This window comes from Sphingomonas sp. 28-62-20 (assembly GCF_002281505.1).
In genome coordinates this window covers 56,300-111,715 of sequence record NZ_NCGH01000012.1, presented here as the reverse complement: position 1 = coordinate 111,715, position 55,416 = coordinate 56,300, and the positions used below count along the sequence as shown (strand labels likewise).

The following is a 55,416-nucleotide window of genomic DNA, read 5'->3' as shown; positions in this document are numbered from 1 at the left end:
GAGCAATGGGACAAGCTGAAGGCGCTGCCCAATCTGCTCTACACCGACGGCAATGCGCTGTCGCTGTGGCGCAATGGCCATCTGGTTGGTGAGATCGCGAAGTTCGACGGCGATATCGAGACATCGGGGGCCAAACTCGGCGCGCCAGCAACGTTGTTGCCACTGATCGCCGATTTCCTGAGTTGGCAACCGATCCCGCCGCGCGGCGCGAAGGAACTGGCGGCGGTCGCCGCGCGGCTGTGCCGGTATCTGCGCGACGAAGTCGTCGAGCAGCTGGGCATCAAGAATGCGAAGCTCGCCGATCTGAAGGAAGACTGGAAGGCGTTGCTATTCCCTGACGCCGACGACGCGCGCTTTGCCGACGGCTATGCGCAGGCAGTGACCTTCGGCCTGTTGATGGCGAAGTCGCGCAAGCTGTCGCTCGTCGGCGGGCTCGATCAGGTCGCGCGCGATCTTGGTCGCACCAACACACTGATCGGCACGGCACTCCGGCTGCTGACCGAGCAGGAATTGTCGCTCGGGCCGTCGCTCGACACGATGGTGCGGGTGCTCGATGTCGTCGATTGGGACCAGATCGCCAAGGGCGATCCCGAGGCATGGCTCTATTTCTACGAGGATTTCCTCGACATTTATGACCGTCGGCTGCGCAAGCAGACCGGGTCTTATTACACCCCGCCCGCCGTCGTGCAGACGATGGTGCGGCTGTGTGACGAGGCGCTGCGATCGTCGGCCCGGTTCGGGGTGGCGCAGGGGCTGGCGGGCGATCAGGTGCATATCGCCGATCCAGCGACCGGCTCCGGCACCTTCCTGCTGGCGATTCTGCGCGCGATCGCAGCGCGGGTCGAGCAGGACCAGGGCGGCGGCGCGGTTGCGGGGGCAATCACCGAAGCGGCAAAGCGGCTTTACGGTTTTGAGTTGCAGTTCGGTGCGTTTGCCGTCGCGCAGCTGCGGCTGCTCGCCGAAATGATCGAACTGGAGGCGGACGGCAGCCCCGGCCTGTTCGTCACCGATACGCTGAGCGACCCGGACGCGGCCTTCGAGCGCGCACCGGGCATCTATGGCATTCTCTCCAAGCTTCAGGCCGAAGCCAACGAGATCAAGCGCCGCCAGCCGATTACCGTCGTTATCGGCAATCCACCCTATAAGGAAAAGGCTAAGGGCAAGGGCAGCTGGGTCGAGAATGGCCGTTTCAAGGACGGCAAGGATGCGCCCTTGCGCGACTGGCAGCCGCCCGCCGCTTGGAAGGTCGGCGCGCACGCCAAGCATCTGCGCAACCTCTATGTCTATTTCTGGCGCTGGGCGGCGTGGAAAGTGTTCGAACAGGGCGGCGGCGGGCGCGAGCTGACCCCGCCGGTCGCCGAACATCTGTCGGGCATGGTCTGCTACATCACCGTATCGGGCTTCCTGAACGGCCCCGGATTTCAGAAGATGCGCAGCGACCTGCGCCGCGACTGCGACGAAATCTGGGTGATCGATTGTTCGCCCGAGGGGCACCAGCCGGAGGTCGCGACGCGCATCTTTCAGGGCGTGCAGCATCCGGTGTGCATCGTGCTTGCCTCGCGGTCGCCGGCCAATGATCCCGCGGTTCCAGCACGGGTTCGGTTTCGCGCGCTTGCCAAGGGACGGCGCGAGGCGAAGTTCGACGAGCTGGCCGCGATCAGCCTCGACAGCGCGGGCTGGCGCGACGGCGCGAGCGATTGGCGCGCGCCTTTCCTGCCCGATTTCGGCGGTGGGTGGGGCGATTACGTGCCGCTGGACGCGATGATTGGCGATTGCGGATCGGGCGTGATGCCGGGGCGGACCTGGATTATCGCCCCAGATGCCAAATCGCTGGAAGATCGCTGGGCGAAGCTGGTTGGCGAGCCCTCAAAAGATCAGCGCGCATCGTTGTTTCACCCCCATATGCGGGGCGGCAAGCCAGGCGACAAGCATATCGCAAAAGCCGGTCATGGCTTGGACGGCGCTCAGGCCCCTATTGAGTCGATCGAGTTTGGGCTGGCGAACACCGACAACAAGGATCCCAAAATTGCGCAAGCTGCGAGGCGCGCAGTCGAACGACCAAAGCCACTGCGCTATGGCTTCCGCTCGTTTGACCGCCAGTGGATCATCCCGGACAGCCGTGTCATCAATCAGCCGAACCCGGGGCTTTGGAGCGCGTTCAGCAAGCATCAGGTGTATTTGACCGGGCTGAACCGGACGGCGCCAAAGGGCGGCCCTTCGATCACTATTACATCAAACATTCCCGATCTCGATCATTATCGGGGTTCATTCGGCGGGCGGGTGTTCGCGCTCTGGAAAGATGCCGCCGCGACCGATCCGAACATCTCCGCCGATGTTCTTGCCGAGCTCGCCAAGGTCTATGGCGGCACCGTCAATCCGGTCGATGTGTTCGCCTATGTCGCCGCATTGCTTGCGCATCCGGCCTATGTCGATCGCTTCCGCGACGATCTTATCCGCCCCGGCCTGCGCGTGCCGCTCACCGCAGACGCCGCGCTGTTCGCCGAGGCCGCCGCGATCGGGCGCGAAGTCATCTGGCTGCATAGCTTTGGTGAGCGCTTCGCCGAGGGCCGCCCCGCTGGCGCGCCGCGCGTCGCGGTCAATCCACCGACTAATCCGAAAGAGGGCCGCATTCCCTCAACGCCGGACGGCTTCCCCGACAGTCTCGATTACGATGCGGCGAAGCAACGGCTACTGGTCGGCACCGGCTACATCGACAATGTCTCGCCCGCCGTCTGGGTCTATGAAGTGTCGGGCAAGAACGTGCTGCGGCAATGGTTCAGCTATCGCAAGCGCGACCGCGAACGCCCGCAGATCGGCGACAAGCGCCCGCCCTCGCCGCTCGGCGATATTCAGCCCGATCACTGGCTGCCCGAATATACCGCCGAACTGATCAACGTCCTGAACGTGCTGACCCTGCTCGTCGTGCTGGAGCCGAAGCAGGCCGATCTGCTGGCGCGGATTTGCGAGGGTCCGCTGATTCCCAGCGCCCGCGTCACGACCTGACCGGTCGCGCTACCGGCAACACCATGCGCGTCAAGGCGGTTGCACCGATGGCGACAGCTCCTGCGGTCGCCACGAGCACCGGGGCGATGCTACCGCCGATTGTCAGCGCTGCGATGCCGTGGGTCGCGTGATACCCGGCAAAGGCGGCGGGCACTGTGAATAAAGCCGCGACTGCCCCGCGCACGATCGGCGCGCGCGAGAAGGTGAAGATCGCTTGCCCGGCGATCAGGACCAGAACGCCGGTCGCGAGGCCGATCAGGATGGCGCCGACCGGGCCGATGCCTGACCGCATTGCGGCCAGCCCCGTGGCTACGCCCGCAAATAGCGGTAGCGCGAACACGGCGAGATTGAACAGCAACCAGCACAATGCGCCGACGCCGAGGATACAGGCGAAAATACCAAGAATGATCATGGCGGTGGCTCCGCTACGGGTTCGAACGGTCGCGCCTCCACCACCACCACGGCGCGTACTCCCGTATAGCAGCAAAGCCGTGTGTCCGGGAGCACGGTTTTCATTGCCGTACAGCGGGTTACCGCAAATTCAGCTCCACGGATCATATTCGCGAACGATCAGCTCGGCATCGCCATCGAACTCGTTCAGCGGCATCACGCCATAAGCGGTGCCAGTGCGAAACAGGATCACCGATACCATCAGGCTACGGGCGAGCATCCAGGCGGACCATTGGGCGGTTATGAGCGACATCTGCGGAACTCCTGCCAACCGGCGGGGACCATCCCCGCTTGACAGGCGCCCGAAGTGTCCGGGGCCCGGACGCGGTCACCGCGCCAAGGCGCAGCCGTCGCGGCCGCAAGCATCGCTTAGCGGACCCTTTACGGGTTGACCGCTTGAGGCCGGGAACTGGACCAACGATTGCGACAGGAAAGCGGGAATGGTCCCCGACGGGCAGGACCACCCGCCGTCAGCGTTGCCTGAAATCGAACAACGGAATGCCCATCTTGCGGGCCTTGTCCGCCAGGTTGTCGTTGATGCCGTTGCCGGGGAAGACGATGACCCCGATCGGCAGGATTTCGAGCATCTGATCGTTGCGCCGGAACGGGGCGGCGTTCTTGAACCGGTTGAAGTCGGGCTTGAATGCCACTTGTGCGATCTTGCGCTCGCGGGCCCAAAGCGAGGCGATATGCTCGGCACCCTTGGGCGATCCACCATGGATAAGAACCATATCAGGATGTTTCGCGTGGACGCGGTCGAGCGCGGTCCAGACCGCTTGATGATCCTGGAAGTCGTAGCCTCCGGTCAATGCAATCTTTGGGCCTGTCGGCAGCAGCACTTCCCGCTCTGCGCGCCTGCGGGTAGCGAGGAAATCGCGGCTATCGATCATCGCCGAAGTCAGGGCCTTGCGATTAACCATCGATCCTGACCGGGGACGCCAGGGGGCGCGGAGATGATCTTCGAAGCGTTCGGCGGCCTGATCGCGCATGAATTCGAAGGCGTTGCGCCGTTCGATCAGGGTCAGCCCTTCGGCAAGCAGTCGTTCGAGCTCGACCGACTTGACCTCGGACCCGTCCTGTTCGCGCTGACTGCGCTTCTGCGCCTGCTCGTTGTCGTCGAGTTCGCGCTCGATGCGGTCGGTCGCGCGGTGGAAGATGTTGACGGTTGACCAGAGCAGAGCGTCGAGATCAGGCTCGAGTCGGCTGTCCTCAAAGATGCTGGCAATGGCATCGAAGACATCGCCGATCGCGGTTTGCACCAAGTGCGCCTCGGGGAGCGGGCGCGGGTCGGGTTCGTCGCTAAAGGGTCGGTGACCGTAGAGCTGGAGTTCATCGAGCAGATGCGCGGTCGGCGACGCGCTGTGCTCGGGTTCGAAGTCGGTGGCCTGGGAATCGATCGTCATGATGCTCGCCTTGCTGGTCGGCCGCGCCCATCGCGGCCTTCGCAGGCGACGAAGAGCGGGGGCGGACCGAGCCTGCACCGCCGAGGCGAAGCCACGAGCGGCCGCAGCGCAGCAAAGGACGGCGAAGGCGCGCTATTTTGGATCGCGATGCAAAGGGCCTCAGGCCCGGCGGAAAATAGCGCGCCGCAGCCGTTGTCGGCCCGGCCCGGCTCCGGTCCGATCGCCCTCTCAGAAGGCCGTGGACGCCTGCCGGACGGTGGCGGGCAATTCTTGATCGGGCTTGGCTCGCCGCCTCGAAACCGCTGCGCTTCGGTTATCTCCGCCACCTTGATTCGAGCACAGCCTCGCAAAGTCTCCTGGCGCGAGTTGCCGCCGCAAGCCGTCTATGAGAGCGGGGAATCCCAGCTGCCGTAGATCGTCGTTGAAGTCACCCATCAGGGAATCTAGCGGCATCGCGTCGATCCCAAGCGTCATGGCGCGGTCGATCAGTTCGGCCGTTGCACGGTGGCCCGCGGCATCGTCGTCGCGGGCGACATAGAGGCGACGCAGACCCGTCGGCAGAATCAGGGCGGCGAGGTGGTTGGCGGAAAGAGCCGCCGCCATCGGCAGGTTCGGCAGTGCCTGTCGGAGCGACAGCATGGTCTCAAGCCCTTCGCCGGCTGCAAGCACGTCGTGTGCGGAGCCGATCCGCACGGCATTACCGAGAAGGTGGCCCATCGCCCGTCGAGGGGTCGCCACGGGCGCCTTGTCGTAGCCCGACGGGTCCAGCCAGGTCCGGTGGACGCCGGTGATCGATCCTTGGAGGTCGGTGACGGCGGCGATGAGCGCGGGCCAGGCGTCGCGTTCGTGGTTGTGCGGATCGTCCTTGTCACCACGATACCAGCAGCGCGGATGAGACCGCAGCGACGTGCATTTCCCTAAATCCGTAATGCCGCGTGTCCGTAAATACGATTCTGCGATCGTGCCCGAAACTGGCTTCGAGATCGCGAACAGCCGTCGTGCCGCTTCTGGAGATCCGGTTGGCGCTGGCGAGGATCGTCGGTGGGTGTCCGTCGGCTCCGGCTGCGGCAGCGCCAGGAAGCGGCGGGCTTCAGCGAGCGCGTCCCGGAGCGTCGACAGGCGCTGATTGGCGGCGATCAGGTCTAGCAGGTCGCCATGCTCGCCCGTGGCGGCATCGGTCCATTTGCCGGCGGGTTTGCCGCTCTCGCCCGCTTTCAACCGGACATAGAGGCTGCGGCCGGGGGTGTTGGCGATGTCGCCGACCAGCCAATAGCGACCTTCGCGGCGACCGTTAGAGAGATAGTAACGACAGACCGCTTCGGCCTGATCGGCGAGCCGACGGGAAAGATCGGCGGCGATGGTCATGCTCTGATCCTTCCGAGACGAAAAAAGGCCCGCCATCGCTGGCGGGCCTGAGGGGTGGCGGAGGCGTTCGGTCAGTTGGCCGCGACCGCGGGGGCGACGTCCGCGACATGCGCAGAATGCCTGTTCGGGGCCGGGTCCCCGATAGCCGATCTGCCGTCGTTCGCCGCCGAGTGCGCGATGCCCGCGAACGATGGTGCGGCGATGTGCGGGGCGGCCGAAACCGCCCTGCGAGGTCAGCCGCTCACTCGGCGGCGATGGCGTGCTCGAACGACGGTTCGTCCGCGGCTTCGGCTTCCGTCTCGTCGTCCTCGCCGAGCGCATCGATGGTCTCCGTCGCCTCGGTGCCCGTGCCATCCGCCATCTCGTCCGTCGGGGCCGCGACGACCTCGGTGATCGCCAATTCGCGGCCCTGCGTACGCAGCGGTTCCGGGAGCCAGCCCGAGCCGTCGAGCAGGGTCTGCGCTTCCTCGGCCATCTCGACCTTCTTGAGATGTTCGATTCGCGCCGCCGCCCGTTCGCCGCGGGCTTCCCGCACTGCGCTGAGGATCCGCGCCTTGGTCACCCGGCCGAGATAGGTCGCGACCGTGGGCGTCCAGCCTGCGGCCACCATGTCGAGGTCGGTAGCGACCGCAAGCCGGTCGGCATGGGCGAGCGCGCGGGGCCGCCGGTTGTAGGGCTCGTAGACCGCGTTGATCGACAGCGAGACGCAGTGCGCGAACAACGCCTGACGGCTGTCACCGTCAAACCCCACCAGTGCATCCCACAGCTCGGTCGGTTCCTTGGGGAGCGCGTTCGACCAGGCGGTATGACGCGCATCGAAGGCGGCGGCGAGCGCCCCGTCTGCCAAGCAAGGCGCCTGTGCCGCGAACCCGATGCTCTTCAGGTCGAGCTCCAGGCAACTGTCCTGGGCATAGCGGTAGAACACCCGCAGCGTTAGAGCGTGAAGCGCGGCGAGGAAGGCGATATCGGGATGCTCGCCGACCGCGTGCCGCAGTGCCAGCGTGCGATGCGCGGTCAGTTCGGTCATCAGCCGATCCGGGATCGGCTTCAGCCCTTCGTCTTCCTCCGGCTCAATGGGGGTCTCCACATCGGCCGTCAGCGACTTGCCGCCATCGTCGCCCTGCGCCGCCATGGTGACTGCACGGTACTCGCCTTCGATCTCGGGCTCCGGCTCGATCGGCAGTTCGTCCTCGGGGCGGACAAAGCCGCGATCGACCCGCAACGCGCCGGACCCGTCGATGCTAACGAAGGCGCCGGCCCGTTCGACCTCCGCGGTGTCGAACACGATGGGGCGCTCGTCGAAGGCGGCAATCGCCGTTTCGAGCTCGCCCAGCCGCCCATCGACCTCCTCGGGAAGCTCGTCGGCTTCGGCGTATTCGGCCTCAAGTTCGTCGAGCTCCATTTGCAATGCGATTCGGGCTGCCCGTTCCTCGTCGGTCAGGAGCGCTGCCTCGCCGCGCAAACGCCGCAGGCCGTAGGTGTGGCCATAGGCGAAGTCGGGCGCGACCTCGATCCAGCGCCAGCCCTCGGCACGGATCGCCTCGGCATCCTCGCGCAACCTTTCGGCCACGAGCATGTCGAGTAGGCCGACGTCCTGGAGCCAGCCGCCGTGATCGGTTTCGAACAGATCGCGCAAGATCGTGCCGCCGGCCTCGACATAGGCGTCGATCCCGACGAACTGCGCGCGCTTGTCGGTTGCCTTCACCGCGCCCTCGGTCAGCATCCGGCGGATGGCGTAGGGCTGCTTGTCGTAGGCCTGGCAGAGCCGCTCGAACACCTGTTCCTGGCGCTCATGGTCGGCGTTGACGGTGAACGCCATCAACTGCTCCAGCGTCATCCCGTCTTCGGCATAGACGTCGAGCAGCTTGGGCGACACCGACGCGAGACGCAGCCGCTGTTTGACGACCGCGACCGGCACGAAGAACGCGGCGGCGATCTCCTCCTCCGACTGGCCCTTCTCTCGCAGCGCAAGGAAGGCGCGGAACTGGTCAAGCGGATGGAGCGGCGCGCGCTGGACGTTTTCGGCGAGGCTGTCTTCCTCGGCGATGCCTGCTTCCCGGACCACGCACGGGATGGGCGCGGTCTTGGCGAGACGCTTCTGGTTCACCAGCAGTTCGAGCGCGCGGTAGCGTCGGCCTCCGGCCGGGATCTCGAACATGCCGGTCTCGACGCCTTCGGCATCGACGACGGGCCGCACCGTGATGCTCTGCAACAGCGTGCGCCGGGCGATGTCTTCGGCAAGTTCCTCGATCGAAACGCCGGCCTTGATCCGGCGGACGTTCGACTGGCTGATCACCAGCTTGTCGAACGGAATGTCCCGCGACGACGACAGGACGATCTTCTTCACTTGAGCCATGGTCATTCTCCATGACGGGCGGCCGCGAGACTCTCTCTCGACCGTCAACCCGCCACGAAGCCGTTCCGGCCCTCTTCCTCTCTGACCCGGAGAACCGGACTGGCGCAAAGCCGTGAAGCCGGAAATCCGACCCCACGGCTTTCCGGATCAGCGGATGCTCGCGAGTAGCTTCCCCGCTTTGCCCTCCAGCTCCAGCCGCGCGTCCTGGTGCGGCTTGTCGCGGGCAACGGCGGTGATGCCCTGCACGAAGTCGAACACCGATTCCGGTGGTCGCCCTTCCTCGTTCATCACACGGGCGATGATCTTGTCGGTCTCAGCCTTGGAGAACCCCCTCTTGCGCAGGAATCCCTCCCGGTCCTCGTCCTTGCGCGCAACGATCGCCTCACGCGCCGCCTTAATGCCGGCCATGAACGGCGTTGGTGATGAAGACGCGAACCGCTCCAGCGCGGGCGTCGCCTGGTGGGCGAAGCGGTGGCCGGCGAATTTGGAATGGCGGATCGAGATTTCTTCAAAACCTTCTGCGCCCCAGATGTTGCGGTTCATACAGACCGCCCGGAGATAGAAGCTCGCCATGCCGAGTGTTTTGGAGCCGACCTCGCTGTTCCAGCAGTAGAAGCCGCGAAAATAGAGGTCGGGATCGCCGTTGGGCAGACGGCCAGCCTCGATCGGGTGGGCGTCATCGACCAGAAACAGGAAGACATCGCGGTCACTGGCATAGAGCGTCGTCGTGTCCTTGGTCACTTCGACAAACGGGTTGTGGGTCATGGTCGACCAGTCGAGGAGACCCGGGACTTTCCAACGCGTGTCGCCGGTGCCGTCTCCGGCGATGCGCATGACGGCGGCGACCAACTCGTAATCCCAGATGCGGCCATAATCCGGGCCGGTAACCGCGCGCAGTTCGATCCCGCCATCGTCTGCCTCGAGTGTTTTGATGAGTTCGCCGCGATGGGCGAGCAGACCGTGCTGCAGGTTAATCCCGGCAAGCGCGGCGGGCAGTTGCCGCAGATAGCCCGCTGGCGCGCCGACCAGGCTGGCCATCTGACCGAACGACCAATGGGTGGGTGTTATCAGTTCATCGCGCCCCGGGAGGACCAGTGCCAGGCGCTCGGCGTCATCGCGACTCGCCTCGACCCTTACCTGACGGGTTTCGACGGTGCGGGCGGTGGCGCGCTCGGCGCGAGCCTGGACCGCCTCGTAGAGCGCGCTCAATGACAGATAGCGCTCGTCGTCAGGCCGCGAGAACCATTCGGACGAGACGCGGCCGATCCGCGCGCCGCGCGAGATATCGACCTTGTAGGCGCCGGAAGCCAGCAGGCGATCACCGCCGCCGGGCGCAGCGGGCAGGACTTTGGTAGCGTTCATGGGATTGATCTCCATGACGGGTTGGCCGGGAGACTCTCTCTCGACCTCCTCATCCGTCACGGCGGGCGCCGCCCTCCTCTGTCTCTCATGATTCGTCCAGCTATCGCGACAGAGGGGCCGGGCCTCCCGTTTCCGCAAAGCCCCCTGGCGTTTTGGGTGGAAAGCTGCCCGTCCGCTTTCAAGCGGCGATCAACTGTAAATAGCCACTCGTTCAGGTGGCAAGGTTGGGAGCTTTGGCCGATTCCTGCTGAGAGGAATCGCCTGTCCGCTTCAAGCGTCATTGGTCATTCATCATCGAATGGCCGCTATGGCCTCTGTAGGTCACAGCGTTGTAGACAGCCGCGATGGGAATTGATGTCGATGCGGCGAAGGTCGTCTCCTATAATCCGACGCATGAGCATCGTGTCGCGACCGATCCGGCCCGGCCTTTTCCAACGGCCCGCTACGGCTCGTTGGAGGTCGTCAGTATCTTTCGCCGACGCCGCGCGAAACATGACGACAACGACGGCAACCCCCTGATCTACGCGCTCAAGGACAAATTCGGCTACACGATCGCCCTCGCCGATGTCCGGCAGTTGCTGATGGCTGGTCAACAGATCCTGCCCGCTGCGCTGGCGACGCTGGCGTTCGATATCGTCGTGCCGCTCCCCTCGAGCTCGCCTGTCGCGAGCATTGTCGCCAAGCGTGCTGCCCGCGCGGGCGGTCCTTATCCAATTGTCGAATGCCTCGACAAGGCGACCGTCGCGCAGGTTCTGGCTCAGGCACCTGCACCGGACCAGGTCAAGTCGCGGGATCGCGGCTTCTATACCTCCCAGCTGGCGAGGATGCAGGAGACACCCGGTGACGAGATCATCGAGATGAAGTCAGTGCCTCTCCGGGTCCGGCCCTATTTCACACCGATCGCGGCGAACGCCCTTGCGCCCGCTTGCGCCGGTCGCCATGTGCTGCTCGTGGACGACATAGTCGGATCGGGGACCAGTCTGGTCGCGGCGCAAGCTGCGCTGCTTGCCGCCGGGGCGGCTGGCATTAGTGCGATGACGCTGCTGAGCCGTCTGAGTTGATTCATTGACTTTTAGGGTTCGAAGCCTATATCGCATTCTACACGGACCGCACGTACACCTTGCGGTCCTTAAATATGAGGCACTTCTCACAAGGAAGTGTAGGATCGGGCAGCGCCACCAGCGGCCAAGCCGTAAGGGCAAGTAGCTGGAGATCGGGTACCGACCGACGGTTTCTAAGGGGCACTGGGCAACCGGTGCCCCTTTTGCTTTGCGGCTCGATTCGAGCTTGTATGTTAAGATTTGTTGCCGCATATGAGAGCGGGAAACTTAACATGGGGCGAATTTGATGGCCGTTGTCGCTGAAGATTCCAAGGTTCTGCCCCGGCTGGAGCAGCTGGGCGTCACCAAGGCGCCGCTCCTCGACGTTATCCGCGCTGCGGTCGGCGGTCGGCGCAATGCCACGTCCTATCATCCCTTGAGCGCAGGCGGTCTCCTGTCCTGGATCGAAGGCACCGCGCATCTGCGCCGCGTGTTCCTGCCGCTCGGCTGGGAGATCTGCCGGCGCGACAATATCGAATCGGTCTACAACCCGAAGATCGGCATCAAGATCGTCTTCCAGAACGCCGATCGCGCGGGTGATCCGCTCTATGACCCCATCGCGACATCCCGGAAGGGCGCCGGCTCGGCGCGTGCGGTCGAGCTTGGGCAATATGAGCTCTTTGCGGAGGACAAGAAACGGAAGGAAAAGGAAGTCGCCGAACTGACGGCGGCGACCTGGATGTTGTTCGTCCATGCGGATGGCGATGATGTGCGCGCCGAGCTGTCGTGCCCGATCGCGATCAACGACGAGCAGTTCGATGGATTTCACGAGCGCATCCTGCTCGTGAAGAAGGGCGAGTGGGACGGTCCCGATCCACTGGCGGACGACGATGAGCCGCCGGTCGACTATGAGGTGAACGTCTCCCGCAAGAATTGATGGCCGCAGTGTTCAATCCGCAACGACTGATCCTTGGCCGCAAGCGGCGCAAGCTGACCGCGCGTGCGCTGGCCGGTGCGGTGGGCGTATCGCCCATCACGATCTCGCGCCTGGAAAATGGTGCGAACGAACCGGAGATCGAAACCGTCGAGGCGCTGGCGCAGGCGCTGTCGTTCCCGAAGGCATTCTTCTACGCCGAAGACGTCGACGAGCTGCCCGCCGAAGCGGCGAGCTTTCGCAGCCTGTCATCGATGACGGCGAAGGAGCGCGATGCCGCCCTATCCGCAGGCGTGATCGCCTATCTTTTCCACGACTGGGTCGCCGAGCGGTTCAACCTGCCGGGAAGCGAGGTGCCGAACCTGCGCGGCGATGCGACGCCTGAGTCTGCCGCGCAGATCGTGCGCGCGCATTGGGGGCTTGGCCAGCTGCCGATCTCGAACATGATCAAGCTGCTCGAGTCCAAGGGCGTCAGGGTCTTCTCGCTGTGCGAAGACACCGCCAATGTCGATGCATTCTCCTGCTGGCGCGACGATCAGCCGTTCGTGTTCCTCAACACGTTCAAGTCGGCCGAGCGCAGCCGCTTCGATGCGGCGCACGAACTGGGGCATCTCGTCATGCATAAGCATGGCGCGCCCCAAGACAGCCGCCAGGCGGAGAGCGAGGCCGACCGGTTCGCATCCGCGCTGCTGATGCCCGCGGACGACGTGACCAGCCGGATTCGCTATGTCTCGGACCTCGACAGCCTCATCCCGGCGAAGAAGCGCTGGGGCGTATCGGTCGCAGCGCTCGCATATCGGCTTCACAAGCTCGGGGTGGTCAGCGACTGGCAGAACCGCAGCTTGAACATCGAGATGTCGAGCCGCGGCTATCGCCGCCGCGAGCCCGAGGGATTGCCGGGGGAATCCTCAGCGCTGTGGCCGCAGATATTCACGGCGCTGTGGCGCGAGCGGATCACGCGCGACCATATCGCCGCGGAGATTCATGTACCGACCAGCGAGCTCGACGGTATCCTGTTTCAGTTGACGGGCCGATCTTCGGAAGCCGGCGACGAGCCGGCGAGGATTCGCCTTGTCTGAGTGAAGTTGCCTCGGGGATCAGCAAGCGCCGGAATGATACGCCGATCGCGCAATACCCTAGCCGCACCAGTCGACGCGGCCGCCGCGAACCCAGAAATGCGACCGGCAGCCGGTGCGGCGCCACACCGAGGGCGACAGGCTGGGCCGGCCGCGCCGGTCGAAGGTCAGCGACCACCGAGGCTTGGCCTCGGCGACCAGCATAAGCTCGATCGTATCACCGCATCCGCACGGGCAGCGCATGCCGACGCTCCAGTCCTCGCCATCGTCGCGGGCGACGACGAGATCGCGGCGCGGCAGCCTGGCCGGCAGCGTATCGCCATTGGCTACCTGAAGCCGCCGCCATGGGCGCCAGCGCTCCTTGGTGTTGCGCCACCAGCGGTGGAGGTTCATGTCGTGCCCCCGGTATTCGGCTTGGCAAGGGCGGGCAGCCCGAGCAGCGGCTCGCGCGCGCCGCGGGCGAACGCGGGATTGCGCGCCTTGGCGAAGCTGTCCTCTCGGAAATGATCCTCGTCGCAGGCGGCCAGGCTGAACATCGTGCGGGCATATCCACGATTTGGCTCCAGCCGAAACGGATAGGCGCGGGCGATGAACTCAGTCATGCAGGCCGACGCCGCGCGCATGTTGAGCGTGATCACGGCCGGCGCCTCCTCGACTGCGCCCTTGATGTAGCCGGCATCCAGCTCCTGGGCGTGCGCGGCAGGCGCCGCGCGGCGCAGATATTCGGCACGCAGACTCTCGGGCGTATAGACCTGCCGGTCGCCGAGCGTGGCGCCGCCGGGCTGGACATAGTCGATCCGGCCCACCGCATCGGCGATCGCGAGCCCGTGAAGGGTCTTGCGTACCGGAATAACCACCCCGACGTCGAACAGCGGCAGCAGGAACGCCGCAGCGATCAGATCGGCGATATGGCGCGCATCGAGGCTGTCGACGCAGCAGAACAGCACGTCGCCCTGCGCGGCGGCCAGCACCGCATCGCGCGTGTTGATCGACTCGGCGCAGGGGAGCGCCACGCCCGACCCGCGATAGGCGGTAACCGCATCAGCGAACGCATCGACCTTGAGGCGCGCGGCCTGTGCGTCCGCGATCGTCGTGTTCAGTATGCGGTTCAAGTTCTTGTGCTCGACGCGGTCGAAATCGATGAGCGTAACCCGGCCGAAACCGAGCCGTGCGGCCTGCTCGGCCTGGATCGATCCGGTCCCCGACACGCCGATCACGACGGCGTGCAGTCGACCCAGCTCGGCGGTCATGGCGCCGGTGAACGCCACCGGCTTGTCGATCGGCGCCGCGCAGAAGGCCGCGTCGCCCCACCAGAACGCGATGTCATCGCCCGCGCAAGTGACCAGATCGACCGGCGCGGCCACGAGGTCGGAGGCGTAGAGCCGTGCCCGCACCGCGCCGTCCGGCGTCATGATCGCCGATCCATGCTGCTCGCCATAAGCCTGGAACAGGGCCGGGATGGTGACGCGGTCGCTGGCGTCGTCGATCTCCGAAAAGGCGAACAGGCCGCCGGGATGCGAATGGAGCAGGACGATGGCGAGCGCTTCGCTCTCGCCGCGATCGATCGCCTGCTCGAGATAGATGCCGGGCCAGGTGATAGCGTCCCGCTCGCGCCGCGCGCATTCGGCATGCGGCACTAGGAGGACGTCCCGCACGACGAGCTTGAAGCGCGGCCCCGGGGTGGGCGCGCACAGCAGTATGGCGGCCGCCTCGCGGCCATCGCCGGGAAAGAGATGGTCGTGGAGCCTGCCGTGCTGCACGCCGGCGATCGAGAGCGTCGAGCGGGGGATCATTCGCCGACCTCCTTGGCCAGCGCGGCTTCGACGAGCCCGAGCTGCGTCACGACATTGTCGGTAGCCGCGTCCCAGGGTGCCGACGGCCCGCGATGCCGCGACCAGCCGTGAAACTCGACGCCGAGCAGCGTTCCGCGCAGCTGCGTGCTCGGGATTTCGCGCCCCGACGCGAGCGAGAGCGGTGGATAGGCATAGAAGCCATAGATCGCAGCGCCAGGATAGGCGGGCGGGATCTCCAGCGCGAGGCGCACCTGGGTCTTGGTATAGCCGGTGGGCACCCGGTAGCCATGAATCAGCAGCCACCGGCGGTCCGCCTCGACGATCGTCTCCCACCTCAGACCGAGCCGGTCGAGATACGCTGTGTCGACGTCGAGCAGCGCGAATTCGCGGTGAGGCGCCGGCGGCGCCTCACCATTGTCGACATTCTTCGGAGTCAGCCGGAGCTTTTCGATGCCCGGCGTATCTAGATCGAGCACAGTATCGAGCTCGACCGGCTGCTTGGGCTGGCCGACCACCTTGAAGAACATGTGCCACGGCTTGGCCGTGTCGAAGCCGGCCTGCTCCATCGCGTCGCGCACCGTGATGGTCGACTCGGCGACATCGATCACGACGCCGTGGACATTGAGCTTCCATACCGCCTTGCGGGCGATGAAGGATTCGGTGCCTTCGGGGTCGAGATCGACGAGATCATGATCGTGGATGCGACGGTCGGGCCGATCGACCTGCTCGAGATAGATCGCCATGTCCGGGGGCACTGCGCCCAGCTTGCGGATCAGCCCGCCGGTCACCACCCGGCACGGCCATTCGAACCGGTTACCGCTCAGCTTGAAGAAATAGAGCCGATCGGAAGCGACGATCACGAAGCGGCCGTCCTGGTGCCGCAGATCGACCGGCTTTTCCGATTCGACCAGGTCGAGCGCCCCGTCGGCACCGACCTGCAGCACCACAGCATCGTCGGGGGGCTTGAAGCCCGCCGCGCGCGCCAGCTGCAAGCCGGTAGGCGTGAGGTCGTCGATCTGGACGGTACGGTAGGTCAACGACGCATCGGCGACTTCGATGCTGTAACGGTCTTCGCCACGGCGGAGCGCGGCTTCTGCAATCTGGGACATTCGAACAACTCCGTTGCGTGCCGGCGCCCTTGCCGGTGTCGCTAATATTGCTACGCACGCTAAGTTCGTCAAGCATAAACTTAGCAACGCTTGACGTTCTTAGCAAATTGCGCTAGGAGTCATGTGTCGGATTGCGAGTCCGGCGCACTCGAGCAAGGAGGCCAGATGAGCGATGAGAAAACTACCGATGCGGGGAGGCCGGACGCACTGGGCCGATATCTTAAAAGTGTTCGGCTCGGCCTCGATCTGTCGCTCCGGGACGTCGAAGAGGCGACTGGGAAAGAAGTAAGCAATGCATATTTGAGCCAGTTGGAAACTGGCAAGATCAACAAGCCTTCGCCCCATATTCTGTATGCTTTGTCGACCGCGCTTGGGGTGCCGTATGAGACTCTGATGGAACGCGCGGGATATATTGCTCCCTCGAGGGACCGGGCCGAGGGCGCCAAACACGGACGAGCCGCGACCTTCGCGATCGATAATCTTACTCAGGACGAGGAGCAGGCCTTGCTGGACCATCTCGCTTATATCCGCTGGCACCGCAATAAATGACCCAGCGGCCGGACGACTGCAGCCTGACCCCGGTGCAGTTGGCGAAAATCCGCAAGGAGGCCGAGCGCGCGCTGCGAGAAGCAGGGGCGCTCGGCGTGCTTCCCACGCCGATCCACGACATCCTCGCCGTCGCGAAAGTCGAAGAGGTCAAGGAGGACGTGCTCAGCGAGGGCTTTCTTGCAAAAATGCGCCACAAGGCGGGCGACGCCATCAAGCGTGCTCTGTCTAAGGTCATGGGGCTGTTCGATGCCGCGGCCGGCCTGATCTTCCTCGACCAGCTGCTGGTGCCAGTGAAGAAGCGCTTCGTTACCCTCCACGAAGCCGGCCACGGCTTTCTTCCGTGGCAGCGCGCGATGTACAAGCTGGTCGAGGATTGCGACCAGGCCCTCGATCCGCAAGCCGCCGACCTTTTCGACCGCGAAGCGAATGTGTTCGCATCCGAGGTCCTGTTCCAGAATGACGCGTTCCATCACATGGCCGCCGACGAGAAGTTCAGCATCTGGACTCCGATCAAGCTGGCCAAGAAGTTCGATGCGTCGCTTTATTCGTCGATCCGGCAATATGTCTCCAAGCACGACAAGTGCTGCGTCGTCCTCGTGCTGAACCCGCCCGAATTGATCGAAGGCGACGGATTTCGATGCACGCTTCGCCGGGTTATCGCGTCGACCAGCTTTCTTGCCGCGTTCGGCGAGCACCCCTGGCCCGCCGTTTACACGCCCGACGACGAAATCGGGCGCTTCATCCCGGTGGCGGGGCGCAAGTCATCGGGCAAGCGCCAGACCGCGCTGGTCGATCGCAATGGCAATCGGCACGATTGCGTCGCCGAATCCTTCACGCAGACGCATCAGGTGTTCATCCTGATTCATGCGGTAAAAACGCTTGGCCCGCCGCCCTTCCTGCTGCACGCGGCCTGATTCCCATAAATTATTAGCGCTCCATTGATGTCCTAAGCGCGGTCGGCGGCGAAACTGGTTTTTCACAATTAGTAATGGCACCTCGCGCCGGTAACTCCGCGCGACCGCGTCCTATTTCGCCCGGCTGCGCCGGTCGTCACCGAGCCCCTCGCCGGGTCTCGGCCCATCCGGGTGACGGCCGGCCAGGTTGACGGCGGCCTCTGGCCGAACTGAACGAATGAGCGAAATAGGGGAGCCGACATTTGGTCCTGAGCGTCCGCATTTGGGTCATTTCGGCCCCACGAGTGCCGACGCGCTTTGCCAGAGCATATAGGCCGCGACCACAAAGATCAGCCCGGCGAACACCGTCGTCAGCATGCCCTTTCCCGACAAGCGCCCTGCAAGGGCCGTGCCCCCAAACCCGCCCACGAAACCGCCGGCAATAAACACACCCGCAAGCGGCCAGTCGATCAGGCCCGACCAAGCATAGTTGGCGGCCGTCGTCAGGCCAAAGGCGGTTACCGCGATCAGGCTGGTGCCGACCGCGTTAATGATCGGCATGCAAGTCGACGCTACCAGTCCGGGCACGATCAGGAAGCCGCCACCGATCCCGAAAAAGCCCGAGAAGATGCCGGTTCCGAGGCCGTAGCCGAGCACCTCGGGCGCATTTTCGCGGGTGCATTCGGCATCCTCGACACCTTTGTTTTTGCGCCCCCGCAGCATCACGATGCCGACCACAATCATCACGATGGCGAACAGAAACAGCAGTTTATGCCCGTCAAACGCCTTGCCCGCAGTCGATCCCGCAAGCGCGCCGAGGATGCCCGCGCTGGCATACATCAATCCACAGCGCCATTTGACGGTCCCGGCGCGAGCGTGGCTGGCAAGCCCGGTCGCTGCATTGACGGCAACAGCAAGCGCGCTGGTGCCGATTGCGACATGCGGACTGGTGATGCCGACCAGATAGACCATTAGCGGCACCGCAAGGATCGACCCGCCGCCGCCGACCAGCCCGAGCGTGAAGCCTACCAGCATGCCTGACAGCGCGCCGAGGACATATTGAGTGGTGTCGAGCACCGCCATCAGACCGTATCGAGCGGTATCTTGAGGTAGCGTGTGCCGTTCGCCTCGGGCTCGGGCAAATGCCCCGCGCGCATGTTGACCTGGATCGACGGCAGGATCAGGCGCGGCATGTCGAGCGTCGCATCGCGCGCCGTGCGCATCGCGACAAAGCCGTCCTCTTCGATGCTGTCGTGGACATGGACATTGCTATCGCGCTCGGCACCGATCGTCGTTTCCCAGGCGAAGGTGTCGCGACCTGGTGCTTTGTAGTCGTGGCACAGGAACAGCCGGGCCGCGCGCGGGAGCGAGAGCAGCCGCCGGATCGAGCGAAAAAGCTGCCGCGCATCTCCCCCTGGGAAGTCCGCCCGCGCGGTCCCGAAATCGGGCATAAAAATCGTATCGCCGGGGAAAACGGCATCGCCGATCACATAGGCAAGATCGGCGGGCGTATGGCCTGGCACATGGAGGACAGTCGCTGTCAGCTTGCCGATCGTGAAGCTGTCGCCGTCGTCGAACAGATGGTCGAACTGCGATCCATTACGCTGGAAATCACTGCCTTCGTTGAACAAGCTGCCGAAGCTTTGCTGAACCGCGATAATGGCACGCCCGATCGCAATCTTGCCGCTCAATTGCTGCTGGAGATAGGGTGCCGCCGAGAGATGATCGGCATGCGCGTGCGTCTCAAGCAGCCATTCCACGCTCAGCCCTTGGGCGCGAACATAGGCAATGATCGCGTCGGCGCTTTTGTGCCCAGTGCGCGCCGAAGCGGGATCGAAATCGAGCACCGAATCGATGACCGCCGCCACCCGTGTCGCAGGATCATGGACGACATGGCTGGCGGTGAACGTGACTTCGTCGAAAAAGCTATGCACGACAGGGCGTGGGGTATCGCCGATGAGGCTGGCGGTGATCTGCGCAGTGGCACTGGCGACGACGAGATCGTTTGACGCAGTTGCCATGACATATTCCTATGATTTCACGATTACGTGTATGATATAATCGTGTAACCGTATTGCGTCAATTGTTGCGCCGTGGCATATTTCTCCTTTAGCGAACGGAAGGCTATGGAATTGAACGATCAGACTGGGCTACGGACACCATGTGGGCCGGCAAGGCTCGGCGACACGCTACCCAATTTCACGGCGCGCACCACGCAGGGTGTCAAGTCGCTTACTGACTTTCGTGGAAGGTGGTTGATCCTCTTTTCGCACCCGGCTGATTTCACGCCGGTTTGCACGAGCGAATTCGTCGCGATCATGCGTGCGGCGGACCGATTTGCGGCGCTCGATTGCCAATTGATGGCGCTGTCGGTCGACAGCCTGTTCTCGCACTTCGCCTGGATCAAGGCGATCCAGGAAAAGTTTGGCGTGAAGGTTAGCTTCCCTTTGATCGAGGACCCGACGCTGGAGGTCGCGCGCGCCTATGGCATGGTCGGCGCCGACGCGCTGGATGCGTCATCGGTGCGCACAACCTATTTCATCGATCCCGAAGGGCGGCTGCGGGCGTCGACCTGCTATCCCTCGACCGTCGGCCGCTCGGTCGAAGAAATGCTGCGGCTGTTGGCCGCGCTTCAGCGCACTGATGCTCAATCGGCGTTGGTGCCGGCCGAATGGACGCCCGGCGATGACTTGCTCGCCGTGCCAAGTCAGGCGCTGGCCGATGTTTTCGCGGCAGATAGCGCGACCGACTGGTTCTACGCGCCTGTGAAGGATGAAGGCTGATCATGCCCATCAATCTGAGCGCCCTCGATATAGAAGCACCTGCCGAACTGCTCCGCGCCATCGCTCACGCCGTGCGGCTTGACCTGCTGCGCACGCTGACCAGCGGCGAACGCAGCGTCAGCGACCTTGAAGCGGCGACCGGCATTGTCCAGCCAGGCCTGTCGCAACAGCTCGGCATCCTGCGCAAGGCCGATCTCGTCCTCACCCGGCGCGAAGCGAAACAGGTATTCTACCGCATCAACCACGCGCGCTTCGCCGAACTCAGCACCTTGCTTGATGCCTTCGCCGATACCGTCGCCGTGCCGCGCCATGCGGCACTCGCTGATCGGATGGCCAGCGGCGGCGGCGCAGCGATGTTCGCGCGGGTCGAGTAGCGGGTTAGCGGGCGGTCGCCCTCGCTTGACGCTGTTACGGCTTTGCCGCAGCGGTCTTGATGCCATCGCCCAGTAAATCGCCATCGACCTGCTGCCCGTAATAGTCGCCCTTGGCATGGAATCGCTTCCTTACCTCTTCGATGCTGCCGGTCTCGCGCGGGTCACGCGGTCGTTCGCGGCTATTGATATAGGCGGCGACGTCCCATGCTTGCTGGTCGGTCAGGCTATATCCCTGGCCGAGCGGCATGTTCGCCTTGATGAAGGCAGCGGCATTGGCGACCTTTCCCATCCCAGCGCCCCAGTTGAATGACATCGGCCCCCAAAGCGGCGGAAAGGCATAGCCGCCTGCCTCATTCTTCTGCCCCTGGCCGTCAACGCCGTGGCAGGCCGCGCAACTCTCGGCGAACACCTTGGCACCGCGAGCAGGATCGTGCCCGAGGGTCGTCGGCTTGAGGTCGATGAATCCCTTGCCGGGCAGGTCCACCCCGGTCGGCGCGCCTTTGGCCAACCAGAAGAAATAGATTTGCAGATCGCGGTAGATCGGGTCGGCTGGCGGGGGCGCTCTGCCGCTGGGAGAGGCCGGTGCGTTCATCGAATAGGTGAAGCAATCGCGGATGCGATCCTCCATCGTGTTGATCTGGTCGTTCTTCGCGCGATAGGCGGGGTAGGCGCCCCATGCCGCCCACATCGGCGAGGCATTCGCAAGCCTGCCGGCGTCGAGATGGCAATTGCCGCAAGACAGGCCATTGCCGACATGGTCGCCGGCATGGGCGCGGGTCTGCAGGAATATCTGCTGGCCGCGCCGGATCGCGGCGCCCGCAGGACCGTCCGGAATCGCAGTGTCGGGTGGCGACGTGAAGAATGCTGAAACGGTTGGCGTCGCTGTTGTTGGGGCGGTGGGAGCATTGGCGGCGCTGCGCCGGCCGATCATGTACATGCCCGCGCCGACAATGATGATCGCGAACAGCGTCACCGCCCAGATAAGGAAAGGTCGCCCCGATGGCCGCTGGGGCGCGTCACTCAATCCTTCGTGCATCGATCGTCCCTGGTCAGTCCGTCCACCCGATCCGGGCGGCCTCTCACGCCTCATTCGGGCAGCAGGGCCCAGCCACGCATTTGCAGGTTCGCCATGGTCGTCATGGCCGAGACGTCAACCCGGACGCCGCTTGCGACGTCCTTTACTTCATATTTGTGCGCATGCAGGGCCTGCCCGCAAACCGCGACGATGACACCCGCCGCCCGCAACTTGGCGATCAGCGCGATGTTGGGGTTGTTCGGCGCCTTGGTCTGGGCAGCATATAGGGCGTCGTTGGTGATGATCTGGGTGGCGGGACCATAGAGGATCGCGACGATATCGCCCTGTTTCACATGGACGCCGTCGGCAGCGAGCAGGTTGAGGAAGCGCGCAACGCGTTCGAGCGAAGCGTTGGGCTTGGCTGGATCGGCGCTTGCCTTCGTCACGGGAAACACGACTCGGTAGCGCAGCGCCGGATCAGGCCGCTCCATCGCCCCCTCGGTCGGGAAGGCCGCACCAAAGGATTCGATCGCCGGGGCGCGGTGCTGCTGCGCAAAGCCGGGGGCTGCCGTAGCGAACGTCACCAGCGCGGCGACAGCAAACCATAGTTTCATCGAGCTCTCCCTTAATTCAGTGCCAACGATTCAAATCGCGTGAACCTAGCTAACGCCCACGCTCGCTACCCAGCGCGTAATTCCCGCCTTGTCCATTGCGCCAGCCTGCCGGGCGATCTCGACGCCGCCTTTGAACAATATCAAGGTCGGGATCGAGCGGATTGCGTAGCGCCCGGCCAGCACCTGCTCGGCTTCGGTATCCACCTTGAGCAGCCGTACCTTTGGGTCGAGCTCGGCTGCCGCTGCGGCGAAAGCCGGAGCCATCATGCGGCATGGCCCGCACCAACTCGCCCAGAAATCGACCAGCACCGGGCCGCTGCTCCGTGTGACCATCTTGTCGAACAGCGCCTTATCGGTGTCGATCGGTGCGCCGCGCCTCGGGGACGCGGTTGAGCGCCTGGCAGTGCGGGCAGACGAGGATTGCACTGCTCATCCGGGCTCTCCTGCGATGCGTCCGCTATAATCGCATAAAGCTGCGATGATGCCCGCGACTTGCGCATCGACCAGTTGGTAGAAGCGCGACTGGGCCTCGGCGCGCACGGTGACCGTCCCCGCCTCGCGCAGTACCGCTAGATGCTGCGATACGCTCGATTGGGACAGGCCGGTCAGCGTGACGAGCTCGCCGACCGAAACCTCGCCATCGGTCATCCGGCAAAGCATGATCAGGCGATCGCGGTGTGCGAGTAGCCGCAGACGTTCGGCGACATGCGCGGCATTGTCGTGCAGCGCGGCGATGGGTCCGGTAAAGTTCATGCCGCCACTGTTGCGGGCCGACCGTCATCGCGCAAGACGATGTAGATCGCCGGGATTACCAGCACCGTCAGCAAGGTGGAGGATGCCAGGCCAAACAGCAGCGAGATGGCGAGGCCCTGGAAGATTGGATCTGTCAGGATAACGCCTGCGCCGATCATGGCTGCCGCTGCCGTCAGCGCGATCGGCTTGAAGCGGATCATGCCCGCTTCGAGCAGCGTATCGCGCAGCGACTTGTCGGGCGCGCGGGCGTGGTTGATGAAATCGACCAGCAGGATCGAATTGCGCACGATGATACCGGCCAGCGCAATGAAGCCGATCATCGACGTCGCGGTGAAGGGTGCCGAGAAGAGCATATGGCCGATGACAATGCCGACCAGCGTGAGTGGAATTGGCGTCAGAATCACCAGCGGCAGCTTGAAATTGCGGAATTGGCCGACGACCAGCACATAGATGGCGAGCAACGCGACCCCGAACGCCGCGCCCATATCGCGGAAGGTGACCCAGGTGATCTCCCACTCGCCATCCCAGAGAAGCGCAGGCTTGCTCTCATCGTCGGGTTGACCATTGAGGCGGATCTCGGGCTTGACCAGGCCGTGGGCCTGCCAGTCGAACTTGTTCACCGCGTCATCGACCGCGAGCATGCCGTAGATCGGCGCTTCGTAGCGCCCGGCGAGCTCGGCGGTCACCATTGTAGCGCCGCGCCCGTCACGGCGGAAGATGCTTTGCCCGCCGGGCTGCATCTTCGCCTCGACCAGTTCGCCGAGCTGGATGAGTTGCGGGCCGCCCGGCCCTTGCGTCACAGCCACCGGCGTGGCGGCAAGCGCCTGGCTCCAACTGCGCTGCGATTGATCGAGCGCGATCTGGATCGGCAGCGGATCGCGCCCGCCGCGGGGAGCGTAACCGACGATCTGATCGCCGAGCAGCGCGCCAATGCTGTCGAACAGCTGGCGTTCGGACAGGCCATATTGGTCGAGCTTGGCGCGATCGGGGATCAGGCGGAGCTCGGGTCGCGGATCGCCGAAGCTGTTATCGACGTCGACAATATATGGCACCGATTTGAAGATCGCCTCTAGCTGGGTTGCCGTCGCGCGACGGACCGCTTCGTCCGGGCCATAAATTTCGGCAAGCAGGGTCGCCAGAACCGGCGGGCCAGGGGGTGTCTCGACGACCTTGATCGAGCTGCCTGGGGGTAGCGGCACAGCCTTCAGCTTTTCGCGTAGGGCCACTGCGATCGTATGGCTTGCGCGCGCCCGATCTTCCTTGGGGGCGAGCGTGACCATCAGGTCACCCATTTCGGGGTGCGCGCGCAGGAAATAATGGCGGACGAGGCCATTGAAATTGAACGGCGCGGAGGTGCCGGCATAGGCTTCCATCGCCTCGACCTCGGGCACCGTGCGGACGATCGCGGCGCCCTGTTCGAGCGTCCGCGAGGTCGCTTCGAGGCTGCTGCCCTCGGGCAGATCCACGACCAGCTGGACTTCACTCTTGTTGTCGAAGGGCAGGAGTTTGACCGTCACCGCTTTGAAATAGAACATTGAACAGGCGACGAGCGTGGCGATACCGACCGCGATCAGGAACAGCCGCGCGCTCTGCTTGGTCGCGATCACGCGGCTCGCGACGCGGGCGTAGAGCAGGCCGAGTTTGCCGCCATGATGGTCAGGATGGGCGTGGCCGTCGCTGGTTGCCGAGCGGGCGAAGCGAATCATCAGCCAGGGCGCTATGATGACGGCGACGAAAAAACTGAACACCATCGCGGCAGACGCATTGACCGGGATCGGTGCCATATACGGCCCCATCAGCCCGGAGACGAACAGCATCGGGAGAAGCGCGGCGACCACGGTCAAGGTGGCGACGATCGTCGGATTGCCGACTTCCGACACGGCATCGACCGCCGCATCGATGCGACTGCGGTCATCCTTCATTGCCCAGTGGCGCGCGATATTCTCGATCATGACGATCGCATCATCGACCAGGATGCCGATCGAAAAGATCAGCGCGAAGAGGCTGACGCGGTTGATCGTAAAGCCCATCAGCTTGGAGGCAAACATCGTCAACAGGATGGTCGTCGGGATGACGATCGCGGTGACGCCCGCTTCGCGCCAGCCGATCGCAAAACCGATCAGGATGACGATTGAGACGGTCGCGAGCGCCAAGTGAAAAAGCAGCTCGTTCGCCTTGTCATTGGCGCTTGCGCCGTAATTGCGCGTGACGGCGACATCGACACCGGCGGGGATCAGTGATCCCTTGAGCGCTGCCACTCGCGCGACGACGCCGGTCGAAACATCGACCGCGTTGGCGCCTGCGCGTTTGGCGATGGCGATGCTGACGGCGGGGGCGCGGTTCCAGCCCTTGCCCTCGCTGCGCGACCAGCGCCAAGCACGCGCCTGATCCTCGGTCGCGGCCTGCTGAACGCTGGCGACGTCGCGCAGATAGACGGGTGCACCGCTGACCGATCGCACGATTAGCGCGCCGACATCGGCGGCGCTGCCCAATGTCTGGCCGGCGATGACGCTCGCGGCCTGTCCATTTTCGCGGACCGTGCCGGCGGGAAAGGAGCGATTGGCCTGCGATGCGGCATCGATCACGCTGCCGAGCGGCACTTGGTGCAGTGCCAGTTTCGCCGGATCGGGCGCGATGCGAATCGCCTCGCGCTGGCCGCCGACGATGAAGCTCAAGCCAACATTGTCGACCTTGGCAATTTCGGTGCGTAGCCGGCCAGCAAGCTGCAGAAGCGACTGATCGTTCCAGACGCCCGGCACGCCAGGCTTGGGCGACAGCGTGAGGACCACGATCGGCACGTCGCTGATGCCGCGCACCGTCACCTGAGGCGGGGGGATGCCAACCGGGATACGGTCGATATTGGCATTGAGCTTCTCATCGATCCGGGTTGCGGCATCCTCGGGGTTGGACCCGACGAGAAAGCGCGCGGTGACGAGCACGCCATTGTCCTCGGCCTGGGCATAGACATGCTCGACCCCGTCGACCGACTTGACGATCGTTTCGAGCGGCTTGGCGACGAGTTCGACCGCGTCCGCGGCGGACAGACCTGGTGCCATCACGCGGATATCGACCATCGGCACGCTGATCTGCGGTTCTTCCTCGCGCGCAATCGTGAAGGTCGCGAGTAGCCCCACCAGGATCGCGGCGAGCAGGAACAAAGGCGTCAGCGGCGACTGGATCGTCGCGCGGGTGATCCGACCCGAGATACCGAGGCTCATTTCGAAGGCGCCGCGATCAGCGTATCGCCGGGGGTGACGCCTGACAGGATCTCGACTTTGCCCAAGTCGCCCGACGTAGCTGTCTGGACCGGGACGCTCGCGGCGCTGCCATCCGCGGCTAGGATGGTGACGGTGTCGATGCCGTAGGCGCGGGTGACGTAGCTGGTCGGCACGATCAGCGCGCGCCGCGTGCCGGTCTCAACCTCCGCAGCGAGACGGCGGCCGATCAGGCTGTTGTCGATGCCGCTCATCGTAGCATCGGCGGTGATCTGGCCTGCCTGGACCGAGGGATAGACACGGACCACAGCACCGGTTCGGCGATCGGCGCGGACTCGCGACCCTGCATGGACCTGACTTGCAAGCGATTCGGGGAGAGTCAGGCGCAGAACGGTATCGCCGGCCGTTATCGTGGCGATGACCATGCCCGGCGCGACGGCCGCGCCGGCGGGAATGTCGGCGCGCAAAACGCGACCAGATGCGGGGGCGATGACGACGCCTTGCCCGGCGACCGCACCGACCGCCGATTGCTGCGCTTGCGCCGCACGGATCTGGGCATTGGCGGCCGTTGCGACGGCCTGTGCCTGATCGAGCCGCGCTTTCGCGTAAACGCCATTTTCGTAGAGGAACCGGACGCGCGAGAGATCGGCCTGTGCCTGGGCGGCCTGCGCCTGCGCGGCCGCCGCCTGCGCCCCGAAGGCAGCGGATTGCGGTCCGAGCTGGCTGTCAATGATCCGCCCGATCGCCTGCCCCTTGCGCACCAGATCGCCGGCGCGGACGTTGAGCGTGGTCAGGATGCCGGGAATGCGCGCGATTGCCTGCGCCTGATCTACGGTCGCGATTTCCGCGCTCACCGATTTCCAGTCGATGGTTTCGGTGGCGACGACCTTGAGCCTCGCCCCGGCGGGCGCGGCGACCTTTGCAGCTGGCGCTTCGGGCGCGCTGCCGCAGGCGGCAAGCGGGAGGATCGCCAGCAACAAAGCTGCGATACCGGGCTGAGGGCGGGACATGCTTGGGGGCTCCCTATTTCTCGACCGGTAGGCCGGCCGACGTCCAAGCGCCGAAACCTCCGGCAAGATGCGTATCGACACTGGATTTGGACGCAGCGCAGCGATCGAGCGCCATCGCCGATCGTTTGCCGCCTGCGCAGGACAGGATCAGCGCCTTGCCACCGGCATCAGGCAGCGCTGCGGGATCAAAGCGCGATAGCGGCAGATTGCGCGCGCCGGGGATGTGTCCGGCGGCGAATTCATTGGGCTCGCGAACATCGACAACGATCGCCGTACCTTCGCGTAGCAGCGCTTGCAGTTCGACCGGGCTGACGTCGCGATGCGCAGGCTTGCGCGAGAATCCAAACATGTCGGCACCTCTTTAATTTTCTCGATTGCACATATCGTGTAATGATTATATGCGTCAACCCATATCGAGTGAGAGGAACCGGAAATGTCCGAATCGCATGTCGTTGTGCTGGGCGCTGGCTTGGGCGGCACGATTGCCGCTTATGAAATTCGCGCTGCTCTGAAGGGAAAGGCGCGCATTACCGTCATCAACAAGGGCGAGGATTACTGGTTCGTTCCCTCAAATCCCTGGGTTGCTGTGGGTTGGCGCGAGCCGGAAGCGCTTCGCGTGCACCTGCCCCCTGTCATGGCCAAGCACGGCATTGCCTATACCGGCATCGGCGCTCGCAAGGTGCATCCCGAGTCGAACCGGATCGAACTCAACGATGACTCGTTTATCGATTATGATTATCTTGTTATCGCCACTGGACCCGAGCTTGCCTATGACGAGATCGCGGGATTCGGCCCTGATCATCATACCGTGTCGATATGTGAAACCGCGCACGCTGTTGCGGCCCATGCGAAGTTCGAGGAACTTTGCGCCAATCCGCGCCCGATCGTGGTCGGCGCCGCCCAGGGCGCATCGTGCTTCGGCCCGGCTTATGAGATGGCGATGACGCTCGATACCGAGCTTAAGAAGCGCAAGATTCGTGACAAGGTGCCAATGACTTTCGTCACGCCCGAGCCCCATGTCGGCCATCTTGGCCTCGACGGCGTCGGGGACACCAAGGGTCTTCTCGAAAGCGAGATGCGCAACCGTCATATAAAATGGATCACCAACGCCAAGGTGACGAGCGTCGACGATGGGATGATGCACGTCACCGAAGTCAACGACGACGGTAGCGATAAGAAGACCCATGATCTGCCGTTCGGCTGGGGCATGCTGATGCCCCCGTTCCGGGGCATCGAGGCAGTGCGCGGCGTCGAGGGTCTGTCCAACCCGCGCGGCTTCATCCTGACCGACAAGCATCAGCGCAACCCCACCTATCGCAATGTTTTCGCGCTCGGCGTGTGCATCGCGATTCCACCGACGGGCCCCACACCCGTGCCGGTCGGCGTGCCCAAGACTGGCTTCATGATCGAATCGATGGTGAGCGCGATCGCTGCCAATCTTAAGCAGATTCATGAAGGCAAGGAGCCGACCAACGAAGCCACCTGGAACGCCATCTGTCTCGCTGATTTTGGCGACGGTGGCGTGGCATTTGTCGCGCAGCCGCAAATTCCGCCACGCAACACCAATTGGTCCTCGAGCGGAAAATGGGTGCATTTGGCCAAAATCGGCTTCGAGAAATACTTCCTACGCAAGGTGCGGCTGGGCGAAAGCGAGCCCTTTTACGAAAAGCTCGCGCTGCACGTTCTCGGCATCAAGAAACTGCATTTCGACAAATGAAGGAATTCGTCATGAACCTCGATCGAGCTGTCTTGGCTTTCGCGGGCTTGATTGTGCTGGTCAGCGCCGTCCTCGCCGTCACCGTTTCGCCGTGGTGGATCGCGCTGACCTTGTTCGCCGGGGCCAACATGTTGCAGGCAAGCCTCACGGGCTGGTGTCCAGCAGCCATGATCTTCAAGGCGCTCGGCGTCCGCGCCGGGACAGCGTTTCGATAATCATGCGGCTGCCTATCGCCTTTCAACTGGCAGCGAGCGCCGCGATGGTGGCGCTTGCTGCTCCGGCCGCAGCGCAAAGCCTCGACGTCGTGATTGCCGAGGCCATGGCGAGGTCTCCGTCACTCGAAGGTGCGCGAGCACGCGCTGAGTCGGCGCGTGCCGGCGTCAATGCTGCCAGGGCCGAACGCGCACCTTCTGCCGCGCTTGAGGGCCAGATTGGCGTCGGGCGGATCGACCCGCAGGGATTTTTTGGGCTCACAGCCGACGATGTCATACCGCGATCGGCACGTGCCACGGTTGAACTGCCGCTGTTCACCGGCGGGCGCATCAACGCCGCGATCCGCCAGGCGACCGGCGGCGCTGAGTCGGCCGACCAACAGGTTCGGATGACCGCGCTCGAACTGCGCGTCCGGGTCGTTCAGACCTATGTGCAGGCGATCGCTGCCCGACAGCTGATCGCGCGCTACGATACGCTTAACCGCGCGCTCGACGAGGCGCTTCGCCAGGCGCGGCTCAAGTTCAAGGCCGGCGAAGGCACATCGACCGAGACCGCCCAGGCCGAGGCGCGCCGCGCCGAGGCCGAAGCCGGGCTTTCGGGTGCTAGGGGTCAATTGGCCGGGGCTATGGCGCAACTCGCGGCGCTCGCGGGCCATCCAGTGACGCTCGACGTTGAGTTGCCCGGCGCACCCCAAATCCCTCCATCGAGTGACGCAGCGATCGCGATGGCGTTGAAGGACAATCCAGCGATTCTCGCTGCGCTTCGCCAGATCGATGCGGCGCGCGCCAAGAGCGACGGCGTGCGCGCCGAGCGATTGCCGACCGTCGGTGCCTATGCCGAAGCGGCCAGCGTGCGCGATCAGTTTTTCCCCGGCTACAAGGCCGACAGTGCTTCGGTGGGCCTGCGCGCGCGCTGGACCATTTTCAGTGGCGGGCGCATCGGTGCCAAGGCAAGCGGCGCTGCCGCCGACCTTCGCGCGGCCCAAGCCGATGCCGACAATGCCCGGCTCGTCGTCGAGCAACAGGCCGTTGTTGCCTTTGAAGACGTCACAACCGCGCGCGCCGTTTTATCGGCGAGCGAAGCGCGGCTGACCGCAAGCGAAGCTGCTTTGCGCGGCACGGCGCTGGAAGTGAAGGCCGGGGCAAAGCCGCAGCTTGCCCAGCTGGACGCAGAGCGAGAGGCAATCGAGGCACAGGCTGCGCGGGCGGAGGCAGGCGGACGGGTATTGGTAGCTGCATACCGCCTGCGCGCGATCGCGGGCATGGATTAGATGCAGGCCGCTATCGGCCTCGCTGGATGACGACGCCCTTCACTGTTGGGCAATTTCTCGGCGTGTTCGCCGCCTACAACGCCGCGATATGGCCAGCGGAGCTTGGTGCTTATGCGATTGGGCTGGTCGCCGTCGCTGCGCTTTGGCTAGCGCAACCCAAGGCAGCTCGGATCATCCCGGCAATCCTTGCCGTCATGTGGCTGTGGAATGCGGTCGGCTATCAATATCTGTTCTTTTCGCGGATCAACCCCGCGGCGACAGTCTTTGCAGCCCTGTTCGCAGCCGAGGCTGTGCTGCTTGCTATGAGCGCCATCTCAAGCCGCGCACTGTTCTCGCCGCCAAGCCGAAGCCTGAAGTCGGCGATCGGGGCTTTCTTCATCGCCTACGCCTATTTGATTTATCCTGCGCTGGGCTACTTGGCGGGGCATGGCTTCATGGCAGGGCCGATGTTCGGGGTCGCGCCGTGCCCTACCGTCATTTTTACGATCGGGTTGCTGCTGATGGCCCGGGGTCGCTGGGCTATCTGGCTTTCGGTTATTCCAATCCTCTGGTCCTTAATTGGCCTAGCAGCGGCTTTGCAACTCGGGATCCTCGAGGATTTCGGACTGCCGATCGCCGGGCTTGCGCTCTTGCTTGCGATCAAAACCCGGCCCAGCATCGCTTGAGCCGCTGTGCTGGTATGGCCGGTCCGCGTTGACTTTCGACTAGCCTCGATGGCGATCAAGGCAGCGCATGAAGGCCGGTAAATGGCGATCGCGCGAGGCCGCCTGCAGCCGTTCCAGCACCTCGCGGGCCTGGACATCCGTCACGTTCGGCAGCAATTTATCGTAGAGCGCTATGTTTTCCACCTCGGCAGCAATCGCGTCGCGACAGGCATCTTGGAGCGTTTCCGGTGCCGCGACCTTGCCCGCCCAGCGATTCGGAATAGGGACAAGTCCGAGCCGCGCGCATTGGCCAAGCAATGCGTCCGCATGTCGACGCTCGGCCTCGACGATATTGATGAACGGGCGCACCGGACCGAAACGCTCGATAACTGCGGCATAGGTCGCCTCGGCCTTGTATTCGTCGTCGAGGGCATCGCCAAGGATTGCTGCAAGGCTGGTCGACGTGTCGAGGCTCCCAAATCGCGATGGCGTGTTTCGGGTCATGGCTGGGGACGCGACGTCGCGGCTACGCTGGCAGGAAGGATCGGTATCACAACGCTTGGCTGTACCCCGTTCAAGCTGCCGAGAAACGCCGTGATATGATCGACTTCGGGCGTCGCCAGCTTATCACCGAGCTGGGTGTTGCCCATCACCTCGACCGCCTGGCGAAGGTCCCACACCGATCCGGTGTGGAAATATGGCGCGGTCAGGGCAATGTTGCGAAGCGACGGGACTTTGAAATTATAGTCATCGCCGACCAGGCCGGTGACAACCGACCGGCCTTTGTCGCCTGACGGTCGCATCGCCGCTCCCGGCGCGGCCACGACCCCGAATTTGGCATACATCCCGCCACCGACGTTGATGCCGCTGTGGCAAGCGGCACACCCCTTGTCGATAAACAGTTTCAAGCCCTGTTTTTGCGAGGCCGTGAGCGCCTTGGCGTCACCTTTCAGGTAGCGATCAAATGGAGCATCAGGCGTTAGCAATCCAGCTTCAAAAACGGCGATCGCCTTCTGCACATTCACCAAGCTGATCGGATCCGCCTCGCCCGGAAATGCTTTGGCGAACGCATCGCGATAGCCGGGGATACCCTTTAGCTGCTCCGCAACATGCGTTTGCGGCGACGCCATCTCGACCGGATTGACCATCGGTCCGCCTGCCTGCGCCTGCAAGTCGGCGGCGCGCCCGTCCCAGAACTGTGCGGTATTGAAGACAGCGTTCAATACTGTGGGGCATTTCGACCGCCATGCTGCCAGTGATGACCGATGGATGTCGGTTCATTATCGGTCCCGCCTAGACCAATATTGTGACACGAAGCGCAGCTGATGGCGTGGCTTGCCGACAGCCGCGGATCGAAAAACAGCATCTTGCCAAGCGCCAGTTTGGCTGGCGTCGCGTCATTCCCGGGCAGTGCCGGAGCGGTGGCGGGAATGGCTTTGAATAACGTTCGGGCGGTTTCCATAAGGGGTTCGCTCGCGGCTGCCGTCGGGTTCGGCGCAGCGGCGTTACCGACCGGCTGACCGCTGGAAGATTTTTGGTTTTCGCAGCCTGCAAGGGCAACGCTGCAGCAATAACGAGTCCGATGGCGGGCCGCATCATCCGCTACTCCTATCCATGGCTCGGAAGGACGCCGGGCGACGTTTTTGGGGCATTTGGCCCAATAGTTGAACGATAGCGGCGTCGGAACGTTCCACCTTGATACGGATCAAACAGGATAGTCGCGTTCGCTGCGACGTTTAGCGAGCGCAGTCGAAATGTGCGGCACCGTTACCGCGCTGCCCCTGTTTGCATAGGCATGCGCAGAAGGTTTTTCAGGAGTCAGTAATGGTCGAAGACTGGTTGACGTTGATGGGGACCATGAATGGCGCAGTGCGGGATCTTCGCACCGCCTCGCCCGATGTGATGAAGGCGTTTTCGGATATGGCGCGAGCCGCGCACGGCGGTGAAGCACTGGACGGCAAGACGAAGGAACTTGTTGCGCTGGCGATCAGCGTCGCTGTCCGCTGCGATCCCTGCATCGCCTATCATGCCGAGGGAGCCGTGAAGCAGGGCGCTTCCCGCGCTGAAGTTTCGGAAACCTTGGCGATGGCGGTGTACATGGGCGCTGGACCGTCGGTGATGTATGCTGCCAAAGCCCTTGAAGCTGTCGACCAAGTTGCGGGGCGCGAGGCACCCGCTACATAACGGCAATCTAGCCAGAGCCAAACAACACGCCGACCGCGTTATGGTTGACCGACTCGTCGCCATGGGTGCAACCGCGCGCATGGCATTTCGTCTGAATGTTTTTTCTCTCGGTCGCCATCCGATCGTTGTTCGCATCAGGCAGGGACTGCGAGAGAGTGAAGCTGCGCTGATTGCGCTAGCGGCAACCGTTGGTCTGGCGGCGGGCGTACTGACCAATGTGCAGAGCCTGCTCGCACACGGTCTGCAGCAGGTTCTGTATGGCGTCACTCTCAACCGGCTGAGCGCGCTCGGATCGATCCATCACCCTTGGCGGCTGGTTGCGCTGCCGATCGGCGGTGCTGCCTTGGCGCTGATCACCATTGCATTCCGGCAGCGCGACCGTGTGCCGATCGACGTTGTCGAGGCGAATGCGTTGCATGGCGGCCGGATTCCGCTGCGCGATAGCCTGATGATCTCTTGCCAGACCATTCTGTCCAACGGATGCGGTGCATCGGTGGGGCTTGAGGCGGCCTATGCGCAAATCGGCGGTGGCATCGCCTCGCTATTCGGTCAGGGGCTGCGGCTGCGTCGTGCTGACTTGCGCACGTTGGTGGGAGCCGGTGCCGGCGCGGCGGTCGGGGCCGCGTTTGGCGCTCCTTTGACCGGGGCCTTTTACGCATTCGAAATCGTCATCGGTGCCTATAGCCCGGCGGCGATTGCGCCGGTGGCCGCGGCAGCGCTCGCCGCGACCTTCGTGACGCGCACGCTGGGTGTGCCGCCCTATCTCATCGCTTCGGCGGCGGAGCGATCCGTGACAACGGTCGATTATCTGCTTTATGCTGGGCTTGGTATCGCCTGCGCGGTTTTCGGGATTATCGTCATGCGGCTGGTCACCCAAAGCGAAAGGGTGGTGCGTCGGCTGCCGATTGCCGAGCCGTGGCGACCGTTGGTTGGTGGCCTGTTGCTGATCCCAATTGCTTTGGTTTCGCCGCAATCGTTGTCGGCGGGCCACGGTGCGCTTCATCTCGACCTGGTGCTTCATTTGTCGGTTGAGTTTCTTGCCGCCGTGTTGTTCCTGAAGCTGGCGGCCTCGGTGGTCTCGCTCAGCTTCGGTTTTCGCGGTGGGCTTTTCTTCGCGTCGCTGTTCATGGGGGCGCTATTTGGGCAGCTCTATGCCGAACTCATCAATGCCGTCGGCATTGGCGTAACGCTCGACGTCAATGACGCAGCTCTGGTCGGCATGGCCGCATTGAGCGTGTCGATCATCGGCGGGCCGATGACATTGTCGCTGCTCATTCTGGAGACCACCCACGACTTTTCGCTGACAGCGGTGGTCATTACCGCTGCCCTAGTTGCCAGCGCGTTCACGCGAGAGCGGTTTGGCTATTCCTTCTCGACCTGGCGACTGCACGTGCGCGGCAGTGCCGTCCGCAGCCCCCGCGATATCGGGTGGATGCACCGGCTAACGGCGCGCAGCTTGATGCGGCTCGATCCCGTCGTGCTCCCACAGACCACCACGATTGCCGAGTTTCGGCTGCGCGTGCCGTTAGGATCGACCAGCCGGGCGATCGTGGTCGACGACGCCGGCGGCTATTGCGGCATGGTCTTCACCGCCGCGGCTTTCGCCGACGCCGTGGACGTGCAGGCCCCGCTTTCATCGCTCGCCGTCCAGCAATCCTGCTCGGTCGCCCCGACGGATGATATTGCGGCGCTGATGCGCTTGTTCGACGATGCGGGTGCGGATGACATCGCCGTTGTGGACGCGACCGGGCAGGTTCTGGGGGTCGTCACCGAGAAATATGTTCGCCGTCGCTATCTGGGCGAAAGCGAAGCCGAACTCCGTCGGCTGTTCGGAGAATAATTCGACCGATAGCTGCCGCTCAAACGATCAGCGTGTGCCGTGCACGAGGTGGACGCGCGCAGGCAGCCGGACGGCACCATTCGACCAGTGTTGCTCGAACCGCTCCGCTAGCGCCATCGTCGCCCGTTCGATCAGTTCCGGCCCTCGATCGGCCAGCACTTGCGCCACCGACATGCTATCGATCGCGAACTGAGCAGCGGCGTTCGGCTGGAGATCGCCGCCGATGGCGAGGTCGCCGCGCCAGTCCTGCACCTCGCCATGGCGAAAGCCGGCCTCGTTCAGCAACTCCAGCAATGTGCCGACTTCCCCGTAGCGCATCGGTCCGGGCGCATCGACAGGGGGTGGCGGCACATCGACCAGCGCGCTGATCGTTTCGCGGACGATCGCCATCCAGCGATTATCCGCAGGCGGCCCCCAGACGGCAAAGACAAAGCGCCCGCCCGGTGCGAGCAGCCGGGCGATGTTGGCAAAAGCAGCGGGGGGATAGGTGAAAAACATCGTCCCGAACCGCGAGACGATCCGGTCGAAGGGTGTTTCGACCGCCAAGGTGGCGCTATCCCCCACGGCAAAGATTGGGGCAGAATCGACGGACGTGGCGCGGTTCTGGGCGTACATCACCAGCGCTGGTGAAATGTCGTACCCGAACACTGCTGCTCCCGGATCGGCAGCAGCGGCGACGGCCAGGGTCGTGCCACCACCGCCACAGGCAAGGTCGGCAATCCGCCGCGCGCCGCCCAGCGCGAGCAGCTCGATCAATGGTGCATCGACCGGCGCCAACATGGCTTCCATCCGGCCAAGTTGCGCGAGCCATTTCTCGCCACGTGCGCCTGCCCAGTCATCGCTGGTCGGATTTTCGCCGTTGGGCTGACTCGGTTTCATAGCCTTTGCCATTCTCGTTGTTGGGTCGCTTTGACCCGATCTTGCTCGGTCAATCCGATGTCGCTCATCGCCATTGCGGCAGGAATGCCGGAGTCGCTGAGCGATAACGTCGATAGGCGTCGCCATAACGCGCGATCAAGCGCTGCTCCTCGATCCGGCTCCCGATAATCAGGTACAAGGTCACCCAGCAGGCAGTCGCCAAAACAAGCTCGGAACGCGCCATTCCCCACACCACGAGCAGCACCGCCGAATAGAGCGGGTGGCGCATCCACCGATGCAGGCCGCTCACCGCCAATGGTGCAGCGCCTTCGTCGGCGCCGCGCAACTGCGCCGTGCCGATGAAGGCGCCGAGTTGATAGGACCGCAACGCCATCCAGCCAAGCAAGAGCCCTACGATCACCGCGACGTCCATCAACCAACGGAGCGCCAATGGCAGCACGAGCGGTGGTGCGTTGTTCGCAAGCCAACGGCCCGTCGCCAACACGGAGAGCAATGCCAGAATCGCCAGCGCATTATAAACAAGCCGGTGCGCCCGGCCTGCCAACCGACCGATGCCCCGGCGCACATCGGCACCAGCCAGCACGCTATGGCTCAATGCAAAGCCAAGCCACAGCAGGGCATAGATCAGGTGATCAGCAACCGACATTGGCGCGCGCATCCTTCTGCTCGCCGCATATCAGTTTGCGCCTCACGCCGCGAGCGAACGCTTGCTGAAGAACCAGTCGACATAGTCATAGCCTTCGTCGGCGCGTGCATCTGCCGCTTCGACGGTCGCTGGCGGCGGCACGATAACATCCTCGCCGGGCTGCCAGCCTTCGGGGGTTGCGATCTTGTTGGCATCGGCAGTCTGCAGCGCTTCAAGCAAGCGGAGGAACTCAGCGACCGATCGACCATTCGACATCGGGTAATAGACCATCGCACGGACAATCCCTTCGGGATCAATGATGAAGGTCGCACGTACAGCCGCCGTGTCCGACGCGCCGGGATGGATCATGCCATAGGCATGGGCAATCTGCATCGACAGGTCATCGATAATCGGAAAGGTGATATCGACCCCGAACTTGTCCTTGATCGTTCGCACCCAGGCGATGTGCGAGTGGACCGAGTCGATCGACAGCCCGAGCAGGGCACAATTCAATGCTTCGAATTTGGCTGAAGCCTTGGCGAAACCCATGAACTCGGTCGTGCACACTGGCGTGAAGTCCGCAGGATGCGAGAACAGTATCAACCATTTGCCACGATAATCCGCCAGCGAGCGCGGTCCCATCGTGGTCTTTGCAGTAAAGTCGGGTGCGGGGTCGCCGATGCGTGGCATGGCAATGCGGGCCTGGGTGTCGATGTCCATGATTAGATCCTTCGGGGCGTTGATCGCCGATAACGCTTCCATACGCCGATCCCTGGGCCTCAGCAAATTCGATATATCATTTAACGTAATCGTATTTATGATACATCGGCGGTTGGAGTGATTGTGCCGATTGCAATCTGCTGTGTGATGAGCATCAGTGGGCCCGGGCGGTGGGATACCAGAATAAGCCCCGTCCCTGTTGTCCGAAACCATGCATCCAGCCGCGCAATCAGTTCGGCCTCGGTCGCTGCGTCGAGTCCTTCGGTTGGTTCGTCGAGAATCAGCCAAGGTCGACCGGCAAGCAGTGCGCGCGCCAGCGACAGCCGCTTGCGCTCGCCGCCGGAGAGGGTGCCACCATCTTCCCCGATCCGCGTCTCCAGTCCCTCGGGCATCGCCGCGATACGATCGGCGAGGCACGCGGTCGCCAGTGCATCGTGCATCTGCTGCTCTGTCACTTTCGGTCGAGCGAGGCGCAGATTGTCGGCAATCGTGCCAGCGATCAGCGTGGCATCCTGCGGGGACAGCGCGAAGTATTGGCGCAGCCGCTCGGCGGCACAATCGGCGATGGGCATGTCATCGATCATGATTCCATGAATGGCGGGCCGCAGCCCCGCCAGCGCTTCGACCAAGCGCGTCTTGCCTGAACCCGAAACGCCCGTGATCGCAACGCGCGAGGCTGGCTTAAGCCGGGTAGGTCCCACCGCAAAGGTCATGGCGGCGGCCTCGAGCGCTGTTGGAACCTTCGCGCCCTCGGGCAATGCGGTCAGGTCCGATAACCGCGCCAGCGACTCGTTGACGCTCGCCTCGCGGAAGGCGGTTCGGGCAAAGGCGGCCATCGCCTCGACCGATGCAGTTGCGGCGAGAAGTGCGAGCGCGATTTCGGCTGCCTGTCCCACCGCAAGCGCGAGGACCAGCGAGGCGCTAAGCGCGCCATATCCTGCCATCAGTGCCGCGATAAGCCCCTCGCCGCGAAACAGGCGCGCGCGGGCATGGTCGAGACGCACGGCTTGGGCCTCGAGGTCGGCCAGGACGCGATCGGCCAGCCCATAGGCGATGATTTCTGGCCGCGCGGCAACGAAATCCACGAAACGAGTCCGCAGTTCGCCAACCGCGTCGGCGGCGTCGCGTGCAGGATCGGCAGTAACGCGGCGGGCGATGATCGCTAGCAGAAACGGTAAGGCGCCGAGCATCAGTGCCAGTGCCAGCGCAGAAGCCCAACCAGCAAAGAAAGTAATCCCGACCGCGAATAGCACGGCGATAAGGCTCGCAGGCCGCGTCGGACGCCGGATGATCAGATCCTCGAGCGCAGCAATGTCGCCGATCAATCGCCCGCTCGCGTCGCCACCAGAGATATCGATCGCGGCTCGGCTGTCCTGCGCCGCGAGTTTGTTGAATAATTGCGCCCGCAGCGTCGCCATGCCCAGCATTGCGGCGCGGTGCGCGAGCAGACGTTCGCCATAGCGGCTGCCGGTCCGCATAATGGCCAGGCCACGGATCGCCGCGCTGGGGAGAAGATAGTTGAAGGCCAGCACGGCTGCGGTGCCGGCGGCCCCTGCGATTGCCGCCGCGGTCAGGAACCAGCCCGACAGCGCCAGCAATAAGATCGATGAAAGGCCGGCGAGCAGGGCACAGACCGTCGCCCATCTTAGCGTGACGCGCTCTCCAAGGCCGAACGTGACGGGAATCGGCGAACGGCTCATAGCTGTACTTCGGCATCGGCGACGGCGATCAACCGGGCATCATGGGTCGCCACAATGATGGCGTGGTGCTGCGCCAGGTCGCGGAGCAGGGCAATGATGGCTTCCGCACTCTTGGCATCGAGATCGGCGGTGGGTTCGTCACAGAGCAGCAGCGGTCGAGCCGAGAGAATCGCGCGCGCCAGCCCAATGCGGCGTCGTTCGCCGCCCGAAAGGCCCGAACCTCGGTGGTCAAACTGGAGATCGAGGCCGTCCGGGCGCGATACAATCAACGGCATCAGGCCAACCCGTTCAGCGACCATCAGAATGTCGGCATCGCCTGCCCCAGGCCTTGCGAGCGCGAGATTGTCACGGAGCGTGCCGGGCACAATCAGCGGGCGCTGCGCCGCCCAAGCGATGTCATCGGGAGCGATTGGCGTGACGGTGCCATTCGAGGGAGCGATCTGCCCGGCGATGGCGGCGAGCATGCTCGTCTTGCCGCTTCCCGTTATCCCGGTCAGCGCGACCATCCCGGTCTTGCCGATCACCAGATCGACAGGACCAATCCGCCGCCCCGGCCATTCGATCGTCAGCTGGATTACGGTGACGGACTGATAGGGCGCTTTGGAAGGAGCTAGGGGCTCGATCTCGATGATCGGGCGGAGCTCAGAGCGCGCCGCCTCGCCAAGCTGCTTCTCATGATAGGCGGCGGCCAGACGCCGCATCGGCAGGTAAAATTCAGGCGCCATCGCGAGCGCGAAAAAGGCTTCCCGCAGCGTGAGCGCCTCAGGGTTGGGGAATGGCAGCAGGCCGAGCAGACTGAAGCCGCAATAGACCGCGACCAGCGCGACAGAGAGCGCCGAGAAGAACTCCATCACCGCACTCGACAGGAATGCGGCACGCAGCACGATGATCGTGCGATCGGCGACATCGCGCGTTGCGGCGGCGACCTGACGGGCGATCCGCTCCTCTGCCCCGAAATGACGAACGATCGGTAGCGTCCGCACCCGATCGACGAACAGTCCCGACAAGTGCCCGAGCGCCGCCAACTGGCGTTCCGAAGCGCCCCGGGCCATCGAGCCAGCCAGGATCATGCCGAATGCGAAGGGGATCAAGGTCACCAACAATATCCCGGCAGCGACCAAGCTCGCAAAGGCCACGATGACGAGGACGACGAGTGGCGCAGCAGTAGCCGCCATGCGTGCAGGCACGAACCGCGCTTCATATTGCGCGATGGTCTCGGGGTGATCGATCGCGAGCACGGCGGCCTGGCCGGTCATTGGCGCGGCGGGCAACTGCACAGTCAGCAGGCGGCGGAGAATCAAGCCGCGCAAGGCAGTTGATGTCGCCTGCGCACCCTGAATCGCTAGTGCATGGACGAGCAGGACTGCTCCAGCGCGAACAATACCGCCCGCCACCATCGCCATCAGTGCGACGGACGGCAGCGCCATGCCTACCGCAAGCTTGGCGATGGCGTCAGCGATCCCCCAAGCGAACAGCGCTGCGCCAACCAGATCGGTCAACCAAGCCATGCCCGCTATTTTTTGTTTACTCATCATGCCGTATTGAGTAATTGATACTCATCGAAGCGCCAAGGGTGATTCCACCTCAAACGCACTGGACGACCGAAACGAAGGATTTGCATATGGACATGGCCGTCGTCGAGCTGTCGAGGCTCCAGTTCGCACTCACCGCGATGTATCACTTCCTGTTCGTGCCGTTGACGCTGGGGCTGTCGTTCATCCTGGTCATCATGGAAAGCGTCTATGTGATGACGGACCGCCCGATCTGGCGCGACGTCACGCGCTTCTGGGCCAAGCTGTTCGGAATCAACTTCGTGCTCGGCGTCGCGACCGGGCTGACGATGGAGTTCGAGTTTGGCACCAACTGGTCCTATTACTCGCAATATGTCGGCGACATTTTCGGTGCACCGCTCGCGATCGAGGGGCTGATGGCTTTCTTCCTGGAAGCCACGTTCGTTGGCGTCATGTTCTTCGGTTGGGATCGGCTGACCAAGCGGCAGCACCTTCTCACCACTTTCATGGTGGCGCTCGGCTCCAACCTCTCGGCGCTATGGATTCTGATCGCCAATGGCTGGATGCAGCATCCGGTCGGCTCTGTGTTCAACCCGATGACGATGCGCATGGAGGTGACTGACTTTGCCGCCGTGCTGTTCAATCCCGTTGCACAGGCCAAGTTCGTCCACACCGTCAGCGCGGGTTATGTCACTGCGTCGGTCTTCGTCCTCGGCGTATCGGCTTACTATCTACTGAAGGGCAAGCATCTCGAACTCGCCAAGCGCAGCTTCGTGGTAGCGGCTGCCTTCGGGCTCGCGTCGTCACTTTCAGTTGTCGTGTTGGGCGACGAGAGCGGCTACGCACTTACCGATAACCAGAAAATGAAACTCGCGGCAATCGAGGCTGAATGGCATACCGAACCCGCTCCCGCCGGGATCACCGTTTTCGGCATGCCGTCAAACCAAGGGCGCGAGACGCTCTACGCAGTCAAGATTCCCTATGTGCTGGGACTAATCGGTACGCGCAGTCTAACGGGTCAGGTCGAAGGAATTTACCCTCTCGTCGCCGATGCTCGGCAGCATATCGTGAACGGTCTGCCTGCTTATGATGCCGTTGAGCGCCTCAAACTCAATCCGAAGGATGTGGCAGCGCGCGCGGCGTTCGAGCACAACAAGACTGATTTGGGATATGCGATGCTCCTGAAGCGCTACGTTGCTGATCCGCGCAAAGCCGATGCGGCCATGATCGACAAGGCTGCTTGGTCGACCGTTCCCAATGTCCCGGCGCTGTTCTGGCTGTTCCGCGGCATGGCGGGGCTTGGCTTCTTCTTCATCGCCTTTTTTGGCGCGGCGATCTACTTCGCCAACACGCGCAAGTTTGACCGCAAGTGGTTCCTGCGGCTGGCGGTTCTCATCATGCCGCTCCCTTGGATCGCGGCAGAAATTGGCTGGCTTGTTGCAGAAATCGGGCGCCAGCCCTGGGCGGTGGACGGCGTTTTGCCGACATTCCTCGGCGCCTCGAGCCTGAGCGTTCCCGCGATCTGGACGACGATCATCGGGTTCACCCTGCTCTATGGCACGCTGGCAGTGATCGAGGTTCGACTCATGCTTGCGATGATCAAGAAGGGCCCGGAAACCTACACGCCGTGGCAACCGCGCCACGACGCTGTGCCCCCCAAGCCCGAACCGAGCCCGGCCTTCGCCGTGCCCGCAGAATGACCGCCTGATCGAACCGGAGACAGACCATGCCGCTTGATTATGAAACGATGCGGGTCATTTGGTGGGCGCTGATGGGCGTCCTGCTGATCGGTTTTGCGCTCACCGATGGCTTTGACCTGGGGGCCGCCGCTTTGCTTCCTTTTGTTGGGCGCAACGACGAAGAGCGCCGTCTGGTGATCAACACGATCGGAGCGACCTGGGAGGGAAACCAAGTATGGTTCATCCTCGGCGGTGGCGCGATCTTTGCCGCATGGCCGTTGGTGTACGCGGTCAGCTTTTCGGGCTTCTACCTTGCCATGTTCCTAGTGCTCGCCGCACTGATCTTGCGGCCGGTGGGCTTCAAATATCGCTCCAAGCATGACGACCCGAAGTGGCGGAACCGCTGGGACTGGGCGTTGTTTGTTGGTGGCTTCGTGCCGGCGCTGGTATTCGGGGTGGCGGTTGGCAACGTCCTGCTCGGTGCGCCGTTCAGGCTGGATGGAGATTTGCGGTCCTTTTATGAAGGCGGCCTGCTGGGCCTGTTCACCCCGTTCAGCCTGCTGACCGGTGTGTTGTCGGTGGCGATGCTGGTGCTGCACGGTGCTGGTTGGCTAAGCCTCAAGCTCGAGTCAGGACCGGTCCTCGATCGTGCGCGTAATTATGGCCGTGTCGCTGCAGTGCTCGCGATTCTACTCTTTATCGCCGGTGGGGCATTCGTTGCCTGGAGCGGCATGGGCTATCGGCTCGAAGGGATCGTCGACGCGAATGGACCGTCCAACCCGCATCTGATCAAAGCGGTCGCCGCACCGGGGGCCTGGCTCGACAATTTCACGGCGCAGCCGTGGATGTTGGCAGCGCCAGTGCTCGGGCTGGTCGGGCCCGTACTGGCATTTCTCGGCATCAACGGCCGACGTAACGCTCTGGTGTTCGTAGGGTCGTCGCTCGCCAATATCGGGATCATTTCCACGGTTGGGCTCTCGATGTTCCCATTCATCCTGCCTAGCTCAATCGATCCCGCATCGAGCCTGACGGCATGGAACGCGTCGTCGAGTCATCTGACCTTGTTCATCATGCTGATCGTCACCGTGATCTTCCTGCCCGTCGTCCTTGCCTACACTGCATGGGTCTATCGGGTGATGTTCGGGCGGGTGACGACGGAGCAGGTACGTTTCAACCCCGATTACTATTGATCGCCGCGAAGAAGGATTCACCAAATGTGGTATTTTGCTTGGATACTGGGGCTTGGCCTTGCCGTTGGGGTGGCTGTGTTGAACGGCGTTTGGCACGAATTTCATGTCGACCCCGCAAGTGATCGGACGGTTGTCGACTGAAATGCTGCGATCGCATTCTGCGATGCAGATTATGTTTATCCGAGGCGCGATGATGGTCCGATCATCTTGGTATAGCGGTTCGCGACGTGCTCGTCCGGGTGGCGCGGCCGGCCGCCGATATGATCAAATAAGCGCCGGCGACGAACATCGGCAGTGTCAGCCACTGGCCCATATGCAAGCCGGTCCGAGCGGCAAAGCCGATCAGCTGGGCATCAGGTTCGCGGAAAAACTCCACCGTGAAACGTGCCAAGCCGTATCCGACCAGGAAAACGCCAACGAGCATACCAGGTCTGCGCCTCGATCCGGTGAACCAGAAAAGTCCGGCGAGGACGGCGAAGAGCGCCAGTCCTTCCAAACCAGCCTCATAGAGCTGACTGGGGTGGCGAGCGATCCCGTCATGGCTACCAGGGAAGATGATCGCCCAGGGCACGTCGGCAGGTTTACCCCACAACTCTCCGTTTACGAAGTTGGCAAGGCGGCCAAAGAACAAGCCGATTGGCACCGTGCAAGCAACATAGTCGTGAACGCGGAGCCAATCCAGGCGGTGTCGTCGGGCGAACACGATCAGCGCCAGTGAGACCCCTATGGCACCGCCGTGGAACGACATGCCGCCATCCCAAAGTTTGAAGATTCGCAAGGGATCGAGCAACATTTCGGGGCCGTAGAAAATGACATAACCGAGCCTTCCGCCCAAAATTACCCCGATAGTTGCGTAGAAGGTCAAATCATCAACCTGCGTCCGGCTCATTGGAGCGCCGGATCGTGTCAGCATGCGCAAGAGATACCACCAGCCGCCAAGTATGCCGACGATATAGGCTAGTGAGTACCAGCGAAGGTCGAACGTTCCGAGGGACAGTGCAACAGGATGAAGGCCAAGGTTGGCAAACTGAATATGACGCATGATGTCCGATTCTGATCGATCAGGGTTTCCCGACAATCAACCGCGGGTATTCTCTTGACGGGACTAAACCAACCTTTGTGCCTGCCCGAAGTCCACACCTTGCCCTAGCCACGCAACGGATGATCGCGAACCACAGTTTATGGAGCGAAAAACGGCGGGAAGATCGGCGCTTGGGTTTAGCTGATCAAGCGGCCAGGTTTTCCGACGCCGCTGAAGCCTGCGCGGCTACCCAAGCGTCCAATTCTTCGGTTGCATATACGACGCGCCGCCCGATTTTACGAAAAGTCGGCCCTGTGCCCATCCAGCGGTACGTCTGCATCGTACCCACGCTAAAGCCGATCCGAGCAGCAGCTGCCCGAGTGTCGAGCCATTTCGCCATGATCACTGAGCCTAAGACCGGGCTAAGCGACAGGTTGTGCTCCGATGGCGATGTTTGCGCCCGTATTTCTGCGGCGCTTCCGGGCTGAAGCTCGTCCGGGTCGAGAAAACTGGCGATTGCGTCGGCTATACGGTCGGCGGCCGACTTCAGCGGATGGTCGGACAGGTGGGTATACCGTGCAGTCGTTTTAGGACTGCTATGCCCGAGCAACGCGCCGATGATCAGCATACTGTCGCCGGAGGCTGCCCCGACCGAGGCGAAGCTGTGTCGCAAATCGTGAATCCGGACATCATCCAATCCGGCAGCGGCGCGAATCCGTTCCCAGCACGCCTGCAAATCGGTCACGTGGGTGCCATCCGCCTTGCCCGGCAAGAGGTATGGATTGCCAGCGACCTCAGGAATGGCCTCGATCGCCCGCATAGCGGCCATGCCAAGATGGACAATCTTTGAACCAGTCTTGCTGTCTGGCAGGCGGAGGCAGCGGTGATAATGATCGACATGCGCACGCTTGAGGGTCAGGATTTCATTCTTGCGGCATCCGGTGAGCATGAGAATCCGGATCGCGGCGAGCGCGAATGGGCTCTCGACGCCTAACGATGATGCACTTGCGAGTACCTGGCCCAATCGAGCGAGCTCCGCCGGAGACAGAAAGCGTTCGATCTTCTTGCTCGGATATTTGCGAATGCCGATCGCTGGATTGTTCGCTCGAAGGCCCCGCGATACCGCGAAACCCAGCGCGGCACTTAAGGTCGTCAGCGTACTGTTTGCAGCGCCCTTGCCACCACGCACGCGCGCCAGCCGCCGTTTGCCCTGCTTGACTGTCTTGGCCGTTTTGCCCGCAGCGACATCGCGCAACAGTCCTTCCAGGTCGGCTCGGCTCAATGACGAAACGCGGCGAAGCCCGAGCAGTGGTTTGACGTGATGCTCGATGTCAGATCGCGCGGCTGAGATAGAGGACTCCTTTCGCGTCAGCAGCCCCTCCGCCAGATAAAGATCGCAGAGCTCGGCGACCGAAAGTTCCGCGCGTTCATCGAATTTCGTCTGCTGCGGGTCGATTCCTTCGGCAACAAGGCCGACTAACCGTTTTGCCTCCAGTCGGGCCATTTCCGGTGTCCATGGGGATCCGTGCGTACCAATCTTGTACCGGCGCTGCCTGCCTTCGAAGCGATATTGGAAGACATAGGTGATCAGCCCGAGCGCCGAGACGCGAGCACCAAAGCCCAACAAATCTGCGTCACGGATCAGCCGATCCTTGCCGGTCGGTTTAATGCTGTCGATTAGTCGTTTATTGATGCGCACGGAACGATCCGCCATAATCAAATTCGCTTTCGCCAGGGTTGTTTCCAAGCTCCCCATCGGAAACCCATAGGAAACAGTTGGAAACAAGTCATGGCGTGCAGGATCGTATCGATGTCGGCCTAAGTCAATGTAAAGCAGCGATAATCGCAGAATCGGATACAACCGGATAGGTTAAAAGGTCGCTTGGTAAGGCTGAGGTCGTGAGTTCAATCCTCACCGGCAGCACCATTTTTCCCGATATTTTTGGGGAAATAGACAAGCGCGGTTTGCGCATTGTCGTGAACGGGTCAGCCTTAGCGCAATTTCGATTAGATTCGGCGCAGCAATGGTTCGACCGCAGCATCCCGAGCTAGGATTGCGCCTTGGCGGAGGGACTATCACGAGCCCTGTCCTCCCGCATCTCTTGGCTGGCGGGCACCGATCGACTTTGCTGCTGCCGCAGCCAAGACCGCCGCATACACACCCTCCGACCCGATGAGAAACCGGGGGACCCTGAGGTGCGGCGTGCTGGCTGTTGGTCTGTGACGATGCGGTTAAGGGCGTGGGAACTTCAGAACCCATCAGGCTCGACCCGAACGGCACAGCCAGGCCAGCAATCGTGCGCCCGCAATCAGCGCGGTGAAACGCTCAGGCGCGCTCGCGTTCGACCAGATCGGCGGCGTCAATGCCGAGCAGTTTGATATGGTCGCGGATCCGCGGCCAGCTGCTCGTCATGAAATGGTCGCGTTCGGCGATGCGCAGTTTTTCGGCCGCGCCTGCCAGCACAAACATGCCGACGCCGCGCCGCACCTCGACATAGCCGTCGTCCTGAAAGCTCTGATAGGCCTTGGCCACCGTCAGCGGATTGGCGCCATGTTCGGCAGCAAGCGCGCGCACAGAGGGCAGCTGATCACCGGCGCGGAAATCGCCGCGCAGGATCGCTGCTGCAATCGTGCCCCGCAGCTTGATGTAAACCGGGCTGTCTTCGCTGTTGAGCGCTGTCATGCTGCCTTAATACAGCAATCGCCCGAGTCGTCTAGTCCCTATGGTGCCCAGGTCGAGACGATATTGTCCGGATCGGGACGGGGGCGTTCTTCCAGGTCGCGCGCTGGCGACCCGATGAAGATAAAGCCGGCAATGCGTTCATGGGCGGCCCCAAAAGCATCGCGCACCGCGTCTGCATAGGCTGGCCAGCCGGTCAGCCAGCCGCCGACAAAGCCGTGGGCATGGGCGGCGTGGAGCAGGTTCATACAGGCGGCCCCTGCCGATAGTTCCTGTTCCCAGAGCGGAATTTTGCTGTCCGCCCGCGGGCTGGCGAGTACCACCACCAGCGCTGGGGCCTGGGTGGCAAATGCCTCCATTGCCTCGATTTCGAGCCGTGCTGCCTGGGGCCGCTCGGCGCGATAGGCAGTGGTGATCAGCGCCGACAAGGCGGACCGCGTCTCGGTTGGCACGATGACGAAGCGCCAGGGGGTGAGCTTGCCATGATCGGGGGTGCGCGTCGCAATGGCGAGCATCGCTGCCAGCTGGGCGGCATCGGGGCCGGGCGCGGTCATCTCGCGCGGGCGGCCCGATCGGCGGGTGGCCAGCAGCGTCAAAGGGGTGGTGCGATCGTTGAACATGGCGGCAGGCTGTACCGATGTCGGCCCCTGCCGCCAACTGCTGCCTGTTTACAGGCCATGTTTTGCCGCTAGTCTCCCGCCGCAACCGCCGCCGTTCGAGTGGCCTGCCAGTATCAGGGAGCGTAATATGGAAAGCCCGACCGCCGATTCCCCCCGGGAACCGGATATCAGCCATGTGAATTCGGCCAGCGGCGAAACCTGGTTTGGCCATCCGCGCCAGCTGGCCCGGCTATTTTCAACCGAAGCGATGGAGCGTTTCGGCTATTATGGCATGCGCGCGCTGCTGACGCTGTATCTGGCGCAGCACTTCCTGTTCAGCGATACGACGACAACCGGCATTTATGGCGGCTTCACCGCGCTTGTTTATCTGACGCCGTTGATTGGCGGGCTGATGGCTGATCGGTTCCTTGGCTCGAAACGGTCGGTGAAGTTCGGCGCGATCATGATGTCGCTCGGCTATCTGACGCTGTGCTTTGGCGGCCAGCCTGCCAAACCCTTCGCGACCATCGACGGCCAGCGTTATGAGGTGAAGGTCCAGGGCACCGGCGAAGCGCGCCGCCAGTTCGTGATCGATGGCAATCAGCAATTGCTGATCAAAGGCAATGACGACAAGACCGTGTCGTTGCTGGGTGGCGACGGCAAGGAAGTACGCCGTGTCGCGGCGGGCGGTTTCGAAGCGGGTGGCGAGCGCGCGCCGCTATCGGTGTTTCTGCTGCTAATCGGCCTGGCGCTGGTCACGATCGGCAATGGCTTTTTCAAGCCCAATATCTCGACGATGGTTGGCGCGCTTTATGCCCAGGGCGATCGGCGTCGCGATGCTGGCTTCACGATATTCTATATGGGGATCAACCTCGGTTCGCTGTTTTCGCAAATTCTGTGCCCGCTGCTCGCGGTCGGCATGGGCAGCTGGGGTGGGCTTGGCTGGTGGGCAGGCTTTGCGCTGGCGGCAGCCGGCATGATCGTTTCCTGGTGCCTGATCCAGTTCGATGGCGGCAAGCTTGATGGCATTGGCGATCGACCGGCTGACGCACCGGCCAATCGCGACTGGTTCATCTATATCGGTGCGATGCTGGCAATACCGGTGGTGTGGTTCCTGTTCACCAACCTGATGAATTATGTCCCGCCGGCTGAAGGGTCGGGGATCGTCGGTTATTTTCTGGGTCTGCCGGTCATGGGCAAGATCATGTTCGGGACCTTTCTGATCAGCGTGCCGGGTATTTTGATCTGGTCCTTCTTCAATGGATCGAAGCAGGAATTCCAGATGATGCTGGCGGCGATGGTGCTGATCACCTTCAACACCGTGTTCTGGACATTGTTCGAACAAGCCGGATCGTCGCTGACGCTGTTTGCCGATCGCAACACGGATTTGTCGGTGTTTGGCTGGTTCTCGATTTCAGCCGGGCAGACGCAGTTCTTCAACGCGCTGTTCATTGTGCTGCTCGCGCCGGTGTTCAGCATCATGTGGAACGGCATGGCCAAGCGCGGGATCGAGCCGACCATTCCGATAAAGTTCGGCATCGCCCTGATGGGGGTTGGCGTCGGGTTTCTGGTGCTGGTGTGGGGGTCGCAATTTGCCGGGCCGGATTACAAGGTTGGCTTGTGGTGGCTGGCGGGGCTGTATCTGGTCCATTCGATTGCCGAGCTTTGTATCTCGCCAGTCGGGCTATCGATGGTCACCAAATTGTCGATCGCACGGATCGTCGGCATGATGATGGGCGTGTGGTTCCTGTCGATCGCGGTCGCACAATATGTCGCGGGCATCGTCGCCCAATTCGCCAGTGTTGAAACGGTGGGCGGGCAAGTGACCAATTTGAAGGTCAGCCTCGACACCTATGTTGGCGTGTTCACGACCATCGCCGAGATCTCGATCGCGCTGGGTGTGCTGCTGCTGCTGCTGTCCTTTCCGCTCAAGAAGTGGATGCACGGCGTCCAGTGATCGTCTAGGCTCTCCTGCACAAGGCAGGGGAGCCAAGATGATGGATGCAACGATGACGGTCGCGGTGGCGGCGACGAGCTTTGTGGGCAGCCATTTCCTGCTGTCGCATCCCTTGCGCGCGCCGCTCGTCAAGGCGGCGGGTAATGGTGGCTTCACCATCATTTATGCGCTGGTTGCCTTTGCGACTTTGGGGTGGATGGCCAATGCCTATAAGGCAGCGCCGATCACGCCGCCCTTGTGGGATGTCGGCGATGCGCTTTGGGTCATCGCGACCGTGATCATGTTGTTGGCGAGTCTGTTGCTAATGGGATCGCTGATCGGCAATCCCGCGCTGCCCGGACCGGTGGCCGCAGCGCCCGCCAAGGCGCGGGGCGTGTTTGCGATCACGCGCCACCCAATGATGTGGTCTTTTGCGCTATGGAGCCTGGCGCATGTGCTTGTTTTCCCGGTAGCGGCGAACCTGATTCTCGCTGGGGCCATTGCGACGCTCGCCCTGGTCGGTGCCGCGCTGCAGGATGCCAAGAAGCGCGCGCTGGTGCCCGAAGTCTGGCATGTCTGGGAACAGCGCACCGGATATTGGCCATTCGCCGCGATTGCTGCGGGCAAGGCCAGCTTTGGCGGCTTCCGCCCGCATGACATTGCCGGCGGGCTGGTAATCTGGCTGGCGGCGACCTGGGCGCATATCCCGATGGCCGGGATTGCCGCTGGCATCTGGCGCTGGGTGGGTTGATCCGGCGCTACAGCCGGACCATCGCCATCATCCGTTCGCCATAGCGCGGCCCGGCGGTGCCGCCACGCGGCGCGGCGGCGTCGAGATCGGCGAGATCCTGCGCGGTGAGCGTGACATTGGCGGCACCCATCGAATCCTCCAGCGTCACCCGCCGCTTGGAGCCGGGGATCGGCACGATATCGGCCCCTTGCGCGAGCAGCCAGGCAAGCGCGATCTGCGCGGCGCTGACGCCGTGCGCCGCCGCAATCCGCTGCACAACAGCGACCAGCGCCATGTTCTTGGCGAAATTCTCGGCCGAATAGCGCGGATCATTGCGGCGATAATCGCCCTCCGGCAGATCGTCACGCGACGTGATTTGTCCCGTCAGAAAGCCGCGCCCGAGTGGCGAATAAGGGACAAAGCCGATCCCGAGCGCGCGCGCGGTGGGCAGGATATCGTCCTCCACATCGCGCTCCCACAGCGAATATTCGCTTTGCAGTGCGGCGATCGGGTGAACGGCGGCTGCCTTGCGCAGCGTTTCCGCCCCCGCTTCGGACAGGCCGAGATGGCGCACCTTGCCCTCTTTCACCAGCTCAGCCATCCCGCCCACTGTCTCGGCAATCGGCACGGCCGGATCGACGCGGTGCTGATAGAAGAGGTCGATCGCGTCGATGCCCAGCCGCTTGAGCGATCCCTCCACCGCGCGGCGCGCATTGGCGGGTGACCCGTCCACCCCGGTCATCCGGCCATCTTCGAAGCGAAAGCCGAATTTGGTCGCGATCACCAGGCCGTCGCGCTTGCCCTTGATCGCGCGACCGAGCAGCTCCTCGTTGCGCAGCGGGCCATAGATTTCGGCAGTGTCGAAAAAGGTCACCCCCAGATCGATCGCGCGGTGGATCGTGGCGATGCTCTCCTCCTCGTTCGCGGCACCGTACATGGCCGGGCCTACACCCGCCATCGGCATCAGGCCCAGGCCAAGCGCCGATACCGTCAGATCGGGTCCTAATTGCCGATATTTCATGCGATTTGTCCTTCGATCAACAGGTCTTCAGGTGACATTGGCGCAGAGGCCGTGCGCGCAGACAGCGTGGCCGTGACGGCGAGGTCCATCGTTACATTGCCCAGCGTGCGCATGATATCGGGGAAGGTCTCGATCGCGACGAGCAGGCCGAGCGGGGCAATTGGCACCCCCATGGCAGCGGCAATCGGCGCGATTGAGCTGATAAAGGTGATCGAGCCCGGCAGGCTGACCGCGCCCAGCGTGGTGATCGATGCCATTGCCACGCCTGCCGCCAGGCTTTGCCAAGTCAGCGGCACGCCGAACAGCGTCGCAATATAGATGGCAACCGCCAGGTTCATCGCCGGGCCGGTTGCGCGAAATATCGCGACAGCCAGCGGCAGGATGATCCCCGAATGCTGGGTGTGGACGCCAATCTGCTCCGCCCCGCGCAGCATGGCGGGTAATGAGACAAGCGAGGATTGCGTGCTGATTGCCACCGCCTGTGCCGATGCCGTCGCCCGCGCGAACCGGATGATCGATACGCGCCCGCCAATGGCCCCCAGGAAAAACGAGGCGATCCACAATACCGCGCCCACGCTGGCGACGATCAGCACATAATGTAGCAGCGCGCCGAATGCCTCGGTCCCAGCTTTTGCCCCCACCACAAACGCCAGCGCGAACACGCCGATTGGCCCCAGCCACAGCACCCAGCCGATCACGACGATCATCGCATCGGCGACCGCGCGGAAGAAGCCGACGAGCAGGTCGCGCTGTTCCTTGGCCAGTCGGGTAATCGCAAAGGAAAAGGTCAGCGTGAAGACGATCAGGGGCAGGAACGCATTGTTTGCTGCAGCCGTCACGGGGTTGCTCGGCACGATTGCGGCCAGAAAGTCGCCAAATGGCGGTACGTCGCCAATCGCTTTCACATCGGGCAATGACGCTCGCAGCGCGGCACCCGCACTCGGGTCGATCGGCCAGGCGGACAGCAGCAAGGGGGTGACGAAGGCCGACATGATCGCGCCTGACCAGAGCAGCACCATGAACAGGATCATCGCCCGGGTCGCCAGCTGGCCCGCGCGCGCGGCATCGGCGGTGGCCGCAATGCCGATGACGAGCAGCGAAACCACCAGCGGCACGATCGTCATCTGCAACCCGTTCAGCCAGGCGGTGCCGATCGGCTGGGCGATCAGAATGCCGATCGGGGCAAAGCCCTGCCTCGCAGCGACAATCCCCAAAGCCATCCCGGCAATCAGTGCAACTAAGATCCGGGTTGCTTGCGACATGCTCGATTATCTCCGTTGGGGACGCTAAAGCGATCATCAATAACCGATTGGGCGCGAACGCATGGCAAGAAAATATTTCGGCACGGATGGCATTCGCGGCAAGACCAACAAATCGCCGATGACGGCGGCGATGGCGATGAAGGTTGGCATGGCGGCCGGCGCGCATTTCCGCCGGGGGGATCATCGCCACCGCGTGGTGATCGGCAAGGATACCCGCCTGTCGGGCTATATGATCGAATCGGCGATGGTCGCGGGCTTTACCAGCGTCGGCATGGATGTGGTGCTGGTCGGCCCGATGCCGACGCCGGCGGTGGCGATGCTGACGCATTCGATGCGCGCCGACATGGGCGTGATGATTTCGGCCAGCCATAACCCTTATGACGATAATGGCATCAAGCTGTTCGGCCCGGATGGGTATAAGCTGTCCGATGCCGATGAACTGGCGATCGAAGCGCTGATCGATGGCGATGTGGCACTCAGCCCAGCCCCCGATATCGGCCGGGCGCGACGCGTGGAGGATGCGCGCGGCCGCTATATCCATTTCGCCAAATCCACCTTCCCCAGCGAACTTCGGCTCGATGGCATGCGGATCGTGATCGATTGCGCCAATGGTGCGGCCTATCAGGTCGCGCCGTCGGCGCTATGGGAATTGGGCGCCGATGTCGTCGCGATCGGGGTGGAGCCCAATGGCAAGAATATCAACAAGGGCGTCGGGTCCACCGCGCCTGACCTGCTTTGCGAAACCGTCGTCGCCAGCGGCGCGGCACTGGGCATCGCGCTTGATGGCGATGCCGATCGGCTGATCATCGTCGATGAACTCGGCCGGGTGGTCGATGGCGATCAACTGATGGCGGTAATCGCCAGCGGCTGGGCACGCCAGGGCCGGCTGGTGGGCAGTGCCTTGGTGACGACGGTGATGTCGAACCTGGGGTTAGAGCGGCATCTTGCCGCGCAGGGCATTGGCATGCTGCGGACCCAGGTCGGCGATCGTTATGTGCTGGAGGCAATGCGCGAGCGCGGGCATAATGTCGGCGGCGAGCAATCGGGCCACATCATCCTGTCCGATTATGCGACGACAGGGGACGGGCTGGTCGCGGCGCTGCAGGTGTTGGGCGAGCTGGTAACGGCAGGCGCACCCGCCAGCGATTTTCTCCACCGGTTTGAGCCGCTGCCGCAATTGTTGAAGAATGTGCGTTTTTCTGGTGGCAAGCCGCTCGAGGCCAGTAGCGTCAAGGCCGTGATTGCCGACGCAGAGGCCGAGCTGAACGGCAGCGGTCGCCTGGTCATCCGTCCTTCGGGTACCGAACCCGTCATCCGGGTCATGGCGGAGGGGGACGATGCCGCGCAGGTAGAGACAATCGTCAATCGGATTTGCGATGCGGTCCAGGCGGCAGTGTGACCGCACGCATGTTTGCAATATCTATCTATCCCCAATTAAAAGAGCAGGAGTAGCCCAATGAAATCCCTTTATACCGCCGTCGCCACCGCACATGGGGGCCGCCAAGGCCATGTCACCAGCGACGACGGCGTGCTCGATCTTGATACCGCGACGCCCAAATCCATGGGCGGGCCCGGCGGGGTTGGCACCAATCCCGAACAATTATTCGCAGCCGGCTATGCTGCCTGTTTCCAGTCGGCGATGATGTATGTGGCCGGCATGCAAAAGATCGACGCGAGCGGATCGACCGTGACTGGGCATGTCTCGATCGGCCCGAATGAGGGTGGTCCCGGCTTCATGCTCGCGGTGAAGCATGTCGTCTCCTTGCCCAAGCTAGATCAGGCAGCGGCCGAAAAGCTGGTGCATGACGCCCATCAGGTATGCCCTTATTCGAATGCGACGCGCGGCAATGTCGTGGTCGATTTCGACGTGCAGGGCGGATAACGGCGATGCTGGAGATGCGCCCGGATTGCGAACGCTGCGGGGCGGACCTGCCCGCTGACGCGCCGGGCGCGTTCATCTGTTCGTTTGAATGTAGTTTTTGCGCTGATTGTGCTGACGCGCTTGATGAGCGCTGTCCCAATTGCGGCGGCGAATTGATGGATCGCCCGACCCGCACGGGCGCAGCGCTCAAGAAATTTCCGGCGAGCACGGCACGCAAGTTCCAGTCGTGACGCCCCAGATTCTGACGCCCCAAATTCTGACCCCGCGCATCCTGATCATCGCCGGGTCCGATTCGGGCGGTGGGGCGGGTATTCAGGCCGATATCAAGACGGTGACGATGCTTGGCGGCCATGCGATGACCGCGATTACCGCGATCACCGCGCAGAATACGCTGGGGGTGCAGGCGGTAATGCCGGTGCCGACGGAGATGGTGATCGCGCAGATTGATTCCTGCATCGCTGACATTGGTGTCGATGCGATCAAGATCGGGATGCTGGGATCGGCGGCAACGGCGCAGGCGGTTGCTGATCGGCTTGCCGCGCTTGATGTGCCGATCATCTTCGATCCCGTGATGATCGCGACGAGTGGATCGATGCTGGCCGATGCCGATACCATTGCCGCCTTTGGCCGATTGATGGATCTGGCGTCGGTCGTCACCCCCAATATTCCCGAACTGGCCGCGTTGGGCGGTGAAGCGGCGGTGCTGGCACATGGTTGCCACCTCGTTGCCAAGGGGGGGCATGGCGAGGGCCATTACATCGTCGATCGCCTGATTTCTCCCGCTGGGCCGCTGCGCGAGCTAAACGGCAAACGGATCGACACGACGAGCACGCACGGCACGGGATGCACTTTTGCCAGTGCGCTCGCCTGCGGGCTTGGCCAGGGACTGGCGGTGAGCGACGCCTTTGTCCGCGCGGTTAGATTTGTGCGGATAGCGCTGCTGTCCGCGCCGGATCTGGGCAATGGCCATGGCCCGATGGGGCATCATTTGGGGGTGTCGCCCTTTGATGAGCTTG

53 protein-coding genes and 2 pseudogenes (2 of these 55 only partly in view) are annotated in these 55,416 nt (G+C 63.2%); 24 read left to right on the top strand and 31 right to left on the bottom strand.

Translation table 11 applies throughout. The features are described 5' to 3' along the window. Window positions 1–3,003, top strand: the 3' portion of a protein-coding gene (locus B7Y43_RS12215; RefSeq protein ID WP_374131932.1) for a type ISP restriction/modification enzyme. 309 nt of this gene lie to the left of the window's left edge; 3,003 of the gene's 3,312 nt are visible here — the last part of the coding sequence; its start codon lies off the left edge, out of view; its stop codon occupies window positions 3,001–3,003. Here B7Y43_RS12215 and B7Y43_RS12210 read toward each other — a convergent pair. The 6 genes from B7Y43_RS12210 to B7Y43_RS12185 all read right to left on the bottom strand — a co-directional run bounded on the left by B7Y43_RS12210 (window position 2,993) and on the right by B7Y43_RS12185 (window position 9,939). After that, window positions 2,993–3,415, bottom strand: a complete 423-nt coding sequence (locus B7Y43_RS12210) for a hypothetical protein (RefSeq protein WP_374131931.1) — start codon at window positions 3,413–3,415, stop codon at window positions 2,993–2,995. The two genes, B7Y43_RS12215 and B7Y43_RS12210, sit on opposite strands and share 11 nt — an antisense overlap. A gap of 129 nt (window positions 3,416–3,544) precedes the next feature. After that, window positions 3,545–3,706, bottom strand: a complete 162-nt coding sequence (locus tag B7Y43_RS12205; protein WP_374131930.1) for a hypothetical protein — start codon at window positions 3,704–3,706, stop codon at window positions 3,545–3,547. Window positions 3,707–3,923: 217 nt separating this feature from the next. Continuing rightward, window positions 3,924–4,856, bottom strand: a complete 933-nt coding sequence (locus B7Y43_RS12200) for a DUF2493 domain-containing protein (protein WP_374131929.1) — start codon at window positions 4,854–4,856, stop codon at window positions 3,924–3,926. Between the two features lie 228 nt (window positions 4,857–5,084). Beyond that, window positions 5,085–6,221 carry a toprim domain-containing protein gene (locus B7Y43_RS12195; protein WP_374131928.1) on the bottom strand — a complete coding sequence of 379 codons (1,137 nt, stop codon included), beginning with the start codon at window positions 6,219–6,221 and terminating at the stop codon, window positions 5,085–5,087. Between the two features lie 241 nt (window positions 6,222–6,462). After that, the gene (locus tag B7Y43_RS12190; RefSeq protein WP_374131927.1) at window positions 6,463–8,577 is read right to left on the bottom strand and encodes a ParB/RepB/Spo0J family partition protein; all 2,115 of its coding nucleotides are present in this window, start codon (window positions 8,575–8,577) and stop codon (window positions 6,463–6,465) included. Window positions 8,578–8,724: 147 nt separating this feature from the next. After that, the gene (locus B7Y43_RS12185; protein ID WP_374131926.1) at window positions 8,725–9,939 is read right to left on the bottom strand and encodes a DUF932 domain-containing protein; all 1,215 of its coding nucleotides are present in this window, start codon (window positions 9,937–9,939) and stop codon (window positions 8,725–8,727) included. 344 nt (window positions 9,940–10,283) lie between these two features. On the opposite strand from B7Y43_RS12185, the gene B7Y43_RS12180 reads away from it, so the two are divergent. From B7Y43_RS12180 to B7Y43_RS12170, 3 genes are all read left to right on the top strand, one after another. Then, on the top strand, window positions 10,284–11,000 hold the full coding sequence (locus tag B7Y43_RS12180; protein WP_374131925.1) for a phosphoribosyltransferase family protein: 717 nt from the start codon (window positions 10,284–10,286) through the stop codon (window positions 10,998–11,000). 286 nt (window positions 11,001–11,286) lie between these two features. Continuing rightward, on the top strand, window positions 11,287–11,916 hold the full coding sequence (locus tag B7Y43_RS12175; RefSeq protein ID WP_374131924.1) for a hypothetical protein: 630 nt from the start codon (window positions 11,287–11,289) through the stop codon (window positions 11,914–11,916). Then, window positions 11,916–12,992, top strand: coding sequence for a helix-turn-helix domain-containing protein (locus B7Y43_RS12170; RefSeq protein ID WP_374131923.1), 1,077 nt, complete (start codon window positions 11,916–11,918; stop codon window positions 12,990–12,992). The genes B7Y43_RS12175 and B7Y43_RS12170 overlap by 1 nt, the downstream gene beginning before the upstream one ends. Before the next feature lie 57 nt (window positions 12,993–13,049). On the opposite strand, the gene B7Y43_RS12165 is transcribed toward B7Y43_RS12170, so the two are convergent. The 3 genes from B7Y43_RS12165 to B7Y43_RS12155 are packed head-to-tail and all read right to left on the bottom strand — an operon-like array spanning window position 13,050 to window position 15,891. Beyond that, on the bottom strand, window positions 13,050–13,382 hold the full coding sequence (locus tag B7Y43_RS12165) for a DUF6527 family protein (RefSeq protein WP_374131922.1): 333 nt from the start codon (window positions 13,380–13,382) through the stop codon (window positions 13,050–13,052). Continuing rightward, window positions 13,379–14,782, bottom strand: a complete 1,404-nt coding sequence (locus B7Y43_RS12160) for a ThiF family adenylyltransferase (RefSeq protein ID WP_374131921.1) — start codon at window positions 14,780–14,782, stop codon at window positions 13,379–13,381. The genes B7Y43_RS12165 and B7Y43_RS12160 overlap by 4 nt, the downstream gene beginning before the upstream one ends. Next, the gene (locus B7Y43_RS12155) at window positions 14,779–15,891 is read right to left on the bottom strand and encodes a multiubiquitin domain-containing protein (protein WP_374131920.1); all 1,113 of its coding nucleotides are present in this window, start codon (window positions 15,889–15,891) and stop codon (window positions 14,779–14,781) included. Before B7Y43_RS12155 ends, B7Y43_RS12160 begins: the two co-directional genes overlap by 4 nt. Before the next feature lie 165 nt (window positions 15,892–16,056). Between B7Y43_RS12155 and B7Y43_RS12150 the strand changes: the two genes are divergently transcribed. Continuing rightward, window positions 16,057–16,440 (top strand): helix-turn-helix domain-containing protein, encoded by a 384-nt coding sequence (locus B7Y43_RS12150; RefSeq protein ID WP_374131919.1) that lies wholly within the window; start codon window positions 16,057–16,059, stop codon window positions 16,438–16,440. Then, window positions 16,437–17,354, top strand: coding sequence for an ImmA/IrrE family metallo-endopeptidase (locus B7Y43_RS12145; protein WP_374131918.1), 918 nt, complete (start codon window positions 16,437–16,439; stop codon window positions 17,352–17,354). Before B7Y43_RS12150 ends, B7Y43_RS12145 begins: the two co-directional genes overlap by 4 nt. A gap of 267 nt (window positions 17,355–17,621) precedes the next feature. Here B7Y43_RS12145 and B7Y43_RS12140 read toward each other — a convergent pair whose 3' ends face one another. Continuing rightward, window positions 17,622–18,416, bottom strand: a complete 795-nt coding sequence (locus B7Y43_RS12140) for a sulfite exporter TauE/SafE family protein (protein ID WP_374131917.1) — start codon at window positions 18,414–18,416, stop codon at window positions 17,622–17,624. Continuing rightward, window positions 18,416–19,354 (bottom strand): MBL fold metallo-hydrolase, encoded by a 939-nt coding sequence (locus B7Y43_RS12135; protein WP_374131916.1) that lies wholly within the window; start codon window positions 19,352–19,354, stop codon window positions 18,416–18,418. The genes B7Y43_RS12140 and B7Y43_RS12135 overlap by 1 nt, the downstream gene beginning before the upstream one ends. Window positions 19,355–19,459: 105 nt before the next feature. Here B7Y43_RS12135 and B7Y43_RS12130 point away from each other — a divergent pair, with 105 nt between their 5' ends. Continuing rightward, complete coding sequence (locus B7Y43_RS12130) at window positions 19,460–20,116, top strand: peroxiredoxin (RefSeq protein WP_374131915.1); 657 nt, start codon at window positions 19,460–19,462, stop codon at window positions 20,114–20,116. Between the two features lie 2 nt (window positions 20,117–20,118). After that, on the top strand, window positions 20,119–20,490 hold the full coding sequence (locus tag B7Y43_RS12125) for a helix-turn-helix transcriptional regulator (protein WP_374131914.1): 372 nt from the start codon (window positions 20,119–20,121) through the stop codon (window positions 20,488–20,490). Between the two features lie 34 nt (window positions 20,491–20,524). Here B7Y43_RS12125 and B7Y43_RS12120 read toward each other — a convergent pair whose 3' ends face one another. The 7 genes and pseudogenes from B7Y43_RS12120 to B7Y43_RS12090 all read right to left on the bottom strand — a co-directional run bounded on the left by B7Y43_RS12120 (window position 20,525) and on the right by B7Y43_RS12090 (window position 27,446). Next, window positions 20,525–21,526 carry a c-type cytochrome gene (locus B7Y43_RS12120; protein WP_374131913.1) on the bottom strand — a complete coding sequence of 334 codons (1,002 nt, stop codon included), beginning with the start codon at window positions 21,524–21,526 and terminating at the stop codon, window positions 20,525–20,527. Between the two features lie 50 nt (window positions 21,527–21,576). Next, window positions 21,577–22,119, bottom strand: a complete 543-nt coding sequence (locus B7Y43_RS12115) for a DsrE family protein (RefSeq protein WP_374131912.1) — start codon at window positions 22,117–22,119, stop codon at window positions 21,577–21,579. A 45-nt stretch (window positions 22,120–22,164) separates the two neighbouring features. Next, window positions 22,165–22,552 (bottom strand): annotated as a pseudogene (trxA, locus tag B7Y43_RS12110) (thioredoxin). Next, window positions 22,549–22,872: a helix-turn-helix transcriptional regulator gene (locus B7Y43_RS12105; RefSeq protein WP_374131911.1), complete on the bottom strand. Its 324-nt coding sequence runs from the start codon at window positions 22,870–22,872 to the stop codon at window positions 22,549–22,551. The pseudogene trxA and the gene B7Y43_RS12105 overlap by 4 nt, the downstream one beginning before the upstream one ends. Then, entirely contained in the window at window positions 22,869–26,090 is a 3,222-nt protein-coding gene (locus B7Y43_RS12100; RefSeq protein WP_374131910.1) for an efflux RND transporter permease subunit, read from the bottom strand. Before B7Y43_RS12100 ends, B7Y43_RS12105 begins: the two co-directional genes overlap by 4 nt. Further along, on the bottom strand, window positions 26,087–27,097 hold the full coding sequence (locus B7Y43_RS12095) for an efflux RND transporter periplasmic adaptor subunit (RefSeq protein ID WP_374131909.1): 1,011 nt from the start codon (window positions 27,095–27,097) through the stop codon (window positions 26,087–26,089). The genes B7Y43_RS12100 and B7Y43_RS12095 overlap by 4 nt, the downstream gene beginning before the upstream one ends. 13 nt (window positions 27,098–27,110) lie before the next feature. Continuing rightward, on the bottom strand, window positions 27,111–27,446 hold the full coding sequence (locus B7Y43_RS12090; protein WP_374131908.1) for a rhodanese-like domain-containing protein: 336 nt from the start codon (window positions 27,444–27,446) through the stop codon (window positions 27,111–27,113). A gap of 84 nt (window positions 27,447–27,530) precedes the next feature. On the opposite strand from B7Y43_RS12090, the gene B7Y43_RS12085 reads away from it, so the two are divergent. From B7Y43_RS12085 to B7Y43_RS12070, 4 genes are read left to right on the top strand one after another with little or no spacing between them, the layout of a single operon-like run. Continuing rightward, complete coding sequence (locus B7Y43_RS12085; RefSeq protein ID WP_374131907.1) at window positions 27,531–28,814, top strand: NAD(P)/FAD-dependent oxidoreductase; 1,284 nt, start codon at window positions 27,531–27,533, stop codon at window positions 28,812–28,814. Further along, window positions 28,811–29,029: a DUF2892 domain-containing protein gene (locus B7Y43_RS12080; RefSeq protein ID WP_374131906.1), complete on the top strand. Its 219-nt coding sequence runs from the start codon at window positions 28,811–28,813 to the stop codon at window positions 29,027–29,029. Before B7Y43_RS12085 ends, B7Y43_RS12080 begins: the two co-directional genes overlap by 4 nt. Window positions 29,030–29,031: 2 nt before the next feature. Then, window positions 29,032–30,297: a TolC family protein gene (locus tag B7Y43_RS12075; RefSeq protein ID WP_374131905.1), complete on the top strand. Its 1,266-nt coding sequence runs from the start codon at window positions 29,032–29,034 to the stop codon at window positions 30,295–30,297. A 26-nt stretch (window positions 30,298–30,323) separates the two neighbouring features. Beyond that, window positions 30,324–30,962, top strand: coding sequence for a DUF6064 family protein (locus B7Y43_RS12070; protein ID WP_374131904.1), 639 nt, complete (start codon window positions 30,324–30,326; stop codon window positions 30,960–30,962). Window positions 30,963–31,001: 39 nt separating this feature from the next. Here the strand turns inward: B7Y43_RS12070 and B7Y43_RS12065 are convergent, their stop codons facing one another. Both B7Y43_RS12065 and B7Y43_RS12060 read right to left on the bottom strand, forming a co-directional pair. Continuing rightward, entirely contained in the window at window positions 31,002–31,445 is a 444-nt protein-coding gene (locus tag B7Y43_RS12065; RefSeq protein WP_374131903.1) for a DUF2202 domain-containing protein, read from the bottom strand. Continuing rightward, window positions 31,442–32,307: pseudogene (locus tag B7Y43_RS12060) on the bottom strand (cytochrome-c peroxidase). The gene B7Y43_RS12065 and the pseudogene B7Y43_RS12060 overlap by 4 nt, the downstream one beginning before the upstream one ends. Before the next feature lie 458 nt (window positions 32,308–32,765). Here B7Y43_RS12060 and B7Y43_RS12055 point away from each other — a divergent pair. Both B7Y43_RS12055 and B7Y43_RS12050 read left to right on the top strand, forming a co-directional pair. Continuing rightward, complete coding sequence (locus B7Y43_RS12055) at window positions 32,766–33,125, top strand: carboxymuconolactone decarboxylase family protein (RefSeq protein WP_374131902.1); 360 nt, start codon at window positions 32,766–32,768, stop codon at window positions 33,123–33,125. Between the two features lie 79 nt (window positions 33,126–33,204). Beyond that, complete coding sequence (locus tag B7Y43_RS12050) at window positions 33,205–34,965, top strand: chloride channel protein (RefSeq protein WP_374131901.1); 1,761 nt, start codon at window positions 33,205–33,207, stop codon at window positions 34,963–34,965. A gap of 27 nt (window positions 34,966–34,992) precedes the next feature. Here B7Y43_RS12050 and B7Y43_RS12045 read toward each other — a convergent pair whose 3' ends face one another. The 5 genes from B7Y43_RS12045 to B7Y43_RS12025 all read right to left on the bottom strand — a co-directional run bounded on the left by B7Y43_RS12045 (window position 34,993) and on the right by B7Y43_RS12025 (window position 40,397). Continuing rightward, the gene (locus B7Y43_RS12045) at window positions 34,993–35,844 is read right to left on the bottom strand and encodes a class I SAM-dependent methyltransferase (protein WP_374131900.1); all 852 of its coding nucleotides are present in this window, start codon (window positions 35,842–35,844) and stop codon (window positions 34,993–34,995) included. A 64-nt stretch (window positions 35,845–35,908) separates the two neighbouring features. Continuing rightward, window positions 35,909–36,490, bottom strand: a complete 582-nt coding sequence (locus tag B7Y43_RS12040) for an isoprenylcysteine carboxylmethyltransferase family protein (protein ID WP_374131899.1) — start codon at window positions 36,488–36,490, stop codon at window positions 35,909–35,911. A gap of 42 nt (window positions 36,491–36,532) precedes the next feature. After that, a complete protein-coding gene (locus B7Y43_RS12035) occupies window positions 36,533–37,189 on the bottom strand; it encodes a peroxiredoxin (protein ID WP_374131898.1) in 657 nt (218 codons plus the stop codon). 95 nt (window positions 37,190–37,284) lie between these two features. Then, complete coding sequence (locus B7Y43_RS12030; RefSeq protein ID WP_374131897.1) at window positions 37,285–38,889, bottom strand: amino acid ABC transporter ATP-binding/permease protein; 1,605 nt, start codon at window positions 38,887–38,889, stop codon at window positions 37,285–37,287. Beyond that, entirely contained in the window at window positions 38,886–40,397 is a 1,512-nt protein-coding gene (locus B7Y43_RS12025) for an ABC transporter ATP-binding protein/permease (protein WP_374131896.1), read from the bottom strand. Before B7Y43_RS12025 ends, B7Y43_RS12030 begins: the two co-directional genes overlap by 4 nt. A 113-nt stretch (window positions 40,398–40,510) precedes the next feature. Between B7Y43_RS12025 and B7Y43_RS12020 the strand changes: the two genes are divergently transcribed. Genes B7Y43_RS12020 through cydX form a run of 3 tightly spaced genes read left to right on the top strand, consistent with a single transcriptional unit; the run spans window position 40,511 to window position 43,410 of the window. Further along, window positions 40,511–42,100, top strand: coding sequence for a cytochrome ubiquinol oxidase subunit I (locus tag B7Y43_RS12020; protein WP_374131895.1), 1,590 nt, complete (start codon window positions 40,511–40,513; stop codon window positions 42,098–42,100). A 26-nt stretch (window positions 42,101–42,126) separates the two neighbouring features. Next, the gene (gene cydB / locus B7Y43_RS12015; RefSeq protein ID WP_374131894.1) at window positions 42,127–43,269 is read left to right on the top strand and encodes a cytochrome d ubiquinol oxidase subunit II; all 1,143 of its coding nucleotides are present in this window, start codon (window positions 42,127–42,129) and stop codon (window positions 43,267–43,269) included. Between the two features lie 24 nt (window positions 43,270–43,293). Beyond that, window positions 43,294–43,410 (top strand): cytochrome bd-I oxidase subunit CydX, encoded by a 117-nt coding sequence (gene cydX, locus B7Y43_RS12010; RefSeq protein WP_209516841.1) that lies wholly within the window; start codon window positions 43,294–43,296, stop codon window positions 43,408–43,410. 61 nt (window positions 43,411–43,471) lie between these two features. On the opposite strand, the gene lgt is transcribed toward cydX, so the two are convergent. Beyond that, on the bottom strand, window positions 43,472–44,311 hold the full coding sequence (gene lgt, locus B7Y43_RS12005; RefSeq protein WP_374131893.1) for a prolipoprotein diacylglyceryl transferase: 840 nt from the start codon (window positions 44,309–44,311) through the stop codon (window positions 43,472–43,474). Window positions 44,312–44,495: 184 nt separating this feature from the next. After that, complete coding sequence (locus B7Y43_RS12000; protein ID WP_374131892.1) at window positions 44,496–46,037, bottom strand: tyrosine-type recombinase/integrase; 1,542 nt, start codon at window positions 46,035–46,037, stop codon at window positions 44,496–44,498. Window positions 46,038–46,189: 152 nt separating this feature from the next. Here B7Y43_RS12000 and B7Y43_RS11995 point away from each other — a divergent pair, with 152 nt between their 5' ends. Continuing rightward, on the top strand, window positions 46,190–46,342 hold the full coding sequence (locus B7Y43_RS11995; RefSeq protein WP_374131891.1) for a hypothetical protein: 153 nt from the start codon (window positions 46,190–46,192) through the stop codon (window positions 46,340–46,342). A 274-nt stretch (window positions 46,343–46,616) separates the two neighbouring features. Here B7Y43_RS11995 and B7Y43_RS11990 read toward each other — a convergent pair whose 3' ends face one another. After that, window positions 46,617–46,973: a GntR family transcriptional regulator gene (locus B7Y43_RS11990; protein ID WP_374131890.1), complete on the bottom strand. Its 357-nt coding sequence runs from the start codon at window positions 46,971–46,973 to the stop codon at window positions 46,617–46,619. A gap of 38 nt (window positions 46,974–47,011) precedes the next feature. Next, on the bottom strand, window positions 47,012–47,590 hold the full coding sequence (locus tag B7Y43_RS11985; protein WP_374131889.1) for a nitroreductase: 579 nt from the start codon (window positions 47,588–47,590) through the stop codon (window positions 47,012–47,014). 127 nt (window positions 47,591–47,717) lie between these two features. On the opposite strand from B7Y43_RS11985, the gene B7Y43_RS11980 reads away from it, so the two are divergent. Together B7Y43_RS11980 and B7Y43_RS11975 are read left to right on the top strand one after the other, a co-directional pair. Beyond that, on the top strand, window positions 47,718–49,526 hold the full coding sequence (locus B7Y43_RS11980; protein ID WP_374131888.1) for a peptide MFS transporter: 1,809 nt from the start codon (window positions 47,718–47,720) through the stop codon (window positions 49,524–49,526). A 40-nt stretch (window positions 49,527–49,566) separates the two neighbouring features. Next, window positions 49,567–50,256 (top strand): NnrU family protein, encoded by a 690-nt coding sequence (locus tag B7Y43_RS11975; RefSeq protein WP_374131954.1) that lies wholly within the window; start codon window positions 49,567–49,569, stop codon window positions 50,254–50,256. Window positions 50,257–50,263: 7 nt separating this feature from the next. On the opposite strand, the gene B7Y43_RS11970 is transcribed toward B7Y43_RS11975, so the two are convergent. After that, entirely contained in the window at window positions 50,264–51,256 is a 993-nt protein-coding gene (locus tag B7Y43_RS11970) for an aldo/keto reductase (protein WP_374131887.1), read from the bottom strand. Beyond that, window positions 51,253–52,518 (bottom strand): dicarboxylate/amino acid:cation symporter, encoded by a 1,266-nt coding sequence (locus B7Y43_RS11965; protein WP_374131886.1) that lies wholly within the window; start codon window positions 52,516–52,518, stop codon window positions 51,253–51,255. Before B7Y43_RS11965 ends, B7Y43_RS11970 begins: the two co-directional genes overlap by 4 nt. Window positions 52,519–52,579: 61 nt before the next feature. Here B7Y43_RS11965 and glmM point away from each other — a divergent pair, with 61 nt between their 5' ends. The 4 genes in view from glmM to thiD are tightly spaced (at most 57 nt apart) and all read left to right on the top strand, a layout consistent with a single transcriptional unit that may run on beyond the window. Next, window positions 52,580–53,917, top strand: a complete 1,338-nt coding sequence (gene glmM / locus B7Y43_RS11960) for a phosphoglucosamine mutase (protein WP_374131885.1) — start codon at window positions 52,580–52,582, stop codon at window positions 53,915–53,917. A gap of 57 nt (window positions 53,918–53,974) precedes the next feature. Beyond that, window positions 53,975–54,400 (top strand): organic hydroperoxide resistance protein, encoded by a 426-nt coding sequence (locus tag B7Y43_RS11955; protein ID WP_374131884.1) that lies wholly within the window; start codon window positions 53,975–53,977, stop codon window positions 54,398–54,400. A 5-nt stretch (window positions 54,401–54,405) separates the two neighbouring features. Next, entirely contained in the window at window positions 54,406–54,630 is a 225-nt protein-coding gene (locus B7Y43_RS11950) for a DUF1272 domain-containing protein (protein WP_374131883.1), read from the top strand. Between the two features lie 23 nt (window positions 54,631–54,653). Next, window positions 54,654–55,416, top strand: the 5' portion of a protein-coding gene (gene thiD / locus B7Y43_RS11945; protein ID WP_374131953.1) for a bifunctional hydroxymethylpyrimidine kinase/phosphomethylpyrimidine kinase. It continues 14 nt past the right edge of the window; only the first 763 of its 777 coding nucleotides appear in the window; its start codon is at window positions 54,654–54,656; its stop codon lies beyond the right edge, outside the window.

Bases quoted from the DNA above. Each gene is read 5' to 3' on its own strand.
- B7Y43_RS12210 (WP_374131931.1), bottom strand. From the start codon at position 3,415: ATGATCATTCTTGGTATTTTCGCCTGTATCCTCGGCGTCGGCGCATTG.
- B7Y43_RS12205 (WP_374131930.1), bottom strand. From the start codon at position 3,706: ATGTCGCTCATAACCGCCCAATGGTCCGCCTGGATGCTCGCCCGTAGC.
- B7Y43_RS12200 (WP_374131929.1), bottom strand. From the start codon at position 4,856: ATGACGATCGATTCCCAGGCCACCGACTTCGAACCCGAGCACAGCGCG.
- B7Y43_RS12195 (WP_374131928.1), bottom strand. From the start codon at position 6,221: ATGACCATCGCCGCCGATCTTTCCCGTCGGCTCGCCGATCAGGCCGAA.
- B7Y43_RS12190 (WP_374131927.1), bottom strand. From the start codon at position 8,577: ATGGCTCAAGTGAAGAAGATCGTCCTGTCGTCGTCGCGGGACATTCCG.
- B7Y43_RS12185 (WP_374131926.1), bottom strand. From the start codon at position 9,939: ATGAACGCTACCAAAGTCCTGCCCGCTGCGCCCGGCGGCGGTGATCGC.
- B7Y43_RS12180 (WP_374131925.1), top strand. From the start codon at position 10,284: ATGGGAATTGATGTCGATGCGGCGAAGGTCGTCTCCTATAATCCGACG.
- B7Y43_RS12175 (WP_374131924.1), top strand. From the start codon at position 11,287: ATGGCCGTTGTCGCTGAAGATTCCAAGGTTCTGCCCCGGCTGGAGCAG.
- B7Y43_RS12170 (WP_374131923.1), top strand. From the start codon at position 11,916: ATGGCCGCAGTGTTCAATCCGCAACGACTGATCCTTGGCCGCAAGCGG.
- B7Y43_RS12165 (WP_374131922.1), bottom strand. From the start codon at position 13,382: ATGAACCTCCACCGCTGGTGGCGCAACACCAAGGAGCGCTGGCGCCCA.
- B7Y43_RS12160 (WP_374131921.1), bottom strand. From the start codon at position 14,782: ATGATCCCCCGCTCGACGCTCTCGATCGCCGGCGTGCAGCACGGCAGG.
- B7Y43_RS12155 (WP_374131920.1), bottom strand. From the start codon at position 15,891: ATGTCCCAGATTGCAGAAGCCGCGCTCCGCCGTGGCGAAGACCGTTAC.
- B7Y43_RS12150 (WP_374131919.1), top strand. From the start codon at position 16,057: ATGAGCGATGAGAAAACTACCGATGCGGGGAGGCCGGACGCACTGGGC.
- B7Y43_RS12145 (WP_374131918.1), top strand. From the start codon at position 16,437: ATGACCCAGCGGCCGGACGACTGCAGCCTGACCCCGGTGCAGTTGGCG.
- B7Y43_RS12140 (WP_374131917.1), bottom strand. From the start codon at position 18,416: ATGGCGGTGCTCGACACCACTCAATATGTCCTCGGCGCGCTGTCAGGC.
- B7Y43_RS12135 (WP_374131916.1), bottom strand. From the start codon at position 19,354: ATGGCAACTGCGTCAAACGATCTCGTCGTCGCCAGTGCCACTGCGCAG.
- B7Y43_RS12130 (WP_374131915.1), top strand. From the start codon at position 19,460: ATGGAATTGAACGATCAGACTGGGCTACGGACACCATGTGGGCCGGCA.
- B7Y43_RS12125 (WP_374131914.1), top strand. From the start codon at position 20,119: ATGCCCATCAATCTGAGCGCCCTCGATATAGAAGCACCTGCCGAACTG.
- B7Y43_RS12120 (WP_374131913.1), bottom strand. From the start codon at position 21,526: ATGCACGAAGGATTGAGTGACGCGCCCCAGCGGCCATCGGGGCGACCT.
- B7Y43_RS12115 (WP_374131912.1), bottom strand. From the start codon at position 22,119: ATGAAACTATGGTTTGCTGTCGCCGCGCTGGTGACGTTCGCTACGGCA.
- B7Y43_RS12105 (WP_374131911.1), bottom strand. From the start codon at position 22,872: ATGAACTTTACCGGACCCATCGCCGCGCTGCACGACAATGCCGCGCAT.
- B7Y43_RS12100 (WP_374131910.1), bottom strand. From the start codon at position 26,090: ATGAGCCTCGGTATCTCGGGTCGGATCACCCGCGCGACGATCCAGTCG.
- B7Y43_RS12095 (WP_374131909.1), bottom strand. From the start codon at position 27,097: ATGTCCCGCCCTCAGCCCGGTATCGCAGCTTTGTTGCTGGCGATCCTC.
- B7Y43_RS12090 (WP_374131908.1), bottom strand. From the start codon at position 27,446: ATGTTTGGATTCTCGCGCAAGCCTGCGCATCGCGACGTCAGCCCGGTC.
- B7Y43_RS12085 (WP_374131907.1), top strand. From the start codon at position 27,531: ATGTCCGAATCGCATGTCGTTGTGCTGGGCGCTGGCTTGGGCGGCACG.
- B7Y43_RS12080 (WP_374131906.1), top strand. From the start codon at position 28,811: ATGAAGGAATTCGTCATGAACCTCGATCGAGCTGTCTTGGCTTTCGCG.
- B7Y43_RS12075 (WP_374131905.1), top strand. From the start codon at position 29,032: ATGCGGCTGCCTATCGCCTTTCAACTGGCAGCGAGCGCCGCGATGGTG.
- B7Y43_RS12070 (WP_374131904.1), top strand. From the start codon at position 30,324: ATGACGACGCCCTTCACTGTTGGGCAATTTCTCGGCGTGTTCGCCGCC.
- B7Y43_RS12065 (WP_374131903.1), bottom strand. From the start codon at position 31,445: ATGACCCGAAACACGCCATCGCGATTTGGGAGCCTCGACACGTCGACC.
- B7Y43_RS12055 (WP_374131902.1), top strand. From the start codon at position 32,766: ATGGTCGAAGACTGGTTGACGTTGATGGGGACCATGAATGGCGCAGTG.
- B7Y43_RS12050 (WP_374131901.1), top strand. From the start codon at position 33,205: ATGGCATTTCGTCTGAATGTTTTTTCTCTCGGTCGCCATCCGATCGTT.
- B7Y43_RS12045 (WP_374131900.1), bottom strand. From the start codon at position 35,844: ATGAAACCGAGTCAGCCCAACGGCGAAAATCCGACCAGCGATGACTGG.
- B7Y43_RS12040 (WP_374131899.1), bottom strand. From the start codon at position 36,490: ATGTCGGTTGCTGATCACCTGATCTATGCCCTGCTGTGGCTTGGCTTT.
- B7Y43_RS12035 (WP_374131898.1), bottom strand. From the start codon at position 37,189: ATGGACATCGACACCCAGGCCCGCATTGCCATGCCACGCATCGGCGAC.
- B7Y43_RS12030 (WP_374131897.1), bottom strand. From the start codon at position 38,889: ATGAGCCGTTCGCCGATTCCCGTCACGTTCGGCCTTGGAGAGCGCGTC.
- B7Y43_RS12025 (WP_374131896.1), bottom strand. From the start codon at position 40,397: ATGGCTTGGTTGACCGATCTGGTTGGCGCAGCGCTGTTCGCTTGGGGG.
- B7Y43_RS12020 (WP_374131895.1), top strand. From the start codon at position 40,511: ATGGACATGGCCGTCGTCGAGCTGTCGAGGCTCCAGTTCGCACTCACC.
- cydB (WP_374131894.1), top strand. From the start codon at position 42,127: ATGCCGCTTGATTATGAAACGATGCGGGTCATTTGGTGGGCGCTGATG.
- cydX (WP_209516841.1), top strand. From the start codon at position 43,294: ATGTGGTATTTTGCTTGGATACTGGGGCTTGGCCTTGCCGTTGGGGTG.
- lgt (WP_374131893.1), bottom strand. From the start codon at position 44,311: ATGCGTCATATTCAGTTTGCCAACCTTGGCCTTCATCCTGTTGCACTG.
- B7Y43_RS11990 (WP_374131890.1), bottom strand. From the start codon at position 46,973: ATGACAGCGCTCAACAGCGAAGACAGCCCGGTTTACATCAAGCTGCGG.
- B7Y43_RS11985 (WP_374131889.1), bottom strand. From the start codon at position 47,590: ATGTTCAACGATCGCACCACCCCTTTGACGCTGCTGGCCACCCGCCGA.
- B7Y43_RS11980 (WP_374131888.1), top strand. From the start codon at position 47,718: ATGGAAAGCCCGACCGCCGATTCCCCCCGGGAACCGGATATCAGCCAT.
- B7Y43_RS11975 (WP_374131954.1), top strand. From the start codon at position 49,567: ATGGATGCAACGATGACGGTCGCGGTGGCGGCGACGAGCTTTGTGGGC.
- B7Y43_RS11970 (WP_374131887.1), bottom strand. From the start codon at position 51,256: ATGAAATATCGGCAATTAGGACCCGATCTGACGGTATCGGCGCTTGGC.
- B7Y43_RS11965 (WP_374131886.1), bottom strand. From the start codon at position 52,518: ATGTCGCAAGCAACCCGGATCTTAGTTGCACTGATTGCCGGGATGGCT.
- glmM (WP_374131885.1), top strand. From the start codon at position 52,580: ATGGCAAGAAAATATTTCGGCACGGATGGCATTCGCGGCAAGACCAAC.
- B7Y43_RS11955 (WP_374131884.1), top strand. From the start codon at position 53,975: ATGAAATCCCTTTATACCGCCGTCGCCACCGCACATGGGGGCCGCCAA.
- B7Y43_RS11950 (WP_374131883.1), top strand. From the start codon at position 54,406: ATGCTGGAGATGCGCCCGGATTGCGAACGCTGCGGGGCGGACCTGCCC.